This is a genomic window from Frankia sp. CcI49 (assembly GCF_001983215.1).
Taxonomy (GTDB): domain Bacteria; phylum Actinomycetota; class Actinomycetes; order Frankiales; family Frankiaceae; genus Parafrankia; species Parafrankia irregularis.
Map to the genome: position 1 here is coordinate 230687 of NZ_MOWP01000028.1, position 57671 is coordinate 288357.

A 57671-nucleotide genomic window follows, 5' to 3' on the forward strand; every position below is an offset into this window, starting at 1 on the left:
CTGAGGAGGAGTTCCACGTCGACGGGCACTACAAGCGCTCGGTCGGGATGGACGGCAACTTCATGCGCGAGGGCTTCGGACTCGGCCTCGGAGTGCTGCGCGTGAAGGGCTATACGACCTTCATCTCCTCGACCACCCCGATCGATGAGGAAAACGTGCACGTCCGATGGATCTTCACCTCACCGCGATCGCTCGGCGAGGACGCCGCCGAAGCGGCGGCGGACAGCTTCACCGCCGGCGTGAGTCAGGACCTGCCGATCTGGGAGAACAAGATCTTCAAGGATCCGCCGGTGCTCCGCCCCTCCGAGCGGGCCGTCACCGAGCAGCGTCGCTGGTGCCAGCAGTTCTATTCCTGGCCCGAGGGCGACCCCCGGCGCCGTTGACGGTGCCCAGCCCCGCCGCCCGCAGTGGTTTTGCTGTCCCTTTTCTCAAGAACTCGAAAGGTGGAATCGTGAGCACCTGGATTGGTCAGTACTGCCTGAACGTCGAGGACCTGGAACGGTCCGTCGCCTGGTGGAGTGCGATCGGGCTGCGTAACACCAGTCGCACCGAGATTCCCGACGCCTTCGAGGCGATCATGCAGAACCCGGCCACCGGCGGGCTTTTCCAGATCGCCCAGCAGAAGGCACAGCAGGGGCCGGTCGCGCTCGGCACGGCGCTGTGGAAGCTGTACGTCAACACTCCGGACATCGCTGGGACGTTCAAGCGGGCGGTGGCGGCGGGAGCCGAAGTGGTGGCCGAGCCGGAGCGGACGGAGCGTTGGCCGGTGACGATCGCCTTCGTCCGCGACCCGGACGGCCGTCTGGTCGAGTTCGTCGAGCGTCATCCCTGGCCCGAGGGCTCGCCGGCCGATGAGCCCTGGCTGGGCCAGTACTGCATCAACGTCCCCGATCTGGACGCCGCGGTCGCCTTCCATGAGAGGCTCGGACTGACCTGCACCAGCCGGACGGACGTCCCCGAGGCGTCGGAGGCGATCATCGAGGCCCCGGGGCGCGGCGGGCTGATCCAGCTGGCCCAGCAGAAGGACGGCGTCCCGATCGAGCACGGCAACGGGTTCTGGAAGCGCTATCTCAACACCGACGACTGCGATGGGCTCTACCGAACCGCACTGGCGGCTGGAGGTGAGGCAGTCATGGAGCCGACCCGGCTGGACCGCTGGCCGACGATCATCGCGTTCTTCACCGATCCGGCCGGCTACCTCGTCGAACTCGTCCAGAAACTGAACTGACCGCCCGCCGACGCACACTTCGCATTCCCGACAACTCCAGGAGGTGGCCCCATGCCACAAGCCCGCCTGAGCGTCTTCTACCCGGCCGGTGCCGACGAGACGTTCGACCACGACTACTACCGCGACGTCCACATCCCGCTGTGCGAGAAGCTGTGGAAGCCGGCGGATGTCCGCGTCGACCGGGGAGCCTCCGGCCCGCATGTCGCCGCCGTCCACATCACGTTCTCCTCCCGTGAGGCGCTCGACACGGCGCTGGCCTCGGAGGCGACGGCCCAGATCACCGGCGACGTCAAGAACTACACGACGATCGTCCCGGTCCTGCAGATCAGTGACGTGGTCGTCTGATGGTCGCCTGAAGCGACAGGCCCAGCTCGTCCGCGTCGCTTGCGACGCCGGTCATGCCGCGCCGCGCGGCCTGTTCGGCGAGGTCCCGAAGGCCGGCCTCGTCGACGGGTTCGCCGCACCGGCGGGCGAGCTGGGCGGCTTCAAGCCGAGTGCGTAACACCGCACCCACCCCTCGCGATCGAGTGGCAACCTCCAGCGCGGTCCGCAGGTGTGCACGGGCGGCCGGGATGTCGCCGGTGAGCTCGGCGAGGCGGGCCAGACCCAGTGCGACCGGGCCGGCCATCCCGCACTGGCCCAGGTTGGCGATGTTGCCGGCGATCGGTGCCAACCGCCTGGTCAGCGTCTCGGCGTGCTCGCGCAGCCCGCGGTCGGCGACGGCGTGGGCCAGCAGTGTCAGGCGTCCATGGGTCGTCCAGGTCACCGGCCCGGTCTCGGTGACCGCCGCGGCGAGCAGCTCGTCGGCAGCCGGGTCGTCCCGCGCGGCCGCGATGACCGCGACGGCCCACGGCGGAAGCGGAGCGCCGGAGGCGCGGTCATCCGGCTCGTGCAGGCGGCCCTGCTCCCAGCGCAGCGCCAGCCGGGCGAAGTCGTAGGCGCCGCTCTGATACAGCTCCGTCTCCCGGTGCAACGCGAACGCCTGGTCGTAGGTCCGCTCCGCGGCGGCCAGATCGTCGTCATGCCAGAGCGCGAGGGAGCCCTGCGCCCACCGGAACTGCACCCGGCTGGCCGGGAGCCGGAGCAGGTCGCTGCCGACCGCGCCGAGCCGCGCCTGCTCGGCGGCCGACGGGTCACCCAGCGTGATCTTCGCGAGGTAGCCCAGCCCGTGCGCGATGACCTGGTCGATCTGGGCGGATGAGTGGGGTACCTCCGCCAGCCGGGTGAGCAGCTCGACGGACTCGGTGGCCCGTTCGGCGATGCCGGAGAAGGCGAGTGCACGGCCGAGCAGGGCGTCCGCGAGGCACTCGTCGTCGCCGAGGCGCTCGGCGAGCTCGATCGCCCGGCGGCTGAGCCGGTCGGGAACCGAGCTGTCCGGGTCGTAGGTGCTACCGACCGCGAGGGCCGCCAGAACGCGGATGTGCGCCGCCGGATCAGCGGTGACCAGCGTCTCCAGGCCGGCCAGGCGGGCCAGCAGCGGCGCCGGGTCGTCGCCGTAGGCGGGCCAGGGCCAGCACCCGGTGGTCCGCAGCAGCGCGCTGGCCAGGCGGCCGGCGGAGTCGAGCCGCCCGCGGCGCACCGCGTCGAGCAGTCCGGCGTCGATCAGGTCGAGCAGCGTCTGGCCGCGACCGTGCCGCGCGAGCGCATGCACCTGGGCGACCAGCAGTTCGTCCCGGTCGACGTCGAGATCGCGCGGGCTCTGGTCGACGATGGCGAGCGCCTGGCCCCACCAGCGCGCGGCCGCCTCCGACTGCCAGCGCCGTTCCGCGTCGAGCGCGGCGGCCCGGCAGGCGGCGAGGACGTCCTGGGCCTGGGCCAGTGGCCAGGCGGCCACGAGATGCGCGGCCCGGCGGCTGAGCGTCTCACCGCCCTCGGCCGGGTCGAGCGCCTCGGCGATCCGCAGGTGCAGCCGCTGGCGGCGCAGGCTGGAGAGCCCGGCGACGACCTCGTCGCGCAGCAGCGCATGCGCGAACATGTACCGGCCGGTTCCGGCGGCCGGCACGATCACATGCTCGTCCGAGGCCTCGTCCAGCATGTCGGCGAGCGCGTCGGGGTCCAGCCGAGTCACCTCGCGCAGCAGGCCGATGTCCAGCGTGTCGCCGATGAGCGCGGCGGCGCGCAGCACCTGCAGCACCGCCGGGTCGAGGCCGGCGAGGCGCTGCCCGAGCACCGACCGCACCGCGAGCGGAATGGTGCCCTCGGCCCGCTCCCGCGCGGGCAGGCGGGCGTACTCGCAGACGAAGAACGGGTTCCCGCCGGTCCGCTCGGCAAGCTCGGTGGCCTCGGCGGCGCCGATCTCCTGGCCGCTGACCCGGCACGCGAGCTCCACCACCTCGGCCCTGGTCAGCGGCGGGACGGCGAGCCGGCGCGAGCCGTGCCGGCGGGCCGCCGCGGCGAGCAGCCGGTCGAGTGCGGGCCGGCCGGCGACGTCCCGCGCCGTGACGACCACGCTGATCCCCGGGCGCGGGCCGGCGTCGGCGAGATGGGCCAACAGCCGCAGGGACGCCGGGTCCGCCCAGTGGACGTCCTCGACGACAAGCAGCAGTGGGCTGGTCCGAGCCGCGGCGGTCAGGGCTTCGATGACTCGGTCGTAGACGACGAAGCGGGCGGCGTCCGCGTCGACACCGCTCGGCGGGGTCAGCACGTCGTCCGGCTCCGCGCCGAGCTCGCGCAGCAGCTGGCGGACCGGCCACCACGGAGGAAGCGCCTCGTCGTCGGGGCATCCGGTCCGCACGGGCCGTCCGCCGGCGCGCCGCCAGATCACGGCGGCCTCCTGCGCCAGCCGGCTCTTGCCGATGCCGGCTGGCCCGGTGAGGACGATCCAGCGACCGTCCCCGGCCGCCGCCTCGCCGAGGGCGGAGTCCAGGGCGGAGATCTCATGCTCCCGGCCGACCAGGTCCGCCCGCGCGCCGGAAGCCGTGGTGGTGGTTGTGGCCGTTGCGGTTGCCGCTGCGGTTGGTGTTGGCGCGGTCGGCGTGATCACGGTCCGCGCCGTCGTGGTCGCGGGCGCGGTGGCCGCGGGCGCGGTGGGCGCGGTGGGCGCGGGCGCGATCGTGGTCACGAGTGCGGCCGGTGCGGTCGGTGCCTGGTTGGGCCAGAAATCGAGGGCGGGGTCCTGGCGCAGAATGGCGCCCTGCAGGTCGCGCAGGGCCGGGCTGACATCCAGGCCGAGATCCTCGTCCAGCCGGCGAGCGTGCTCGCCGAACGCCTCCAGCGCCTCCGCCGGCCGCCCGGCCCGGTAGAGAGCGATCATGTGTAGCCGGCAGGCACCCTCCGAACCGGGGGTGTCGAGCAGTAGCTGGCGCGATCGTGGCGCGGCCGCGGCCACCCGGCCGAGGCCGAGCAGCGCCACCACCGCGTTCTGCTCGCACTGCGACCAGCGCTCCGCGACCGTGTCCGCCGAGCGCCGGACCCACGGCTCGTCGGTGAACTCGGCGAGAAGCGGACCCCGGCGCAGTGCGGTGGCACGGTCGGCGGCCTCCAGCGCGCGTTGCCAGTCGCCGGCGTCGACGGCGGCCTGCGCCTGGCCGCAGGCCCGCTCGAACAGCCACAGGTCCACCTCGTCCACGGGGACGTCCATCAGGTAGCCGGGCGTGCGGCGCACGATGGGTGAGGTGGCGTGCTCGTCGTCCCGCAACAGCCGCCGCAGGTTCGAGACGTGGGCCTGCAGGCTCGCGAGCATGCTCGGCGGGTGATCGTCGCCCCAGGCCGCGTCGGCCAAGCGGTCCACGGAGACCACCCGGCCGGCGTTCAGCAACAGCGCGGCGAGGACCGCCCGCTGCTTGGGCCCGCCGAACGAGACCGGGCCACCCTCGCGGATGACCTCGATCGGCCCGAACAGGCGGTAGGACGGCACAGCTCTCATGATGCCGTCGGCCCAGGTCACGCACGGTGGAACGACCAGTCGGCTTCAGGACGGCCGGTCGTCCGGTCGGCTTCGGGACTGCCCGCCGGTCGGTCGGCTTGAGGACCGTGCGCCGTCCCGTCGGTTGAGGGCTGCCCGCCGGCCTGTCGGGCTCAGGACTGGACCAGCCCCGCGGCGGCGCGGACCGCGTGGGAGGCGACCATGCGCGCATGCGGGTCGTAGCTCGCGGTGAGGGTGGCGAGCCGGGCCAGTGTCGCCGGGTCGTACTGACGGGCGACGATCGCGGGGTCCGAGCTGGCACCGAAGTTCGGCGTCGAGCCACCGTGAGACCACGGGGCGACAGCGGCGATGACCGCGGCGGCGTGTCCCGCGGTGGCCTCGATGATCGGCGGCGCGGCGATGCCGATGGTCAGCAGCGAGTAGGCGGCATCCCGGTGGCAGACGGCACTCGGCTCCCGCGGCGGGCGCGCGAACGCGCCGCCGAGCAGCCGCAGCTCCACGATCACCTGGGGGCACTCGGCCTGCGGGCCGGCCACCGCCAGCAGGGTCTGCACCGCCTGCTCCGGCAGCTCCCGCAACAGCACACCACGCTCGTGGGTCGGCATCGGGTCGACCGGGTCAGAATGGATCATTCCCAGGGCGTTGAACGGGAGCACGTCAAGCCCACCGAAGATCACGGGTGCGACCCCACTGATGGCCTCGGCGACCCGGGCGCCCTCGGCCGGGTCGCCGACCCAGGCGAAGCGGACCGCGACGGTGCATCGGCCGGCCAGCGGCGGGGGCACCGCCGGCATCGCCGGAAGGCGCAGGAGCGCGAGTGACGTGGACGCCTGCTCCGGCAGCGACGCCGTCCAGGCCCGCCACGCCTCGACGACCCGCTCCGCGTCGGCACCGTCGAAGTAGAGGCAGCCGCCGTAGATCCGCGGGACGTCCAGCAGCTCGAACTCGACGGCGGTGACCACGCCGAGCGCGCCCTTGCCGCCGCGCAGCGCCCAGAACAGGGCGGAGTTCTCCGTCGCGGTGGCCCGGCGCAGCTCACCGTCACCGGCGACGACGTCGAAGGCGGTCACCAGATCATTGGCGAAGCCGAAGCTGCGGCCGACCGGGGAGAGCCCGCCGCCGGTGAGGTAGCCGACGACGCCGACGTTCGGTGAGGAGCCGGCCAGCGCGCCGAACCCGTGCCCGGCGGCCGCGTCGAGGACCTGCTGCCAGCGCACACCGGCGCCGACCCGGATCCGCCGGGTGACCGGGTTGATGACGATCTCCAGCAGGCGGCCGGTGTGCACGAGCAGCGTGGGGCGGCTGCGGTCGAGCAGCTCGAGTGCGCCGTGCCCGGTGGATCGCACCTCGATGTTCAGGTCGTGCGTGTTGGCGAAGTCCACGGCGGCGACCACATCGGCCGCGTCGGAGGCGATGACGACCGCCGCCGGCGTGGACACGACCGCGACGTTCCACGGTGTGGCGGCCTGGGTGTAGGCGTTGCTGCCGGGCAGGGCGACCTCCCCGCGGACCACGGCCGCGAGGTCGGCCAGGGGCAGTCCCAGGGCCAGGCCCTCGGTCACGTCGTGAACGTGGGGCAGGTCGTGGGACGAGTAGTCGGGCGTGAGCGTGGACATGACGCCTCCGTCTGGCGGGGTGGGTGCCGGGCTGGACGGGAATCAGCGTGTGGTCCGGCGCTTGGGCCTTTCCTGCGGCTGCCTGAGAGGCGCTTGCGGCCAGCCGAGACGGCGCTTGCGGACTTGCGGCCGGCCGCCACGCCACTTGCGACCGGCCAGGGAGGTGTTCGCGGCCGGCCGGGTGTCCGCGATCCGTGCGCTGCCGCTCGGCCCCGGCGTCGTCTCCGCGGCGCCGTCCGCGCAGGTCAAGCGATTTTGACGTCGAAGTCAATAAGTGTTAGCGTGAGACAACATCGAGAAATGATGTTCTGGGGTGGGCGCATCCATCCCACGGAGGCCTCGCCGGGGGAGTCCTGTGACTGCCTCACGGCGTCGAGCCGGTGCCGGTCAGCCGGCGTACGGAGGTAGTCATGCCCAGGTCGGACGTCGACTTCCCTGTCTTCGACGCGGACAACCACATGTACGAGACAGTGGACGCCTTCACGAAGTACCTGCCGAAGGAACATGAAGGCCTGATCAAGTACGTGCAGGTGAACGGGCGGGACAAGATCGCGGTTCGGGGTGTGATCTCCGAGTACATCCCCAACCCGACGTTCAATGTCGTGGCGCGGCCGGGTGCCTGGGAGGACTACTTCAAGAACGGCAACCCGGAGGGAAAGTCGACCCGGGAGCTCATGGGCAAGCCGATTCGCTCGCCCGAGGCCTTCTTCGCGCCGGAGCCCCGGCTCAAGCTGATGAACGAGCTCGGCCTGGACCGCGCCATCATGTGGCCGACGCTGGCGAGCCTGCTGGAGGACCGGCTGCGGGACGACCCGCGGGCCACCCACATCGTCGTCCACGCGCTGAACCAGTGGATGCACGAGCAGTGGACCTTCAACTACGAGAACCGCATCTTCGCGACTCCCGTGATCACGCTGCCGATCGTCAGTGAGGCGATCAAGGAGCTTGAGTGGATCGTCGAGCGGGGCGCCAAGATCATCCTGATCCGTCCGGCGCCGGTGCCCGGCTTCGAGGGCTTCCGCTCGTTCGCGCTGCCCGAGTTCGACCCGTTCTGGAAGAAGGTCGTCGAGGCCGACATCACCGTCGGCCTGCACTCGTCCGATGACGGCCTGACCCGGTACTACAACATGTGGGAGGGCCGGCAGGACGGCGAGCACCTGCCGTTCGCCACGCCGAGCGCCTTCACCGACATCATGCACAAGCAGCACCGGGGCATCTTCGACACGGTGACCTCGCTGATCGGGCACGGGCTGCTCACCCGCTTCCCCCAGCTGCGGATCCTGCCGGTCGAGAACGGGTCGGGCTGGGTCCGGCCGTTCATCGAGGCCGCCGGCGAGTCCTACGCCAAGAGCCCCAAGCTCTACGACGAGGACCCGATCGAGGTGCTCAAGCGCAACATCTGGATCCACCCGTTCTTCGAGGAGAACACGAAGTACCTCATCGACCTCGTCGGCGTCGACCGGGTCGTGTTCGGATCCGACTACCCGCACGCCGAGGGCCTGTCCGACCCGCTCTCCTACATGGACGACCTTGAGGGCCTGTCCAGGGAGGACAAGGCCAAGATCATGGGCGGCAACCTCGCCACGGCGCTGAAGCTTCCCGCCACCGTCTGAGCAGCCGTTCTCTGAAAGTCTGTTCTCCGCACGAAGCCTGTCGCCCCGGCCGGACAACGAGGTCCGCCGGGGCGGCAGGCTTTCGTCCGCCGCCCACCAGCAGGGCTCAGGCCAGCCCATGACGTCCTAAGCCAGCTACAGAACGTTCCTCAGCCAGCTTCAGGACGGCTCAGGACGGCTCAGGACGGCAGCGTCAGCACGACCTTGCCCCGGCCGTGCCCGGTCCCGACCTCGCGGTGGGCGTCCGCGGCCTGCTCCAGGGGATAGGCACGGCGCAGCTCGACCCGCAGCCGCCCGTCGGCGTACAGCTCGACCAGGTCGGTGAGCCGGGCCGCTGACCGCCGGCTGCCCAGCCACCGCACGCCCAGCTCCTGGACGAGGTCGAAGGCCACGATCGTCCCGATCCGGTCCCGGTCCTCGACGAGCGCCACCGCGGCGCGCAGACCGTCGGCGCCGGCCGCGTCCAGGCTCGCGTCGACGCCGCCGGGCGCGACCGCCCGGACCCGTTCGACCAGACCGTTGCCGTAGGCGACCGGGATCGCCCCCAGGGCGCGCAGGTAGTCGTGGTTGGCCGGGCTGGCCGTCCCGATCACCGTCGCACCGGCGAGCCTGGCGAGCTGCACCGCCACGGTGCCGACCGCGCCGGCGGCCGCGTGGATGAGCACCGTGTCACCGGCGGTGACACGCAGGTCCTCGATCGCGGTGTGGGCGGTCTGCCCGGCGCCGGACAGCCCGCCCGCGATCTCCCAGGGCAGCTCCGCCGGCCTGCGGACGACCTGGCTGGCCGGGGCGACCACCTGCTCCGCGTAGCAGTTCAGGACGCGGAATCCGAGCACCTCGTCCCCGGCGGCGATGTCCGTGACGTCGGACCCGACCTCGTCGACGACTCCGGCGAACTCGTTGCCGGGCACCATCGGGCCCGCCGTCGCCTCGACACCCATCGGCATCCGCCCCTGGCGGACCGACAGGTCGACGGGCTGGACCCCGGCCGCCCGCACCCGGACCCGGACCTCGCCGGCGCCGGGCTCCGGCGAGGGCAGATCCATCACCTGCAGCACCTCGGGTGGACCGGGAGTAACGAACGCGGCAGCCTTCACTGGGCCTTCTCCATCTCACGGTGCATGGTCAGGGGTGCGGCAGGTTCGAGCCGACGACGGAAAAAGCTCATCGCCCGCCAACACCTTCCGATTCGGTCGGGCCGTTCGGTCGGGCCGGCATCGCGGGCACAAGGAGGCGCCATGCCGGTGCGGGACAGCCTGCCGGTTGAAGTGAGGTTGAGGTCAAGAGCTGGTCAAGAGCCGTTGCGGGGCGACGTCCAGGCGACGGTGAGCAGGCGACGGAGGGCGCAACGGCGTAACGGCTCAACAGCGCAAGATCGCTAGTTGGTGCGGGGAGGTTCGCACTCCACGAACGCGGCCGGACTCCCGGACCGCCGGACTCCCGGACTGCCGGACCCCCAGTAGCCCGGTGGCGCCGGTGGTCCGGTTTGGTGAGTCGCAAGAGTGAAGGATTTTGGTCGTTCCAACGACCGAAATCCGCACTTCTTGCGGGATGTCAGGCGAGCATGCACCCCATTTGTCTCTCTTGAGGTGAATCGCTGGTGCTCTGTGGCCCGTGCGGGATCATCGATTGGTGGCCGTGCGGGCGGAATCCACGTTCCGTCAGGCGCGACTCCGCCAAGCCCAGGCTGGTGGCCCGGATCCGCCGCTCCTCAGGACCCTTTCACCGGCTCCCTGACGACCACGATCCTCAGCTCCTGCCCGGCAGAGCCGCGGCTTCGGGTCGCCGCACGATGCCGGTGCTCGTGTGTGCTTGTCGTGCTCCTGCCGTTGCTCATGGATCGGTACTGGCTGTCCCGCTGTGGCAGGGCGACCGGCTCGACGTCACGGTGAAGGCGCGGAAGCGGCACAGGGTACATCAGAATCCCGCCCTCTGGCAGCCTCACCCGTGCTGGACGGAACTGGACAGCACTTTCTGCGGTTTCCGGGTGTTGGAGCTTGACCTCAACTCGACTTGAGGTTCTAGGTTTTTGGACCAGACCCCGACGAATGCGGGGCCAGCGAGATGCGGGGATTGTTCTCATGACCAGTGCGCCAGCACAGCCGGTAAACCTGACCGTCATCATCGGAAGCAACCGGGTGGGGCGTTTCGCCCCGGTCGTGGCGCAGTGGTTCCTGCGTCAGGCCGCCGGCGACGAATCGATGACGACAACCGTCCTAGACCTGGGTGAGACCAGCCTGCCGGAGCGGCTGGGATCCCCGCGCGGAGCGGAAACCGACGAGCTGACGGCGGTGACCCGGCAGCTCGACGCCGCGGATGCCTACGTCGTCATCACCCCTGAGTACAACCACAGCTTCCCGGCCCCACTGAAGAATCTCGTCGACCTGCACTACACCGAATGGCAGGCGAAGCCGGTGGGGTTCGTCTCCTACGGCGGGCTGTCCGGCGGCCTGCGCGCCGTGGAGCACCTGCGTCAGATTTTCGCGGAGCTGCACGCGGTCACCATTCGCGATGTGGTCAGCTTCCACGGGGCCTGGGAGCGCTTCGACTCGGATGGATCTCCGCGAGACGCCGAAGGCGCCAGCACGGCGGCCCGGACGATGCTCGACGAGCTGCGGTGGTGGGCGACCGCGCTGAAGGAGGCCCGAAGCCGGACCCCGTACAAGTTCTGACCGCGCCTTCGACCGCCCGGTGATCCGGTACCCGAACCGGTTCCCGATCCGGCGCCCGTAAGAGGCGACACGCGGCGCAGTACCGCAACCCGGCCGTGTCCGCGAAAGCCCAGATCGGCTGGCTACTCTCCGTGGCCGCATATTGATTCCAGAAGCCACGGGAGAAGCAGGTGTTCTTTCGCAGAACGCTCATGTCGTTGGTCGCCGGCGGGCTGTTGTTCGCGGCTTCGGCGCAGGGCGCGGCGGATGCCGCCACCAAGCCCCTGATCAAGCCCCTCAACCAGTGTTCGAAGGCCGATCTGCGGAACGATCTCCGTCTCGGCCCGACCAAACTACCGTTCTTCGGGTCGGTGGCGAAGGAGCTCGACGGCTACGAACGTACCGGAGGGCATTCGATCCAGCAGTTCCTCGGTACCTGGTGGGATCCGTCGCTACCCTCCAAGCCCTATTTCCCTGGAATTGATGGATTCTGGGTCTACCCGCCGCAGGATGGTTACTATCTCAGGCCCGACGGAACGCAGGTCCGGACTACGACGACCTTGGTTCCAGGTCAGTTGATCGACCGTTTCGGCCTGCCAAGCGGCAGTTTTCTCTCCCCACGTGGAACCGACTACGACGCACGATCGCTCCCGCCGTCGAATCTCGATGACACCACCAACCCGGGTGGGTGCAACTATCACGTCTACCAGGTGCTGAAGCCGTTCGACGTCTATTCCGGCCCGATCCGTCCATGGTTCGACCAGCCCGGGAACGGCCTGCAGTACCAGACGGTCTGCGCTCTCATCCCAGAATTCTCGGGAGGGGAAAAATGTGTGGAGACGGGGGGGATCAACCTGCGCGTTCAGTATCTCGTCGACGCGCACTACCTCGTCGAGGTGCCGGTCGTGGACCGGCGCATCCTCTAGCCGGCTCCTGAGCCGACATCCCTGACGGAGCGCCGGTGGGCCGGCGCCGGCGAACCGACAGCGCGGCTTCGGTTCGCCGGCGCCGGCCTGTCGCCGTCCAGCGTCCCGCAACCGGGTCTGCCGGGCGCTCCTGGTCCGCCGGGCCGCTCCGGATGGCTCCGGATGGTCCGAACGAAGGTGGAAAAGCGGCGTTCTCTGCGCTAAAGTGCCGTTCTGATCATCCAGAACGTCATTTTGATCAAGCTGAGGACGGTGCATGGCCGACGCGCGGGTGCGGCTCGACATCGACGGTCCGGTCGCAGTGATCACCAACGACAACCCGTCGAAGCACAATGCCTTCGACGACGAGATGGATCTCGCCCTGTTCGAGATCCTCGGCGAGCTGAAAGCCCGGCGGGACGTGCGCGCCGTGGTGTGGCGGGCCGAGGGGAAGTCCTTCTCCTCCGGCCGCGACGTCGGTGCCCTCGGCGGCGGAGCCGTCGAGATCAGCCATCACGACCTGATGAAACGCGGCCACCGCGGCATCCTGCAGATCCTCGACCTCGAGGCGCCGGTCATCGTCGCCATGAAGGGCTGGTCGATCGGCGCGTCGTTCCAGCGGGCGCTGATCTGTGACATCCGGGTAGCAGCGGAAGGCGCCCGGTTCATGCTGCCCGAGGTCGGCCACGGCGTCATTCCCGACACCGGCGGAATGGCGCGGCTGTTCCAGATGTGCGGCCACGGCGTGGTCAGCGACCTGGTGCTCACCGGGCGGCCGATGGACGCCGCCGAGGCCCTGGCGCACGGCGTCGTGTCCCGGGTGGTTCCGGCGGACCAGCTCGACAGCACCGTGATGGAGATGGCGGCGAAGATCGCCGCAGCGCCGACCGTGACCGTGAACATGGCACGGCGGGTGATCCGTCACCTGTCGGAACCCGCGCTGCGCTCGTCGATGGCGGACGAGTTGATCTACCAGACGTTCGTCAGCAGGTCGGACGACCTGGCCGAGATGAGACAGGCGCGCGCCGAGGACCGGGCACCGCGCTACACCGGGAGCTGACAGCCTTGACCATGACCATCGGCCTGCCCGAACCACCGGCCCCCGGAGCGACCGCGCTGCCGCCGGGTACCTTCGCCGGAGTAGCGGTGGTGATCACCGGCGGCGGCACCGGGCTCGGGCGCGCCATCGCCACCGAGTTCGCCCGGCTCGGCGCCGACATCGTCCTCGGCAGCCGCAAGGACGCGCACCTCGAGGCCGGCCGGGCGGCGATGGAGGAGCTCGGAGCCCGCGTGCTGGCCGTCAACTGCGACATCCGGGACCCGGAGCAGATCGCGGGGCTGTTCACCGCCGCACAGGAGGAGTTCGGCCTGCCGGGCGTGCTGGTGAACAACGCCGCCGCGAACTTCCCCGTCCCGGCCGAGGAGATGTCGCCCAACGCCTGGCGCACCGTCGTCGACATCACCCTCAACGGCACGTTCTTCTGCGCCCGTGAGTTCGCGCGGCGCCATCTGGCGGCCGGCACGCCGGGATCAGTCATCAACATCGGCGCGTCCTACGCCTGGACCGGGGGGCCGGGGTTCGCGCATTCGGCCGCGGCGAAGGCCGGGGTGAAGAACATGGTCGAGACCCTCGCCGTCGAATGGTCGCCGTACGGGATACAGGTCAACGGGCTGGTGCCCGGCATGTTCCCGCATGAGGATCAGACGGCGGACATCAAGGGCAACCTCGCCCGCAGCTCCGACAAGGACGCGGCCCAGCCCGCGTTGCGGGTCGGGCGCCTGCGGGAGCTCGGCTGGGCCGCCACCTTCCTGGCCTCGCCCTACGCGCGTTTCATCTCCGGCCACACGCTTGTCGTCGACGGGGCCAACTGGCAGCGGCGATCGCTCACCAACCCGGCCGTGGTCACCGTCCGGGATCAGATGGGCCGCGGCCCCTTCGCACCGTGACAGCGCCGCATAACGTCCCGCCGCCGAACGTCTCGCCCCCGGAGCTCCCGCCACGGGGGGTCGAGCGGGCGCTCGCCCGTCAGCGGCACCGCTACGAGGACGAGGTCGAGCGCCTCATCGACGCGACCTTCCGGGTCATGCGCGAACGCGACACCGCCAATCCGTCCGTCAGCGACATCCTGGCGGCCTCGGGTCTGTCGACGACCGCGTTCTACCGCCATTTCCCGACCAAGGACGACCTGCTGCTCACGCTCCTCGAACGCGCGCACGACATCACCAGGCGGCACATCGAGGAGCGGCTGGCCGCCGAGAGCGACCCGGTCCAGCGGATCGCCGAGTGGGTGCGGGCGATGTTCGACCTGCTGCGCACGGACGACCTGGTGGTGGCGAACCGGCCGTTTCTGCTGGCTCATCCCAGGCTGCTCGAGCGGTTCCCGGCGGAGCTCGGCGCCTGGTTCGACGCCCTGATGGCACCGCTGGCGACGGCGATCGCCGACGCGAGGCGAGCGGCACCCGGGGCGCCCACCCTGCCGGCAGCACCCACCCTGCCGCCAGCGCCCACGCCGTCGGCGGCACCCACACTGCCGGACGTGCCCGGGCCTGACGCCGCGGTGGACGCGCGCCTGGCGATGCAGCACGTCTTCGGCATCCTCGTCGATCACGCGGCGCTGCGGCGCCGGCTGGAGGCGCGGACGGTGGATTCGGTGATCTCCTACACCTGGCGTGCCGTTCTCGCCGCCGGCCCGGCGACTCCATCCTCGTGACGAGCTAGGGGCGCGCGGATGGACATTCGGTTGAGCGGCGAACAGCGGATGCTGGCGGACCTGGCCGCGCGGATCGCGGCCGATCTCGCACCGGGCGGCGTCGCCGCCCTGGCGCCCACCGCACGCGGGGACGGGGACGAGGCCCGCTGGTCGACCCTGGTCGAGGCGGGTCTGGTGGCCTTGCACATTCCGGCGGAGCGCGGCGGTGCTGACGAGGGCGGTGCTGACGGGGGCTGCGCCGATGGGGGCGGTGCTGACGAGGGCGGCGGCGATGGGGGCGGTGCCGGCGGAGGCGGGGTCGTGGCGGCCGCGCTTGTCGCCGAGCGGCTGGCGGGAGATCTCGTTCCCGTGCCTTTCGTGGGCGCCGCCGTGTGGGCGCCGACCCTGCTCGCCGCGGCCGGCGACCGGGCGGCGGTACAGGCCGTGGCCGCGGGCACGCTGCGGCTCGCCCCGGTTCTGCGCACCGATCTGACCGGGCTCGCCGGTCCGGGTGAGCCCGGTGTCGCCTTTGACGCCCAGGGCGCCGACGCGGGTCTCCGGCTCGGCGCCGGCGGCTGCCTACGGGCGGTGCGGCTCGGCGAGTCGGCCGGCGGCGCCGACCTGACGAGATCGATGTGCCCGGTCCCCGCCGACGCGCCGGCAGCCAGCGGGATTCCCCCGGTCGGCGGGGCGCTCACCCGCGACGATCTGGCCCGAGCCGAGGCGGTCGTCCTCGCGGTGCTCGCCGCGGACCTGCTCGGGGTGATGGGCCGCGCGCTCGACGACGCCGTCGCCCACGTCCGCGGGCGTGCGCAGTTCGGCGTTCCGGTCGGCTCGTTCCAGGCCGTCCAGCACCTGGCCGCGCATGGCGCCGTCCTCGTCGAAGGCGCGCGCAGCTCGATGTGGCACGCCGCCTGGGCGGCCGGTGAGCTGCCCACCGCCGACGCGCTGCTCGCGGCCCGGCAGGCGAAGGCGTTCTGCGCGAGCGCCGCCCGCGAGGTCGGTGAGATCGCCATCCAGATGCTGGGTGGGATCGGCCTCACCTGGGAGCACCTGGCGCAGGTGCGGCAACGCCGCATTCTGCTTTCCCGGCGTGTTCTCGGGGATGAGAACGCCCAGTACGCAGCGATTGCCGCCACCCGGCTGGCCGGTGTCGGCGCGGGCACGGGCTCGGAATCGGCGGCGGAACCGGGAACAGAACCGGGAACAGAACCGGGAAATGAATCGCGCGCGGGAGCAGGAGCGGGAGCGGGTTGATGGACTTCTTCGACAGCCCCGCGGAGGAGACGTTCCGTACGGAGCTACGTGCCTGGCTCGCCGCCCAGCAGGTCACGCCGCTGCCATCCGATCCGGACGCGCGCATCGAGGCACTCGGGCAATGGCACCGGAAGCTGGCCGCCGCCGGATATGTCGGCCTGACCTTCCCGGTGCAGTACGGCGGACGCGGGCTCGCCCCAACCTTCGACGCGATCCTCAATGACGAGCTGGGGTTCGGCGGCTATCCACCGCCGCCCGCCATCCACCACATCACCAATGCGATCCGCCTGTTCGGGTCGGATGCGCAGAAGGCGCGGCACCTGCCGGGCATGCTTGCCTGCACGGAACGCTGGTGCCAGGGCTTCAGCGAGCCGGATGCGGGCAGCGACCTCGCGTCCGTCCGTACCCGTGCGATCCGCGGCACCGACGGCGAGGGCCGCGACGTCTACCGCGTGCACGGCCAGAAGATCTGGACCAGCGAGGCGCTGTGGTCGCAGTGGTGCCTTCTGCTGTGCCGGACCGAGCCCGACAGGCCGGCGCACCGCGGACTGTCCATGCTGCTCGTCCCGCTGGACCTGCCCGGCATCGACGTGCGTCCCATCGTCACCGCCGGCGGGGCCCGCGAGTTCGCCGAGGTCTTCTTCGACGACGTCCAGGTGCCCGCGGCCGGTCTGCTGGGCGCGCCGGGGCAGGGCTGGGCGATTGCCATGCAGCTGCTCGGCTATGAACGCGGGCCCGGGGACATCGGCTGGGTCGCCCGCCTGATGCGGATGCTCACCGTTCTCGAGGACGACATCCGTTCCGGTCGGGTGGTCACGGATGAGACCGGCCGCCGGGATGTCGCCCGCGCCTGGGTGACGCTCGAAGCGCTCCGGCTGCACGTCGCGCGGACACTTTCCGCCCGCCTCGACGGATCGCTGCCGGGCCCCGAGGGCTCAATCGACAAACTGCTCGTGACGGAGGCCGACCAGGTTCTCAACCACGTCATCATTGATCTGCGCGGAGCGGTCCCGCTGCTGGCCGAGGAATCCTGGCTCGATGCCTATTTCTGGTCGCGGGCCCAGTCGATTTTCGGCGGGACCCAGCAGATCCAGCGCTCGATCGTCGCCCAGCGTGTGCTCGGCCTGCCGAGATGAAACCGCGCGCCGGGCCGGGCGGCGGCCCGGTGGCCCGGTGCCCGGCGGCGGACGGACCAGAACTTTCGGGGTGTGTTGATCCACAGGACGGTGGTCGGAACGGCCTCCCGGTTTGCTGAACTGGTGGGCTCGCTCGCTCTTTGAGGGACGCACCGTGCCCGCACCGGCCTCCCTGCCGACCGCCGGCTGCTCCAACTGATCGGTGGTGCCGTGCCCGGAAATCCCTGACGGGCACGGCACCACCGTCGGCCGATCGTCAAAGCAACGGGAGGATCGCGATGCCGACGGTTCCGCGGGCCGTGTGCTTCGCCCGGTACATCGCGCTGTCGGCCGTTCTCAGGAGGTCACTGGGATCAGTGCCGCCGGCGTGGGTGAGGGCGACTCCGACAGTTGCGCTCAGGCCGATGAGATCGTCACCGTGGTGCACCGGGTCGGCCAGGACCTGCCGGAGGCGACGTGCCACGGCGGTGGCCTGCTCCTGGTCGGCCGCACCGAGAACCACGACGAACTCGTCACCGCCGAGCCGGTAGGCCKTGTCGCCGGGCCGGCAGGCGTGGACGAGCCGGCGGGCCACGGTGCTCAGGACGACATCCCCGGCCTCGTGGCCGAAAGCGTCATTGATCTGTTTGAAGCGGTCCAGATCGACGAACACGATCGCGGTGGTGCCCGCACCGGGCCGGAGTGCGTCCAGGAGCGCGGTCCGGTTGGGCAGGCTCGTCAGCGGGTCGTAGCGCGCCTGGCGCAGCAGCTGATCCTGCATGCTTCTGCGTGCGGTCACGTCGTGAATGGTTGTCAGCCGTCCGCCGATATCGGGGTGGGCGAACTGGTCGGAAGCACGGAGGTCGAACCAGCGGTACACCCCGTCAGCCCCCCGAAGCCGGAGATCGCGCACTGTCGTGACGTCAGTGGGCGGGCTGCGGCCGGTGTCGTCCGCCGGGGCGAGCGCGCGTCGAAGCTGGCCGATGTCGTCGGGATGCACCATGCCCCACTGCTGCCCCCGGACGGCATCGGCGTCGTAGCCGAGCAGACGGGTCACCGCGGAGCTGACGAAGGTGACGTTGGCCTGGCGGTCGGTGACGAGCACGATGTCGTGGACGTTGTGCAGCAGAGCGGACAGCCTGTCGTTCCCCCGGCGTTCCGCCTGGGCGAACAGCCGGGTCGCGAGCGCCAGCCCGAACACGGTCGCCGCCACCGAGCAGATGAGCAGCGCGTTCTGCCACGACTGGTCGGGGCGCAGCCCGGACCGCACGGCCGAGGTCGGAAGTTCCAGCATGACGTACCCCCCGTCGGCCAGGGCGGGATCACGGACGGCGAACGCGGTGGAATCCTGTTCGGTCGTCGCCGCCCTCGGCAGACGTACCGCGCCGGAAGCGGGCAGTGTGGCCAGGACCGCGGGGTCGGCGAGGCGGTGGCCGATGAGCCCGCGGTCCCAGGAGTACCTGGCCACGCCGTTGACGTCCAGTTCGGACAGCCCGCCCGTCGAGCCGAGGCCTACCGACCCCACCGCCTCGTACCCCAGTTGCTGCGGTGAGATGTCGGCCCGCATACCCATGGAGACCACCGCGATCGACACGCCGTTCCTGAGCACCGGGAACAGCGAGTAGTTCCAGTAGGCCCCGTCGACCGACTGCACCGGCAGGTTGCCGACGCGGCCACTCAGCGCGGTGGCGAACGCCGGGTCGGCGGCCCGTACCGGGTTGGGCGCGCCGGTGGGCGCTGCGTCGATGACCTGGCCGTCTCCGCTCATCAGCGCCACCGCCATGCCGTCGGACGGCGCGACGAACTGGTTCAGCACGACCTCGTTGGTGGCGGACGGGGTGAGCGTCCACGGCACGGCGGAGATGGCGGCGATCAGGTTCTTCGTGGCGCCCGACGCGTCGTTGTAGCGTGCGGAGCCCTCCGCCACCTCGGCGAGCTCGCCGAGCCGCGCCTGCATGGCTCGGCGTTCGGCCGCCCGGTCCAGACTGAGGGCGGTTCCCACCATCACGGTCAGCAGGACCGCGGCGAGGGCCAACGGCCCCCAGGTCTGCAGTCGCCAGGCGAGGCCGCCGCGCCCGCGACCGGCCTTCGCAGTCGGCTGGTGCTCTCTCTGCCGCGGCCGCGCGGCGCTGGCCGGGCGAACCTCTCCGGCGGCGGCCCCGCCGCTGGGGAGGTTCGCGGCGGTGCCCTCCTCGCCGGGCGGGACCGCTCGGGGAGCTGGCTCTACCTCACTGAGCGAGATCGGAGCCGACTGCGGTCGGCCCGGACGGGCGGGGGCGGCGCACTCCTCGATCACCCAGCGACTGCCGCCGCCGCGTTTGGCCCGGTACATGGCGTGGTCAGCCTGCCGCACCAGCTGGTCGGGGCTGACGCCGACGCGGGTCGAACCGTCCGGAACGACCGCGCCGACGCCGACGCTTGCGCTGACGCCGACGCCCAGCCGCCGATCATCGACTGTGATCGGGCGCGCGAGAAGGTCGACGACGCGAGCGGCCACGCGGATGGCCTCGGCCCGGCCGACGCCCTGGAGGAGGACGACGAACTCGTCCCCGCCAAGACGTCCGACGACGTCTTCACGTGGCGAGTTGCCGGCACGGTCACTCCTGGTGCGCACGGCGTCGACGAGCCGGTGGGCGACGACCCGCAGAACGTCGTCACCCACCTGGTGACCGTGGGTGTCATTGACCGCTTTGAACCCGTCGAGGTCGACGAACAGCAGGAAGACGGAGGCGTTGGTGGCGACTGTCGCGGCCAGAGCGCTGTCGACCGCGGCCATCACCGCGGTCCGGTTGGCCACACCGGTCAGGCCGTCGGTATGCGCCTGGTCGGTGAGACGGTCCTGGAGATCCTTGCGAGTCCCGATCTCATGGCAGGTGACCAGGACTCCGCCCACGGCGGGATCGTCGCGCAGATCGGCGGCCTCGACGTCGAAGCAGAGCCATCCGGTGGGGCCGATCGCGGGGGAACCCCGCGCGTCGCGCAGGAGCCTGACATCAAGCTCCGGCGGCAACCGCGGGTTGTCGATCAGAGCCCGGACGCGTGGCACGTCCTCGGGGTGGACGAGGTCCGTCAACGGCTGGCCGAGATCGGCCTGCGGAGTGCGGCCGAGCAGGTGGCGGCCGGCCGCGCCGACGAAGGTCAGCCGGTGGCTGTCGGGCTCGGCGACCAGGACGAGATCGAGCGTGCCGGACAGCAGCGCGTCGGTGCGCGCCCGGCGGCGTCGCGCCGCATGGGTCCAGAGCACCCCGAAGAGCGCCAGAGATATCAGGCAGGCGGCGTACACCGTGGCGAGGGTGATGTGACGTTCTCGCTGATGTTCACGCAGGTCGGCGTAGAGGTCGGCCTCGCGGCGCTCCAACAGGAGGTGGTAGCCCGTGCTGGGGACCAGGTGCGCGAAATGGACGACCCGGTCGTCGCCGTGACCTGTCGTCCACTCGCTGGTGGTGTCCGCCGCGATCCTGGCCAGGTCGGCCGGGGCTGTTACCCGCGTCCCGATCAGATCCGGATCCCAGGCGTTCACCACGACTCCGACGCGGTCGATCTTGTAGGTGCCCTCGTCGGCGACGGTCTGGGCGAAGGCCTGGAACTGGGAGTTGTCGTTCGCCGTCACCAGGACCGCCCATGGCCGCGCCCCACCGACCGGCGCCGCCGTGGCGACCAGCTTCCTGCCGGCCAGGTCGAACAGGTTCGACGCGGCTGCTCTGCCTGCCAGCGCCGAGTCCCAGGCATCCCCCAGGTCGGTGACGGTCGGTGACGGCTGCGCCGGGTCGAGGCTGGTGATGACCGATCCGTCCGGTGTGTACAGCGCGACGGCCTGGTTCGGGACCAACGCCGGCGAGTTCGTGAACAGTCGCAGGAGCTGCCTGTTGAGCGCCGGGTCGTCATGCGCGAACGGAGTGACGGCCACCTGGTCCGCGAGCAGCTGCGGATTCTCGAGCAGGTTGGACATGTTCGCGAACTGGCCGACCAGGCGCTCCCGGTCGGCCAGCCGCTCGGCCTCCTCGGCCGCCAGCCGGACCCGACCCAGCACGACCATGGCGATGCCCTGCCCGGCGAGAAGGCACAGCACGCCCAGCAGCAGCAGCCGGACGTGTCGGCCCTGAGCGCGCGGGCCCAGTGGGCGGACCCTGCCAGCCGACGGTCCGCGGCCGGTCATGTGGGTCCGCGTCGCCGGCGCGGGAACCCCCGCCCGCGGTGTCCCGGAGCGCGCGCCACCCTGGGAGCCTTCCCGGATTCGGCCGACAGGATGCACCAGCGTCGAACCCGCTGCTCCAGGAGGTGCCTCTGGTGTGAAGGTGCCTCTGGTGTGAAATGCCGCCTGTCCGGGCTTACACCGGGTGCTGACGACGAATGTCGGGCCGAAGTCGCCCACGGTCGCCTTCACACAGCGGGATGGGTCGGACGGCGCCGCCGGTCGGGCGGCGCCGTCCATTCAGGGATGTCGCCCGATCAGCGACGTCCTGCGTTCACTCGCGTTACCTGCACTGGCCGGAGCGCGGGCCGCCGGCGGTGTTCCCGACCTGCTGCAACGTCGGTTCGTTGCCGCTGCAGCTGAGCGGGCCGGAGATCTGGTTGTAGCTGAATCCGGGCACGATGTCGCCCGGCAGCGGGCCGCTGCCGCTGTTGTCGGTGATCTTCGCCGGGCCGCCGACGGTGTTGCCCGAGGCCTCCAGGCCGCCGGAGTTCCCGGTCAGGGTCAGCGGCCCGCTGACGGTGTTACCGGCGCAGGCGACGGCGCCGACGAGCACGAAGCCACTGCTGTTCCTGATCGTCACCGGGCCGCTGATCGTCGTCTGGCAGATGGAGACGGCGACCGCGCCGTCCGCGGTCACCGGCCCGGCGAGAGTGGCGCCGGAGAGGGCCAGCGCGCCGCCGGCCTTCACGGTCACCGGCCCGTTCTGCCGGCCGCCGGGGCCGAAGCACAGGGCCTGGCCGGCCGCGACCGTCAGCGGGCCGTTGCGCGTCGTGGTGACGCACGGCTGGCTGAATCCGACGGTGACAGCCGTCGGAGCCGAGGTGACACTCCCCGAGTGGGCCTCGTCGCCGCTGTAGTTGACGATGATCGGGTGCGTGCCGGGCTGCAGCCCGCGCAGGCTGACGCCGGCGGTCCCGTCGACCAGCGTCGCCGTCGCGAGAGCGACGTCCCCGTCCAGGAAGGTGACGGTTCCGGTGGGAGTGCCGGCGTCCGCCGGTGTCGGCGCCACGGTGGCGGTCAGGTCCACGGCCTGCCCGAACAGCGGCGTGGACGTGCTGGCGCCGAGTGAGACCGACGACCCGTAGCGGAACGAGACGGTGGCGTGCCCGCCTCCGTGGTTGACACCGGACACGAGGGAGACGTCCGTCAGCGTCGGCGCGGCATAGCCGCTGCCACCGCCGCCGCCCGCGCCGTAGTAGTTGCCCGGGTTGCCGCCGCCGGAGCCGCCACCGCCGCCGCGGTAGCCGCCACCGCCGCCGCCACCGCCGTTGCCTCCCCCGCCGCCGTTTCCGCCGGGGCCGCCGCTGCCCGGGTTGACCTGACTGGTGACCGGGTCGAGGTCGCCGCCCGCGATGCCCGGGCCGCCGATGACGGTGTTCGGGCTACCGGCGCCGTGCGCGGTCTGGGTGGCGCCTTTGCCGGCCAGCCCGGAGCCTGCGGGGCCGCCGCCCTCGCCGCCGTCAGCGCCGGCCAGGCCGCCGCCGTCACCGCCGTGCAGCAGGGGGCCGCCGTTGCCGGCGCCACCCCCGCCGCCGGCCACCATGATGCGGTCGTTCGGGCCGAAGGCACCGACACGCACATCCGAGCCGCCGCCGCCGGCCCCGCCACCGCCGTGGGCGCCGCCACCGCCCCTTCCGTGCCCGATCCCGCCGTCGCGGGCGAACTCGCCGCGCCGGGACGATCCGGGCACACCAGCCGCGCCGACCGTGATCTGCAGAACCTGCCCCGGGCTCACGGCCACGGTCGCCCGGGTCTGCCCACCGAGGCCGCCCGGAGCCCCGGCGTTCACCGGGTTCGGGGTGACATACCCGGCCGCGCTTCCGCCCTCGGCGCCGTACAGGTCGATGGTCACGCTGGTGACGCCGTCGGGAACGGTGAACGTGTCGGTGCCGGCGGTGGTGTAGACGCAGGACGGCGCCGGCGCCGCCGTGAGAGCACCCGCCGTGCCGCAGGCGGCAAGGCCGCCGCCGGTCTCGGCCGCCGAGGCGGCGGTAAGGGGAAATACGAGTGGAACCGCTGCGGCCGCCGCGACGACACCGACCAGAGCACCGGCCGTCCCGGTGATTCGGCGTCTGCGAACGAGTGAGCCTTTTCCATCGTCGGTTCGGGCCTGTGACCTCGGCCCGACCACCGCGAGATGGAAAAGGCTCAATGGACCACGCTTCAAGGAAGTGCACCGCCTTTTCGGGCCCGGGCGCTGTCGCCCGGGCCCGTGATAACCGCAGATAACAAAGGGACTAACAGTGGGCCTTTTCCATCGCATGACCCACGGCCGGGAACGGCCGAAGGCCCGAGTCGACGATGGAAAAGGCCCACACCGGGTCAGGGGGTCGTAGCAGAGGTCAGACGCCGTCGTCGGCGCACAGCGCCCAGGCCTCGGTATAGGTGTTCGGCGAGCTCGTGCCGCCGGTGTGGCTGTAGGCCGTCCAGTAGGACGCGGTGGTGGTGCCGTCGGCGACGGCCGTCCCGCCGGAGTTGCTCGGGTAGCTGCCGTTGAGGTGCGTCCCCTGCGAGCCGGGCCCGGTGAAGGCTGTGGTCGTGACGCTGCCGCCGCTGACGGCGGCGCCACCGCTGATCAGCTTGCCGTCCTGGCCGCCGCAGCCGACGGTGGCGGTCTGCCCGGAGGTCGCGGACGTCGGACCGCTCACCTCGGTGTACCGGACGGTCACGGTGACGCCGCTGACGTTGATCGAGTTACCGCTGCAGATCGCGTAGGCGTAGGTCGTGTTGCCGCTGTTGCCGCCGCCGCCGTTCCACCCGACCGCCGACCAGGCGTTCGGGTTGGTCTCTCCGTTGCCTGCCGCGATCTGGCCATAGCTGTGGGTGGAGTCGTTGAAGGTCGGGAAGCTGGCGATCGGCTTGAGGCTGCCGATGCTCGCCGGTGTGGTACGCGCGCCTCCCCCGAGCAGGACCGTGTTCGTCGGGCAGACCGCTGTCACCAGGCCCACCGTCGACGCGCTCGCCGGGCCGGCGACCTTGTTCATGACCACCTGGGTGTGATTGATCAGGTTGCTGGTCACGCACATCGCGTAGGGCGTGCTGGAGAACGCGGCGTCGGCCGCGCCACCCGCCCCGCCGATACCGAGCCAGTAAGCGATGTCGGTCCCGACGACGCCGGTCGTGCCGGTGTACTCGGTGCTGCCGTCGGGGCTCGGCGAGGTGCCGTTGACGTGGTTGCCGTTCGACACCGTGCCGGTGCCGATGGCCTGGTTGATACCGCCGCCGAAGGCCAGGCCGCTTGCACAGTCCGCATGGGTGGAGATCTCGGTGAAGGGGGTCCCGGGGCCGCTGGTCGCCCCTGGTGTCTTCACGGTGACGCCGACGGTGTTGGCATGTGCCGCACCGGGAAACGCCACGGCCAGTGCCACACCGAGGGCCAGCGTGCAGCTGACCCTGCGTGCGGGCATGCCAAAGAGCCTTGTCATCGGTTTCCCCCTCGTGACCTTCGCTTCGGTGCACGAGCGAGCGACCGTGCCCGTCCCCACCGGCGAATGACGTCTGTGTGAAACGCAGGATGTGCGACGCTGCACTACATCCGCTGATGCGGAGCAATTGATGACTATAGACCGCACCTACGGAACTTGTGGCAGATTGCTACGACTCACCTGTAGGAGCTGACACGACGAACCGCTGCTCCGGGCAGGTGGCCTCGGTCGCACGATGCCGATGGCGGACGTCAGCAGCCTCGCGAGATCACTCTCGGTGATGTTGCGGGGTCGGTCAGGCGGTGGCGCCGCGGCGCAGGGAGCGGTACAGCAGCTGGGCGTCGCCGAGGCGGCGGCGTAGCGTTCGTTCCAGGCCGGCGATGGGGTAGAGGTTCTGCGGGGCGCGGGCGTCCTTGAACTCCTGGGACGCGAACCGGGGCAGCGTGGCCTGGCTCAGGTCCGCGAGCTCGACGGCATGTTCGACGGACGTGCCGGAACCGCACTCGACCCGCACGATGCCCGCCCAGGGCGCGCCGGGGCGGCAGGGCAGGCGCAGGTACCAGCTCGGGCGATCCCAGCTGCGCCCCACCGTGAACACCGGGGTGCGTTYCCCCGGTCCCAGCCGCCCGACGACGGCCAGCGGCGGGCCTTCCAGGTAGGACGAGTGATGGGTCTTGACGAAGCCCAGCGTGCGGGGGAGTGCGCCGGCATGCAGGGGGCCGTCGACGACCAGCAGCGCGTCCGTGAAAGCTCCGTCGGCCCCGTGGGCTTCGGTGGCCTGGAACGGGTGGTGGGCCCGCAGGTCGCGGTGGGCGCCCAGGGCGGTGGTCATCTCCAGTCCGCGCAGCTCCCGCTGGAGGGCGAGGTTCAGGTCGTCCGGGCCGGCGCCGTCCGTCTGATGCAGGTGGTAGGTGCCCTCGGCGGTCCTGACGTCGCCGGCCTGGCGGGCCGACGTGAATAGGCCGCGGCGCACATGCGCGGCCAGCAGGTGGGCACCGGCGCCGCAGCAGCAGACGACACCGCCCGCGTAGGAGGCGCAGATGGCCGGTGCGGCGATGTTGGCCGCGGCGATGTTGGCCGCGGGGGCGCCGGCCGCGGGGGCGCCGGCCGGCTCGGTCTCGTGGATCCAGGCCCGGGCCTCGACACGGCGCACACCGTCGACGAACAGCACCGCGGACGGCGGCGTCACAGCGAGACCGCGGGCCGCCGGGGTGGGGACCGGTCGCCAGGCGGGCACCGGCACCTCCACGCCGGCGTTGGCCGGCGTCTTCGACTCCTTCAGGCCGTCGTCGGCGACGGAGGTGCCGTAGCTCGGGTCCCAGGCGTCGACACTGAACCGCATCCCGCCCACGCCGGCTCGCGGGGCCGGCACCGCGGACACGGTCGTTGCGGCGGTGGTCCGCCGGTGGCTGTCATCGCTCACGTGGACTCCCTCCGGATGGTGGAGGTGCGCTGGTCACGGGTGACGGCGAAGCGTACCGGCACCCGTTCGGCGAGAGCGCCGACGTGGGTGACGATGCCGACCATCCGGCCGCGGCCGGCGCTGGTCCCGCCGCTGGCGAGGTTCTCCAGCGCGGTCGCGACGACGTCCAGGGTGGAGTCGTCGAGGGTGCCGAAGCCCTCGTCGAGGAAGATCGAGTCGAGCCGGGCGGCGCCGGCCGCCGCCATCGTCGTCAGCTGCGCCGACAGGGCCAGGGCCAGGGCGAGGCTCGCCTGGAACGTCTCCCCACCCGACAGGGTCCGTACCAGGCGGCGCGAGTCGGCGTCGGCGTGGTCGACGACGAGGAACTCGCCCTGTTCGTGGGTCAGCTCGAACTGGCCGCCGGACAGCTCGGCGAGGGTGACCGACGCGTCGGAGACCAATGTGTCCAGCGCCGCGGCGACCAGCCATCGCTGGAACCGGTTCGAGCGCAGCAGAAGATCGAGCTGGTGTGCGACCTGCTCCTCCTCCCGCGCGCGGGCCAGGTCGGCACGCAGCGCGGCGGCCTTGGCACGTCGCTCGGTGACCCGACGAAGCTCGGCTTTCGCCTGTTCCAACGCGGACGACGTCGCCTGGGCCGCGGCATCTCCGACGGACCGCCCGCCTGGCCTGGGCCGTGGCACGGCGTCGGAGACGATCCCGCCGCGTGGCTGCCGCTGCGGCGGCGGGCTGTCCTGCCTCGGCAGCGGGATGCCGTGCGCGACGAGGACCTCGGTCAGCGCTCGCGTCACCGCCTGCCCGGCCTGCTCGGCCTGGCTGACCTGTGCGCGCAGGCCGGGCAGCTCGCGCTCGCGCGCCGACGACTCGGCTGCCGTCCAGCTGGTGAGCGTCGTCCAGCCGGCGAGCAGATCCTGGCCGTCGACCGTGGGCGCGCCGAGCGCGACGACGGTGTCCCTGGCGCGGGCGAGCACGGTCTGGGCGTCGCCGCGGGCCCGCTGCGCGGCGCGCAGGCCGGCCTCGGCGGCATCGGCGTCCGCCCGGGCGGCGCGCAGGCCCTGGTCCGCTTCCGTGACCGCCCGGTCGAGCTGGTCGAGCTCGGCGAGCGCCGCCGTCACCTCATCGGCGGGAGGGGCACCGGCGAGCGTCGCACGCAGCTCGGCGACCTGGCGTTCGGTGGATGCCAGGCCGACCGCCGCGTCACGCTCGGCACCGACCGCCGCGAGCTGGTCGGCTTCCGCCTGCCCGGCGGCCGCGTCGGCGTGGTCGTATGCGCGCCGGGCGTCGTCGCGGGCGGCGCGGGCCGCGGTCTCCTCGACGGCGGCGGCGGTCAGCCGCGCTTCCCGCCCGGTTGCCTGGTCCTCGGCCCAGGCGACCAGCCGCGCCCAGCTTCCGGCCAGGTCCGATCCGCTCCCGCCCCCGCCATCGCCCCCGCCATCGCCATCGCCATCGCCATCGCCATCGCCGTTGCCACCGGCACCGATACCGGGCCCGGGTCCGGTATCCGCGGGCTCGTCGGTGAGGACCGGAGCGCCGAGCACGACCAGCGGGTCGCGGGCGGATGTCAGTGCGGCGCGAGCCTGTGTCTCCGCCGCGGCGAGCTGGGTCACCACCTGACCGGCCTGGTCCGCCGCGCGGCGCGCCGCGGCAAGCTCCTGCCCGGTCCGGGCTACCTCCTGCTCGCGGTGGGCGATCTCGGTGAGTCCCGCGTCGACGCCGGCGGAGTCCGGGGCGTCGGCGAGGGCAGCCCGCAGGTCGTTGACGCGTGCGCCCAGCTGGTGTGCCTGCAGGCCGGCGGCGAGCTCGGTGCGGTCGGCCTCGGTCGCGCGCTCGTTCGCGAGGTCGAGGGCCGCGGTGGCGTCATCCAGCGCCGCCTGCGCCATCGCGAGGGCCGCGGGCGCCCCCGGCTGGCCGTCGCCTGCGGGCTGGCCGTCGCCCGTGGCCTGGGGGCCGGCCGGCTGCCGGCTGCCGGCCGTGGGCAGGGTGACGACGGTCTGCTCGCACACCGGGCACGGTTCGCCCGCGACGAGGTGCGAGCGCAGCGCACCCGCCAGATCAGCGGTTCGCGCGTGTTCCAGCGCCCGCGCGGCCTCGTCGCGGAGCTGTCGAGCGATCTCGACGGCGGCGACCGCGGTGTCCCGGTCGGCACGGGCCGCGGTGTGGACGGATTCGGCTTCGGCGCGGGCGACGAGCTGGCGGGCGAGATCGTCGTGGTCGGCGCGGGCGCGTTGCAGCATGGTGCGGTCGGGGGTGGCGGCGAGCGCGGTGCGGGCGTCGTCGTCGGCCCGTTCGGCGTCGTGGCGGCGCTCGGCGGCGCGGTCGGCGTCGTGCCGGGCGGCACGCAGCTTCCCGGCCAGCTCGACCACGCCCGCCGGGGTGCGCACGGCGGCGAGCAGCTCACGTTCGGCTCGCAGCCGGGCGACCTCGTCAGCCAGTGCCTGGGAGGTCCGTTCCGCGGCGTCCCGCGCCGCGGCGGCGGCCTCACGGGCGCTTCGGGCGCCGGCAACGGCCTGCGCCACCCGGGTCAGCTCGTCCCGCGCGGCGACGTGCGCGGCCCGGGCCCGAGGGAGATCGGTGAGGGCGGTCGCCAGGCCGTCGTGGTGGCGGCGGGCCTGCTCCAGGGGAACGCGGTCGGGCGCGGCGGCGACCGCGGCGCGGGCGGCGGTGTCGGTCCGCTCGGCCTCCTGCCGGGCTTGGGTCGCGTCGCCGGCCGCTGCGACGGCCCGCGCCAGCCGGGCCGTCAGCTCGACGACGTCCCCCGGCGCCCGGATCGCGGCGAGCAGGTCGCGCTCACGTTCGACCCGGCCCAGCTCGGCGGTGGCGTCCGCGGCGACGTTCGCGTGGGTGGCGAGCTCGGCTCGGGCCCGGTCCACCTCGCCGGTCAGGGCGGTCAGCGCGTCCACCCGGCTGCCGGCGGCGAGCTCGGCGTCCTCGGTGGCGTCCTGGTAGCCGGCGAGCTGCTCGTCGAGCACCGCGGCCCGCTGCCGGCGGTCACCGGCGCGGCCGGCGGCCGCCGTCCGGACCTCGTCGTAGACGCCGAGACCGAGCAGCCTGGTCAGGATCCGCTGCCGGTCAGCGGGCTTGGCGTGCAGGAACTCGGCGAAGTCGCCCTGCGGGAGCACCACGCAGGAGCAGAAGTGCTCGAAGCCGAGCCCGAGCAGGGCCTCGACGGCCCCGGTCACCTCGGAGTCGGCCGCGACGACCTCGGTCGCCTCGCCGGCCGCGCCGAGCCCGCCCGGGTCGAGCAGCTTCTCCAGCCGCGCGCCGCGGACGGAGACGGAGCCGCTGGCGGACCTGCGCAGCTCCCGGGCCACCACATACCGGGCACCGGCGGCGTCGAAGACCAGCCGGACGGTGCCGCGTACCGCCGTCGGGGCGAGGGCCAGTGACACCAGCCGGCGGTCGTTCCACCGTGGCACCGAGCCGTACAGCGCGAACGTCATCGCGTCGATGACCGTGGACTTCCCCGACCCGGTCGGCCCGACCAGCGCGAAGTAGTCGACCTCGGTGAAATCCACCGTCGCCGGGTCGCGGAACGAACCGAACCCGGCGATCTCCAGCAGTACGGGACGCATCAGCCCTGCCCTCCGACGATCTCGTCGTGCAGGGCGGCGAACAGCGCCTCGACCCGCTCGTCCGCGACGCCCTGGGCGCTGAGGTACTCACCGAACAGCTCGGCCGGCCCGCGCTGCCCGCCGTTGGACGGGCGGCTGGGCCGGTCCCCGTCCACCGGCCGCGCGAACTCCGGGTCGATGCGGACCTCGAGCGCGTTCGGCAGCAGCTCCTGCACCTCGTCCCGCAGCCCGGCCCGGGCCGGCTCGCGCACCAGCACCCGCAGCAGCGCGTCGCCGTACTCGACGGCCTGGTCGCCGAGCTCCGCGACCGTGCCGCGCACCGTTCGCAGCCGGCGCCCGGCCGCGATCGGGACGTCGATCCCGCGGGCGGGGATCCCCGGTGCCGCCTCGACGACCCGCACCACGGGGGTGTTCTCCTCCTCGCCGAAGTCGAGGGCGAGCGGTGAGCCGCAGTACTCGACGGGGCAGGGCGCCGGCAGCGTCTGCCGGCGGTGCAGGTGCCCGAGGGCCACATAGTGCGCGTCGGCGGGGAACGCGGTCGCCGGCACGAAGTAGTCGAAGATCGACTGCGCGAGCCGTTCGCCGCCCCCGAACCTCCCGCCGACGACGGTGAGGTGCGCGAGCACCACGTTGACGGCGTCGTCGGCGAAGCCCGCGGCGAGGCTGGCGAGCAGGTCCCGCACCGCCTGGTCGTAGCGGCCCGTCTGCTCGGCCGGGGTCTGCGTCACCAGCTCGACGGCCCGGACGGCGTACCGCTGGGACAGGAACGGCAGCACCGCCACCCGTACCGGCTCGCCGCTGCCGCGGGCCACAAAGGAGATCACCCCGCCCTTGTCCGCCCGGCGCGGGGTGCCGACGAAGGTGATCCCCGCCGCCGCCATCAGCGGGCGGTACGCCTCGAAGGACCTGGCATGGTCGTGGTTCCCAGCGATGACGATCACCTCGGCTCCGGTGCCACGCAGCCCGAGCAGCGCCTGGATCGCGAGTTTCTGTGCCTCGGCCGACGGCGCGGCCGACTCGTAGACGTCGCCGGCGACCAGCACGGCGTCGACCTCGTGGGCGCGGGCGATCCCGACGATCTCGCGCAGGACCGCCTCATGGTCGTCGAGCCGGCTGCGGCCCTTGAGCGACTTCCCGATATGCCAGTCGGATGTGTGCAGGAACCTCATGGCAGCGGTCCTTCTCGGCGGGACGGGCGTGGCCGGGCGGGTCAGATCGGCAGCGGGTCAGAAAGGCAGGTCAGAACGGCAGGGGGTCGTCGGGGTCGGGCAGCAGGTTCCACGGGTCCGGCCGGGCCGGCGTGCCCGGCCCGGCGGAGCCGCCCGGTTCCGCGGAACCGTTCGCTCCCGCCCCGCCGTGCGTCCCTCCCGGGCCGCTCGTCGTGGCCGGCGCTGCCGGCCCGGTGCCGTCGGTCTCCGACGGTCGGGTCGCCCAGGCGGGGAACGGGAACGAGACCGCGAGCGGGACGGGGATCTCGGGCTGCGAGACGAACATCGTGCCCGGCTTGGCCAGGGTCGCCCGGGAGCGCTGCGCCGGTGGCAGGAAGCCGTACTCGGGCCGGCCGGCCTCGGCCGTGTCCAGCCGGCCGACGATCTTGATGGAGCTGTTGGCGATGATGCGCCGCTCCACCTCGCTCGCGGTCTGCTGTGCGCCGATCAGGATGATGCCCAGCGACCGGCCGCGCTCGGCGATGTCGAGCAGGACGTCCTTGATCGGGCTGGCGCCCTCGCGCGGGGCGTACTTGTTCAGCTCGTCGAGCATGGTGAACAGCAGCCCGCCCGGCCCGGCCTCCTCCTTGCGCCGGGTCTCGTCGGCGAGAACCACTCCGACCACGAACCGTTGCGCCCGCTCCGGCAGGTTGTGCAGGTCCACGACCGTGACCTGCTGGCCGGTGGTGCTCACCCGGCGGCCGGGGCTGTCGGGCAGATCGGCCCTGATCAGCCCGCGCAGCGCCCGCAGCGACGAGCGCAGCCGGCGGACGAACGCGTTGACCGTGCCGGTGCCCGTCGCCGGCCCCGCCCACACCGCGCGGGTGGCGTCGTCGTTGACCCGGTCGATGACGAAGTCGACGAGGTCGTCGTACGTCCGCAGGGTCCGGCCCTCGACCGTGATCGCACCGTCCGCGCCGAAGGGCCGCGCGTCGAGCCGCAGCCGGTTCGTCACCTGGTGCACGACGATCGTGTACTGGTTGCGGTCGTCCTCCGCGTCGGCGAACACGTACGGCAGCAGCTCGTCGGCGCAGAACTCGCGCAGCGTCCACCAGAACGCCTGCACACCGGACGTCCGGGCGGTGACATGCGGCCGGCCACCGGTGTCACCGGGCAGCGGTGGGGCGAAGAAACCGGCGGAGGCGAACGGCTCGGCCGGCAGCCCCAGCTGCGCGTAGACGGCCCGGACGTTCTCGTCGATGCGGCTGTTGGGGTGGTCCAGGAACAGCAGGTCCTCACCCTTTACCGAGAAGATCAGCGCCTTGGCGTTCACCGCCTCCCGGCCGAGCACGCCGCTGCGGAACACGGAGTAGAGCAGGAACAGCGCGAAGCTGGTCTTCGTCGCGACCCCGGAAATGCCGCTGATCGACACGTGCGCGCCGCGGGTGCCGTTGAGGAACTCCAGGTTGACGTAGATCGGAGTGCCGTCCCGGCCGAGCCCGACCGGGATCGGGCGGTCCATCTGGTCGAAGTACAGCGCCGTCGCCCGCTCGTCACCGGTCGCCCGCCGGACCAGCTCACCGGGCCGCGGCGGCACGAAGATCTCCGGCTCGACCCGGGTGGTGGTGACCTCGGCGATCTCCTGCACCTGCGCGGGCAGTACCCCGTCGGCGATGAGGAAGACGTCCGAGTCGAACGACGCGCCCTCGTGCCGCGCCTCCACCTGGGTGACCACCCCGGCCGTCATCACCGGCCCGACCCCCGGCACCTGGCGCACCGTGACGACCACATCGTCGAGCTGCAGGTAGTTCCCCTCGGCCAGCGCGACGTGGAACAGCAGCGGTGTGGCCTGCTCGGTTCCCATCACCCGCCCGACAACCCCGCTGACCTGCTGCCCGGGGCCGGAGACCGCCCCGTTCGGAACGCCGGGCGCGTCCGGTACGGCCCCGCCCGGCCAGGCGCCGTTCGGTGCCGCGCCGCCAGGCCCACCGGCCTCCGTCACCGTCACCGAAACGCCACCTCCCCGCACACCCGATCACCGTGGGCTGCCGGCAGCCGCCCCACCGGACCGATGGTGCTGCTGGCGGCGCACAGCGCCTACATTCGGTGGATCGTATGCCGCACCCGGCGAAGCAGCCGGACCGCGCGGGCCCGCGCCTGTCGGATCTTGCCGCTGCTACCGCGCAGGACCTGATGAGGATGTTGGTTGTTCCGGCGATCGCAATCCTCAGATCCTGTCCGGCAGCAGCGGCGGCAACAGCGGTAGATCGCTGCGGCAGGTCGAGGAGTGAAGGATCGCGGTCGTCCGGACGACCGCGATCCTCCGCTCTTGCCTGCGGGCAACGCCAGTCGCGGCGGCGCCCGGCCGGAGCCGCGACTCGAGGAGTCGTCGCCGCGCGGCCACCGCGGCCCTCGTCAACGCCGGCCGGCGTTACTAACATCAGTGTCGGTAACATCAGTGTCGGTAACATCGATGTTAGTCTTGTCGTGTGCGTGAGGACTTCGTGGGGCGGGGCGAGGAACTGTCGCGGCTGGGTGCCCACCTCGAGGCGGTGCGTGGCGGCCGGGGCCGGCTGGTCAGCGTGCGAGGGCGCCGGCAGGCCGGCAAGTCCAGGCTGATCGGTGAGTTCGTCCGCCGGTCCGGTCTTCCGCAGCTGTTCGCGACCGGTTCGCGCCAGGCCACCCTCCAACGCGATCTCGACGGGTTCGTCGAGGACGCACGCCTGGACTGCACGCTGCCCGGTGCCGACGGGCTGACGGCGGGCGGGTTCACCAGCTGGGAGCAGGCGCTGCGCGCCGTTCACGCGGCCCTCCCCGCGGCCGGGCCGTCCATCATCGTGATCGACGAGTTTCCATGGCTGCTGGAACGTGACCCGGGAATCGACGGCACACTGCAGAAGCTGTGGGACAGGCTTTTCGAGGCCCGCCCCGTCCTGTTCGTCATCATCGGCAGCGACCTGGCCGTGATGGAGATGCTCACCGGCCATGACCGGCCGCTGTTCGGGCGGGCGCGGGAAATGGTCGTGGAACCGTTCTCCGTCGGCGACACCGCCCGGATGCTCGAGCTCGACGGTGACGGCACCCGTGCCGCGGAGGCGTTCGACGCCCAGCTCATCACCGGCGGCTATCCCCGGCTGCTGCTGGAATGGCGACGACTCGGTGGCCTCTCCGCCTTTCTCACCGAACAGCTTTCGGATGACAACTCCGAGCTCCTCGTCACCGGGCAGCGGATCCTCGACGCGGAGTTCCCCCGTGATCTGCAGGCGAGTGGCGTGCTGCGGGCCATCGGTGCCGGGGAGCGAGCCTTCTCCGCGATCGCGTCCCGGGCCGGCGTGGCGTCGACACCACTCACCCGCTCGCTGGACCTGTTGGCCGTCAAGAAGGTGATCGCGGTCGACCGCCCGTTGGCGGCTCGGGCCGGGACAGCATCCCGCTACCGCGTTGCCGATCCCTACCTCCGGTTCTGGCTGCGCTTCCTGGAAAGCGCGGTGGTCGACATCCAGCGCGGCCGGCCGGACCTGGCGCAGGCCAGGGTGGCCGGCGGCTGGGCGGCCTACTGCGGCCGGGCCGTCGAGCCGCTGGTCCGCCAGGCACTCACCCGACTCGCCATCGATGATCCTGTGCTTGGCGGCGCCGACTCCGTGGGCGGCTGGTGGCCGCGCAGCCAGATTCCCGAGGTGGATCTGGTCGGTGTTCGGCCGCATGGAGCGGCGAACGAGGTGACCTTCGTCGGCTCGATCAAATGGCGGGACAGTGAGCCGTTCGGCCAGGCCGACCTCGACCACCTGTTGCGGGACCGGGTCAGCGTTCCCGGTGGCGACACCGCGCCCCCGATCGCCGTCACCCGGACGACCACCCAGGTACCGGGCCTGCCGAGCTATGACCCGGCCCGCCTCCTGCAGGCCTGGTAGGCCCGCCTCCCGCAGGCCTGGTGGCCCGGCGTCCTGCGGATGCCCGGCGCGACAGCGCCCAGCCGCCCATCCTGCCGGCCTTCTGACCTGCAGCTCGGGGCTGCCATTGCTCAGTTCCGCAGCAGGCTGTTCAACCGGGCGTAGGTGGGGGCGCCGGTGAGAAAGCCCAACGTGCCGTGCTCGATGACCTCGGTGGCGGCCGTGAGCAGCCCGCCGAGAGCGGCCCGGGCGAACGCCGAGCCGAGGCTGACCCGCCGCACCCCGAGCGAGGCCAGCTCGGCGACCGGCCCGAGGGCCGGGCTCGCCAGGACGTTCACCGGCCTGCCGACCGACGAGCAGACGGCGCGGACGGCAGCCGCGTCCGGCAGGCCCGGGGCGTAGAGCACGTCGGCCCCGGCCTGCTCGAAGGCCTGCAGCCGGGCAATGGTGTCGGCGAGGTCGGGCCGTCCGTAGAGGAAGTTCTCCGACCTGGCGGTGAGCACGAAGTCGAACGGCAGCCCGCGTGCGGCCGCGGCCGCGGCGGCGACCCGGTCGACCGCCTCGGCGAGGTCCAGAACCGGCGCGTCGGGCACCCCGGTGGCGTCCTCGATGGAACAGCCGACGAGCCCGGCCGCCGCGGCGAGCCGAACGGTCTCGGCGACGTCCTGCGGGGTCTGGCCGTAGCCGCTCTCCAGGTCGGCCGAGACCGGCAGGTCGGTGGCCGCGGCGATCGCCGCGGCGTTGCCCAGCACTTCGTCCCGGCGCAGCAGGTTGCTGGCGTCCGGCCGGCCGAGTGCGAAGGCCAGCCCGGCGCTGGTGGTGGCCAGGGCCGGGAAGCCGAGGCCGCCCAGCAGCCGGGCCGAGCCCGGATCCGAGGCGTTGGCCACGACGAAGACACCGGTGTCGTGCAGCCGGGCGAACACCGCCGCCCGGCTGGCCTGCGCGGTCATGTGGCCTCGCCGCGGCGGTTCAGTGGACACACTCCGGAGGGCCTCTTTTCGGCTGTCAGCGGCGCGCTGTCCTGGCCAGGGCCAGGACGGCGACGAAGCCCAGGGTCATCAGGCCCGTCACGAAGGCGGTGCCGTAGATGTCGCCGATCACGAAGGTCCGGTCGCCCACGGTGATCTCGCCCGGCGGCGGTGAGAGGTAGAACCCGAGCAGCGGCAGGACAGGCAGTGCCCACACCACGCTCGGGAGGATTCGGGCTGCCTGGGTGCTCGCCGGCCGGTCGCGGGAAACTCTGGATTCGACGAGGGCGAAGAGCTGGAAGATGACCCAGCCGGTGAGAAGCCAGCCGAGGAAGTTCGAGATCGGCACCCCGTAGAACCCGCCGGGGTGGCGGTAGTCGTACCGGGCGTTGACCGTGGCGAACACCGCGTCGAAGGTGAAGTCCCAGCCGGCGAGAACCACGGCCGCGACGAGCGGCGTCGTGAAACGTTCGGCACCGGTCGGCCGGGCCGGGGTGGAACGGACGATTCCGGCGGCCAGCACCCAGGCGATCCAGCCGTAGCCGAAATAGGCGATCGGGACGACCAGCGGAATGTCCAGCAGGCGCGGCCCGCCGGTGTTGTGCTCGTAGAAGCCGAACGGGAACCCGCTGGCCACGCTGCTCGCTTCCAGCGCGAACGCGACGACGTAGCTGATTCCGAAGAAGGCGCCGATGCCCCGCCAGCCGGCCGAATACGAACCGTGCGCCAGGCTGAACAACAGCGCCACGCCGGGCAGCAGATCCATGGCGGAGTCGCCGAGTGACTCGCCGGCCCCCACGGCTCCCGCGATCGCGGCCAGCGAGGCGATCAACGTCAGGATCCAGAGGAGCACGCCGTGGATCCGTCCCGTGGGTCGTCCGCCGGTCCGGTCGCCGGCCGGGCCCGAGCCCACGTCGGACCCGTCGCCGGCACTGGTTCCGAGGGTTTCACCCGGACCGGTACCTGCGGTTGTTGGCCCTGGTAGAGCCGCGCTAGCCATCCGACGCCCACCCATCCACACCCGCGACCTATAGGTATAGAGATTTTAGGTGGATGTTGCTCCAGGTGCAGCGGTCCGCGGCGTCGCCGCCTGCGTGCGCCGCAGCCCGGGCAGACGATCGAACCCAGCGGCGGGCAGGAGATGACTCCCGCGGTGCGCCAGGCCCAGCGAGTGGGCTTGCACGAGGGCCTCGTCCTGAGAACGGTGAAGACATGAACGCCAGGCCACCGCTGAAACCCAGCCCGCCGCCGAACGCCAGGCCCCTGCTGAACCGCCGGCTGGACGGACTCGGGACGACGATCTTCGCGGAGATGTCGGCACTGGCGACGGCGACCGGGGCGATCAACCTGGGCCAGGGCTTCCCCGACACCGACGGGCCCGAGGAGATCCGCGAGGCCGCCGTCCGTGCGCTGCGGGAGGGAAAGGGCAACCAGTACCCGCCGGGCCCGGGCATCCCGGAGCTGCGCGCGGCGATCTCCGACCACCAGCGGCGCTTCTACGGCCTCGGCTTCGACCCCGACACCGAGGTCCTGGTCACCGCCGGCGCCACCGAGGCCATCGCCGCCGCCATGCTGGCGCTGCTGGAGCCGGACGACGAGGTCATCGCCTTCGAGCCCTTCTACGACTCCTACGCCGCCTGCATCGCGATGGCCGGCGCGAAGCGGGTACCGCTCACCCTGCGAGCACCGTCCTTCCGCCCGGATCTGGACGAGCTGCGCGCCAGGATCACCCCGCGGACCCGTCTCCTTCTCCTCAACACCCCGCACAATCCGACCGGGATGGTGCTCACCGCCGGCGAACAGAGCGCCATCGCCGCCCTCGCCGTCGACCATGACCTGCTCGTCGTCACCGACGAGGTGTACGAGCACCTCGTCTATGAGGGCACGCACCATCCCATCGCGGCCCTGCCCGGAATGCGGGACCGCACGGTCACCATCGGCTCGGCCGGGAAGACCTTCTCCTTCACCGGATGGAAGGTCGGCTGGGTCACGGCGGACGGCCCGCTCGTCTCCGCCGTCCGGACAGCGAAGCAGTACCTGACGTATGTCAGCGCGGGACCCTTCCAGTACGCGATCGCCGAAGCGCTACGGCTGCCCGACTCGTATTTCGACCGTTTCCGCGCCGATCTCGGCCGTAGGCGTGACCTGCTCGGTGACGGCCTGCGCGCGGCCGGGTTCGAGGTCTACCAGCCGCAGGGCACGTACTTCATCACCACCGACATCACGCCTTTCGGCGAGAAGGACGCCTACGCATTCTGCCGCGCGCTCCCCGAACGCTGCGGCGTCGTGGCCATCCCCAACTCGGTCTTCTACGACGACCCCGACGCGGGTCGCAGCCAGGTCCGTTTCACCTTCTGCAAGCGGGAGGACGTCCTGCATGACGCGACCGCCCGCCTGCGCCGGCTGGGAGACTGAGCCGGCCGGGCTGTGATCAAGGTGTTGGTGACGGGGCGGGGCTTCCTGCTCTGCTTCGGCGGCTCCTGGGCGCCGGCCCGGGCTGTCCGGCGAATGCCTGGTCGACAGTGGTGACGGTCGCGGTACGCGCGATCAGGGTGAGCGCGGCCTCGTGAAGCTCCTGGCTCAGGCTGGCGGTCGCGTCCGCGAGTACCTCGACATCGAAGTCGCGGTCGTGAGCCTCGCGGGCGGTCGACAGCACCACCAGGTCGGTCGACACGCCACTGAGCATGAGCTTGTCCACTCCCCAGGTACGAAGCCGCAACGCCAGCTCGGTACCGTAGAACGGGCTGATTCGGTGCTTGACGATGACCGGTTCGCCAGCGGCTCGCGGCAGCCGGTCATGGATCTCGGTCGCCCACGTCCCTAGCCGCAGTTTTTCCGCCGGCCGTGCCTCGGCGAACACCGGTGACCTTTCCGGCCATTCTGAGTAGTCGGCCGAGAAACCCACCACGACGTAGATCACGGGCAGCTCGGCCGCACGGAACCGCTCTATCGCCTCGACGGTCCGGTCGAGGACCCCGCGCTGCTCCACCTGCGCGGCGTACCCGTGGTGGGCGTACTGCCCGGCCGGATGAATGACATCGTTGATCATATCCATGACCAGGAGTGCGGCGGTACCCGTCATGAGGATCTCCTGTTTCGTGCCGTGGGCGTCGTCGGCGTTGCCGACTATCCGGCCGGCGAGGCCGGGCGAGACGGTCGGTGAACCCCGGTATTCACATTCATTCGACATCGGACGATAGCAGTCGGGCGACGAAAAATCGCGCCTTGCAACCATGAGGGATCTCGATGGAAAGATGAGTGAAATGCTGTTGTGTGGCCGGCCCCGGCCGAACTAGCCTCGTCGTGCCGGAACGACATGAAAGTCGAGGCGAAGATATGGGACGAGACGCGTGGCGCCACAGCGGACGGCAGGCCACCGACCTGGATTCCGATTCCACCACGGTCTTCGAGGGGTCCGCCGGTGCCGTATCCGGCGCCGTATCCGACGGCGGGGCCCGGCCAGCCGGGGCGCAGGGTGGGCGCCTGCCCGGCCTCGCTGGTCCGACGGCACCCGGCAGCACCGACCGGGCGCCGGACTATCGGATAGCGGTTGTCGGCAGTGGTCCCCGCGGGATGAGCGTGCTGGAGCGGTTGGCGAGCCGGCTGCTCGCCTCGCCGGTCGATCGAGGCGTCCATCTTTATCTGATCGACGGCGTCGAGGTCGGCTGCGGCCGAGTCTGGCGCACCGACCAGCCGCAGTGGTTTCTGATGAACACCGTGTGCCGGGAGGTGACGATGTTCTCCGGCCCGCCGGACGAAGGCCCGCCGCGGCCTGGGGCAGGGCCGTCGCTCGCGCAGTGGTGGCGCGACAACGCCGAGGACTACGTCGGGCCGGACGGCTACGCGCCACGGCGGCTACACGCCCGCTACCTGCGGTTCGTGCTGGACACCGTCGAGCGGGCGCTACCCGGGAACGTGGTGACGCACCGCGTCCCCGCCATGGTGGAGGACATCGAGCCGACCACGGACGGGTATCGGCTTGATCTTTCCGGCGGAAATGCGTTGCTGGTCGACCGGGTCGTCCTTACCACCGGTCATTCGCAACTCGAACAGACCGGCCGCCACCGGGTCTATGAAAGGTTCGCCGCGACGCGGCCGAACCTACGGTATTTTCCCGGCGAATCGCCGGCCGATCTCCCGCTGGATACCGTGCCGGCCGGTTCGGCGGTCGGGGTGATGGGGCTCGGCCTCACCTTCTACGACCTCATGCTGGCGTTCACCCTCGGTCGGGGTGGCCGCTTCCGCGAGGACGGTGACGGGCACCTGGTCTACCTGCCCAGCGGACGCGAGCCACGGTTGTACGGCGGTTCACGCAGCGGCATGCCGCTGCCGGCTCGAGGGCGTAACCAGAAATCATCCGAACTCGCCTTCACACCGACCGTTTTCACCACGGCCAACGTCACGAGAGGCCACGACTTCGGCACCCTGGACTTCACCCGTCACATGCTTCCCTGGATCATCGCCGAGATCGAGCTCGTCTACTACCAGACCGCTCTGCGTGAGCAGGGGGACGCCGAGGCGGCGGCGTTCCTGACCGCTGCGGCCGGCCGGATCGCGGCGACCGCCGTGCCGCCGGTGAGCGAGCTCGCGCGGCCGCTGCTGCGGGAGCCGATGCCGCCACTCGACTTCGAACGGCTGTGCCGGCCGTTCGTCGGCGCGACCTTCGACCACCCCGACGAATTCGATCGGGCGCTGACCGAGTACCTGCGCCGCGACCTGGAGCGCGCCGAGCGGGGCAACTACGCCGACCCGATCAAGGCCGCGCTGGACGTACTGCGCGACACCCGCTGGGTCGTCCGGGAGATCGTGGACTTCGGTGGCCTCACCCCGGACTCGCACCGCGACGGATTCCTGTCCTGGTTCGCGCCGCGCAGCGCGCTGCTCGCAGCCGGCCCACCGAGGTCGCGGTTGCGGCAGGCGCAGGCGCTACGAGACGCCGGCCTGCTGCGGGTGGTCGGTCCGGACCTCCAGGTCGGCACGGACGAGTGGCGCGGCTGCTTCACCCTGTCCTCACCGGCGGTGGCCGATTCGATCGTGGCCGTCGAGACCCTCATCGACGCGCGGACTCCGACCACCGACATCAACCGTGACCGGTCGATCCTCACCCGCAACCTGGTACGTCGGGGAGTCTGGACCGAGTTCACCAACGGAGCTGGTCCCGACGCCTTCCGGACCGGCGGCGTCGCCGTCACCCAGTCGCCCTACCACCCGATCGACCGCCGTGGCCGGCCGGATCGCGGCCTGTATGTGCTCGGCATCCCCGCCGAGCACACGCGTTGGTTCACTCTGGTCGGCAGCGGCCGCCCCGGCAGCTGGAACGAGTTCACCCGGGACGCCGACGCGATCGCCCGCGACGCCCTGGCGGGTATGACGGTGCAGGCCCCGACGCAGAGACGTTCGGCGCGGGACGTGCCCGCCGTCGCGCTCCGTTGACCGCCAGCTGGCCTGCCTGAGCGCCGCACCGCACCGCACCGCGCTGCACCGCACTGCCCGGCCCGGCCATCGGCGTTGGGCCGGGTCACGACCCATCGAGCACGACAGGAGCGATCACACCGTGACCACATCAGAGCTCGTGAACGACCAGATCTCATGACCACATCGGAGCTCAGCCGCGTTTCGGAGTCCGTGCCCGGCACCGTGGTCTTCCGGGACCTGCTGTCCGAGGCGAATCTGGCGGGACTCGACTGGCAGACCTGGCTCCAGCCGGACCGGAAAGGTGCTGAGGTCTTCGCGTTGTTCCCCGAGCCCCCGTCGACCGGCCTGCCCCCGTCGACCCCGTCGAACCCGTCGAACCCGCCGACCCCGTCAGCGGCGTCCCCGCCGTCCTCCGGCGTAGCCGCCTTCCTCACCCGCCTCGCCCCCGGCGCGCACGGCGACCTGCACGAGCACCTCGGGCACGAGCTGATGTTCGTCCTCGCCGGCGAGCTCATCGAGGACGACGGCAGCCGGTACGGCGTGGGCGACATCGTCGTCAAAGCGCCTGGCAGCGTGCATCGGGTGATGACGGACGCTGGCTGCACCGTCCTGGGGGTGCGGGCCGCTCCGACCCGCCCGGCTGGCGCGGGCGAGACGGCGACGACGGAGGGCGCTCCAGCTGCCTGACGACCCGATGGGCGACGTCGACGAAGGTGAGGGTCGACCGCGACTGACGCCCGCCGGTGGGAACGCCCAGCGCGACCTCCCGGTAGACCGCCGGGGTGAGCGACACCCCGCTCACCCCGGCGGGCAGCGACGACACGGCCCGTGCCGGCAGGATCGCGATGCCGAGACCGGCGGCGACCATCGCCAGCAGCCCGTTCAGATCGTTCATCCGGTAGCTGACCGTCGGTTCCAGCCCGACCAGCCGCAACGCCGCACGCACGGAGGGCTCGACCGCACCCACCGGGAGCAACAGCGGGTGCTCGGCCACCGCGCGGGTATCGACCGCGTCGAGTGCGGCCAGCTGGTGGGACGTCGGCACGAGCAGCTGGAACTCGTCGCGCCACAGTGGAACGGTGCTCAGGTCGGTTTTCGGCATCGTCACCACACCGACGTCCACCGTGCGCTGACGAAGCCAGCGGGCGATCTGTTGGTCGGTGCCCTCACTCAGCTCCACCCGCAGCCGGGGGGCCTCGACGCGGAGGACGTCGATCACCCGGGGCAGGAAGCCGCTGGTGAAGCTCTGGCTGGTGGCGAAGCGAATGGTTCCGTCCGTTCCGTCCCTGGCCAGCCGTGCCGCCCGGCGGATCTGCTCGGCCTGGGTGACGACGGCCCGGGCATGGTCGATCACAGCTCGTCCGGCATCGGTCAGGCGTGCCCCGCCTCGCCCCCGTTCGAGCAGTGCGCAGCCGAGATCGGCCTCCATGGCCGCGATCGCGTGGCTGACGGCCGACTGGCTGATGCCGAGACGGCGTGCGGCCATGGTGAAGCTGCCGCTGTCCGATGCCGCTACCAGAGCCGAGCACTGCGAGATCTTCATGGCCGGTGCCCGCCGACTCAGCGGGTTGTCGGCAGCAGGCGGCGGCGACCCGCTTCGTAGCTGGTGATCAGATCGGCGTGGAGCATCGTGTCGTCGATCGCGTCGGTTCCGGCGAGGATCCTGGCCCGCATCCGCGGGTCGATCTCGAAACGGCACCGATGCCCGGCCCATCCCACCTGCTGCCGCAGCAGGTCGACGGTCAGCGCGGTCGCCGGCTCGGCGGTCACGACGGTCCACAGCTGTTCGATCACGACGGCGGGCAGCACAATCGCGACCAGCCCGTTCAGCAGGGCGTTCTCGCGGAAGATATCGCCGAAACGCGGCGCGAGCACGACTCGGAACCCGTAGTTCTGCAGCGCCCAGACGGCGTATTCCCGCGAGGATCCGGTGCCGAAGTCCCGGCCGGCGACCAGAACGGTGGCGCCGTGGTGTTCCGGTCGGTTGAACACGAACTTCGGGTCCTGGCGCCAGTCGGCGAACAGCGAGTCCGCATGACCTGTGCGCGACGAACGATTGAGGAAACGCACCGGGATGATCTGGTCGGTGTCGACGTCACTCCGGCGCAGTGGCATCGCGGTGCCGGTGTGGACGGTGAGCGCCTGCACGTGAACCTCCGTCACAGGTCGGTGGGCGCGGCGAGGGTACCGGCGACCGCGGTCGCCGCCGCCACCGCGGGCGAGACCAGATGGGTACGCGAGCCGCGTCCCTGCCGGCCCTCGAAGTTGCGATTGCTGGTGGAGGCGGCGCGCTGGCCTGGCCGCAGACGGTCCTCGTTCAGCGCCGCGCACATCGAGCAGCCGGCGGCCGGCCGGAAGTCCGCGCCAGCCGCCGTGAACACCGCGTCGAGCCCTTCGGCGCAGGCCTGCCGACGGACCGCCGCCGAGCCCGGAACGATGATCATCTGGATGCTGTCGGCGACCTTGCGGCCCTGCAGTACGGCCGCGGCCGCACGGAGGTCCTCGATCCGGCTGTTGGTGCAGGAACCGACGAAAACCGTGTCGACCGCGAGGTCGCGCATCAGCTGACCTGGCCGCAGGTCCATGTACGCCAGCGCACGTTCGGCGGCCGTCCGTTCGGCCGGGTCGGCGAACGCGGTCGGCGCCGGGACCCGGCCGTCGAGCGAGACGCTCTGCGCCGGATTGGTGCCCCAGGACACGTAGGGAGTCAACGCCGAGGCATCGATGTCGACCTCGCGGTCGAACGTGGCGTCGTCATCGGAGACCAGCGTCCGCCAGTAGGCGAGCTCAGCGGCCCAGTCCGCGCCGGTCGGCATTCCCGGCCGGTGCCGAAGATAGTCAAAGGTGGTCTCGTCCGGCGCGACCACGCCGGCCCGGGAGCCGGCCTCGACCGACATGTTGCACAGCGTCATCCGGCCTTCCATCGACATCCGGCTGATCGCTTCGCCGCGGTACTCGATCAGGTGTCCCTGGCCGCCGGCCGTCCCGATCTGTGCGATCAGCGCCAGCACCAGGTCCTTGGCCGTGGTCCCGTCGGGTAGCCGGCCGGAAACCGTCACGGCCATGTCGCCCGGACGGCGGATCGACAGGGTCTGCGTCGCGAGGACGTGCTCGACCTGCTTGGTGCCGATTCCGAGCGCGAGCGCGCCGAACGCGCCCTGGGTGGTGGTGTGCGAGTCGCAGCACACGATCGTCATCCCGGGCCTGGTCAGGCCGAGTTCCGGGCCGATGACGTGCACGATTCCCTGAGTCGGCTCGCCAAGCCGGTGCAGGCGGACACCGAACTCCGCGCAATTGCTCCGCAGCAATGAAGACTGCTCCAGGGCGTCGGGACGCTGGATGGCCCGACTGGTCGACACCGTTGGTGTGTTGTGGTCTTCCGTGGCTACGGTGAGTTCCGGACGTCGCACCGTGCGACCGGCGGCCCGGAGGCTGTCGAACGCCTGCGGTGTGTTCACCTCATGGAGCATGTGAAGATCGACATAAAGAAGGTCTTCACCGGTGGAATCGCGGCGGACCAGGTGTTCTTCCCAGATCTTCTGGGTCAGCGTCTTCCCCACCAGGGTCTCCTGTCGGCAGGCCGGAGTCGGCTCGCTGATTGAACCCGGATCGAGATGTGTTCGCAACCTCCCGCCACCGGTGCCCGGGCGGCTTGAAAGGGCCGGTGAACCGGCCCTCCATATTTGGTTGATGTCATCCTCCCGGGTGGAAGGGTGACCGGATCAATTTCCTCCATCGGTCGATGACGAAGCTCTTTGGCGGCGGCGACACTCGCGTCGGGATTCGACTAACCCGGAGGTAATGCTCATGGAGCCGCTGGTTGTCTTCACCGACGACGAGGCCCGAATGCTGCACGATCGGCTCGACGGCGTCGACCGGAATCCCTACCGGGACTACCCGGCCTTCCGCCTGGCAGTCGCCGGCCTGGTCGAGCGCGGTGACGTGCCCGGATTCTTCGTCGAAGCCTGCCGGCGAGTCCACCGGGAGCGGACCGCGGGGGTCGCGGACATCCACGTGCTCCGCAACTGTCCGGTGGACGCGGAGATCCCGGAGCTCGGCAACGAGGACCCGTCCGCCCGGAAGCACGAATTGAAGAAGACGTTCATCGGCGAAGCGCTGTTGGAGCTCTTCGCGCAGCTGACCGGTACACCGCTGCTGGCGTACGCCCGCAACCAGGGCGACTTCTTCTCGGACGTCGTCGCGATCGACCGGTTCGCCGGAATGCTCACTGGGTACAGCGACAGCGAGCTGTTCTTCCACAATGACCGCACGGCCCACGAGGTCCGTGCTGACTATGTTTCGCTGCTCGGGATGAGGTGCCCGGCCGAGGACCTCGTGTACACCGGCTTCATCGACGGCCGCAACCTGCTGGAACACCTGGACGACCAGACGCGGCAGCGCCTTCGGGAGCCGAACTTCTTCACCCCGTTCGACGTCTACTCGCGCAGTAAGAACGCGGACCTCACCGGGTCGGAACGGCATCCGATCCTGGAGAACCACCACGCTTTCCGGTACCTCGACACGCGCACCACGGTCGCACCCGGAGCGCCGCTGTATGCCAAGGACGCCCTGCTCGAGATGAAGGACGCGGTGTCGCGCGCGACGCGGGTGCGTCACCGGATCATCGAACGGGACCTGCTCGTGTTCTCCAACCAGGACGGTCTGCACAGCCGGGAGAAGATCGACGTGGTCGACCCGGATCAGGTGCGCAGCCGCTGGCTGCTCAAGACCTACGCGTTTCGCGACGTCGCCGCGAGGGACCGGCACCGGGACAAGTGGCTGGACGGCGTGCCGGGGCGGGTGGCCGACTGAGCGCCGCGCCACGGCGGTCACCGCCGCCACCACCGGTCCTGCGCATCAGCCCTGCCCGTCCTCGTCCGCTCGCCCTCAGCACCGGAGGCCACCAGTGCCGACGCCATCCGATCGCCTGCGTTCGGTTCCCAGATCAGCGACCTACGCCGTCCTCGACCTGGTTCGGACCCTGCGCTCGCAGGGCCACGATGTCGTGGACCTGGGTGGTGGTGAGCCTGACTTCGACACCCCACGCCACATCAGCGACGAGGCGGTGGCCGCGATCCGCGGCGGGCTCACCCACTACACACCGAGCCGAGGACTGCCTGAGCTGCTTGAGGCCGTCAGCGAGAAACTGGCCAAGGACAACGACGTGCTCGTCGATCCGGCCACCGACATCGTCGTCACGCCGTCGGCGAAGCACGCGCTGTTCGTCTCGTTGCTGGCTGTGCTCGACCCAGGCGACGAGGTCGTCGTCCCGACTCCCAGCTGGGTCAGTTACGCGGCGATGGCCGGCATGCTCGGGGCGCGCCCGTCATTCGTCGAACTGGGCTCGCRCAGCGGCTTCCGACTGACCAGAGCGGCACTCGACCGTGCGCTGACTCCGCGGACGAAGGCTGTGCTGGTCAACACGCCCAACAACCCGACCGGTCGAGTGCTCGACCACGACGAGCTGTCGGCACTGATGTCCTTCGCCGTCGACAACGACCTGTTCGTGGTCTCGGACGAGATCTACGAGAAGATCAGGTACGTCGACCGCAGACACGTCAGCCCGGCGGCGCTGCCCGGCGGCGCCGTCCGCACCCTGACGGTGAACGGCTTCTCGAAGGCACACGCGATGACTGGTTGGCGGCTCGGCTACGTCGCCGGGCCGACCGAGGTCATCGGGGAACTCCTCAAGGCGCAGCAGCATACCGTCGGGTGCGCCGGTTCCTTCGTCCAGCGGGGTGGGGTCGCCGCCCTGACCGGCTCGCCGGGGCCGGTCGAGACCATGGTGGCGGAGTACACCGCCCGGCGAGACCTCCTGGTCTCGAGGCTCAGCCGGCTGCCCGGGGTCGACTGCGCCGCACCGGAAGGCGCGTTGTACGTCTTCCCCGACATCACCGGCGTCGGTCTCGGCGACTCGGCGGCCTTCACCACCTGGCTGCTGGAGCGGGCGCAGGTCGCGGTGACGCCGGGGTCGGCGTTCGGCCCCGGCGGCGAAGGACATGTACGGCTGTCGTTCGCGAACTCGCTGCCGGTGCTGGATGAGGCGCTCGACCGCATCGAGCGGGCGCTGCACGCGAGCCGATGACGGACTGCGCCGGGTCCGTCCGGTCCCCGCCGCCGTAGCCCACGGAGCCGCCAGACCCGTTCGGTGAGCACGAGCGGCCGGATGCGTACCCGGAGTACCCGTGGTCAGCGCATCGGCGCGGTTCACCGGTCCGGGCCTGCCGGCGATGCCCATGGCAGGCCTCGCCTCGACACAGCGGATTCGACGTAGCGAAGTCGTGAGAACTGATCGGAGCTCCGATGTCTGACCTGCAGCCGAACGACGACTCCCCGACGCGGCGCACAGCGCCCCGACCGACCGACCCTGACACCGGCCAGCCGGGCGGGCCAGCCAACGCCGGATCGGCCTCGACAGAGGCCGTACGGGGCGTGCTCAGAGAGCCGGGCCGAGCGTTGACGGTCGCCGCCGCCGACCAGGTCTACCTTGAGGCGAAGCTCTGGATCTGAGGGCCGGCTTTCACCGGGCCGCCGCCAGCAGCGGCGGCCCGGTGACCTGCTCCCGCCACGAGGAGACGTCCATGGCGAAGGTCCGCTCGAGGCCGTCGACGCCGGACGGCGTCACCTGGATCACCCGTGGACTGCGGCCGGGGCGTACCCAGCCCAGGTCGAACAGCCGATGGGTCATCGCGGCACCGAGTGCGCCGGCCAGATGGTGCTGGCGCCGTTCGCTCCAGTCGACGCAGTAGCGGGTGACCGGGCGGCGGGGAGGAAGACCGTCGAGGTCCACCCCGAACTGCCGCAGCTCGGACCGGCCCCGCGCGGTCACCTCGTAACGGACGTCTCGACCGTACGACGCCGGCCGGTCGCGGCCGGCCCTCGTCGAGGGGTGGACTCCGTTGTGCCCGGTGAGCAGCTGGGCGTCCAGCAAGGCACGCATCAGACCGACGCCGAGCATGCCGGCGACATGGTCATAACAGGTGCGAGACCGGCGCAGGCCGTCGACATGTCTGCTCTGGCGCAATGACGTGACCGGCAGTGGTGGCGAGATGACCGCGAGCGCCTCGAGGGCGGCGGCGACGTCGGTGCTGGCCAGCTCGTAGTACCTGTTGCGCCCTTCACGGCGCACCGTCACCAGGCCGGCGTCCACCAGCTTCGCCAGGTGCGCGCTGGCCGTCGCGGGACTCACCCTGGCCTCCGCCGCCAGGACGGTGGCCGGAATCGCCCGGCCGTCGCACAGCGCCTTGAGGATGCGGGCCCGGGACGGGTCGGCGATCAGCGCCGCCGCGCGGGCGATGTCCGGGTCGGCGCATGCTTGGTCAACCTGCTGATCGAGGTTCACGACCCGCACCCTACCGCGAACATGCTTCGTCGGGGGACGAAGCTTTTCTCGCTGACACTGAGGCCATGAACGCCGTAGACACCGCGCTGCCGCGAGTGCCGGCCTCCGCCCCGGCAGCCACGCCACTGGCGCTGGGTCCGCTCGTGGTCCTGAGCCTCGGCTACTTCCTGGTGATGCTTGACGTCACCGTCGTGACCGTGGCGGTGCCCGAGGTACGGCAGTCGCTCGGAGCCGGGCCAACCGGCCTGCAATGGGTCGTGGACGGATACAGCACCGTCTTCGCCGCCCTGCTGTTGCTCGGCGGCGGTCTCGGGGAGCGGCTCGGTCACCGCCGCGTCTTCATGGCTGGCCTCACACTGTTCGCCGCCGCCTCGGCGCTGTGCGCGCTTGYGGGGACCACCGGCGTGCTGATCGCCGGCCGGATGTCGCAGGGCGCCGGCGCGGCCCTGCTGGTACCGACCTCGCTCGCCCTGCTCGCCGGCGCCTACCCGCAGCGGTCCGCCAAGGCCCGCGCGCTGGGACTCTGGGCCGCCGTCGCGGGCGTGGCGTTCGCCGCCGGGCCGGTCGTGGGTGGGTTCCTCGTGGCCGGGCTCAGCTGGCGCGCCGTCTTCTGGATCAACGTTCCCGTCGTGGCGCTCGCGCTCCCGCTGACGACGCGGTATGTGCCGCGACCAGCCGCCAGCGACCGGACCCGCCGGATGGACCCGATCGGGCAGGTGTGCGCCGTCGTCGGGCTCACGGGCATCGCGGGCGCGCTCAACCAGGCGGCCTCGTCCGGTTGGACGTCTCCGACCGTGTTGCTCGGATTCCTGGTCGGTGCCGCCGGCCTCGCGGCCCTCGTCGCGGCCGAGTACCGACTGGACATGAGGTTCCGCGGCGGCCTGACCGCCCGGCCGCCCATGCTGCCGCTGTTGTTGTTCCGCAACCTCGGATTCAGTGCGACCGCGGTGATCGGAATCCTTCTCAACCTCGGCTACTACGGGATTCTGTATCTGAGCACTTTGTACTTTCAGGAACAACGGGGGTACGACGCGCTGACCACCGGCCTGCTGCTGTTGCCATCGGTGTGCATGGCGCTGGTGGCGGCACCGTTGTCGGGTCGGCTCACCGCCCGGTACGGCCCGTACTGGCCCATGGCGGCCGCCCTGGCTCTCGGCTCGGCGGGGTTCCTGGGCTGGCTGGCGGCCGGACCGGACAGCCCCTACCCAGCGCTGCTGTTCGCCTTGGTCGCGACCGGCCTGGCGACTCCGATGACGGTGCCAGCCGCAACCGCCGCGGTCATCGAGAGCGTGCCCGCCGATCGGGCCGGTACCGCCTCCGCCGTGTTCAACGTGGCACGGCAGATCGGAAACGCTGTGGGCGTGGCGCTGTTCGGGACGTTGATGGCGACGTCGTCCTCACCGACGGCCGGCCTGCACCTGTCGGCAGTGATCGCTTCCATCGCCTTCCTCCTCGGTTCCGTGCTGGCCCTGACCGCCCGGCGTCAGCACGTCGCCGTGGCTCCCTGACCGTCGTGCCGAGAGCAACGAGAACAGGAGTATGAGATGAGTGTTCGGGTAGCGGTGAACGGGTTCGGTCGGATCGGTCGAACCGTCACCCGGATCGCGCTGGACCGCCCTGGYGTGGACATAGTGGCCGTCAACGACCTCGAGCGGCCAGAGCTGCTCGCTCACCTGTTCACCTACGATTCGACCCATGGCCGGCTCGCCGAGAAGGTCGTCGTGGACGACGGCGATCTGGTGGTCGCCGGGCGTCGAATCTCGGTGGTCCAGGAACGCGACCCGGCGGCGCTGCCCTGGCGCGAGCTCGGGGTGGACCTGGTCGTCGAGTCGACCGGAGTGTTCACGGACGCGACGGCCGCCGCGGCGCACCTCAAAGCCGGCGCGTCGCGCGTAGTGATCGCGGCACCCGCGACCAACGAGGACGCCACGGTCGTGTTGGGGGTGAACGAACACGTACTGCACGAACGCCACCAGGTCGTTTCCAACGCATCGTGTACCACGAACTGCGCGGCGCTGTTGGCGAAGACGTTGCACGATGCCTTCGGCGTCCGGCGCGGCCTGATGAACACCGCCCACGCCTACACCTCCGACCAGCGCCTGCAGGACCTGCCGCACCGTGACTACCGCCGGGCCCGGGCCGCCGCCGTGAACATCATCCCCACCACCACCGGCGCCGCCAAGGCGATCGGCAAGGTGCTGCCCGCCCTCGCCGGCAGGATCGACGGCCTGTCCATGCGGGTACCGGTTGTCGACGGTTCCGTCGTCGACCTGACCGTCGAGGTGGCGACCCAGGTGACGGTCAGCGACGTGAACCTGGCGTTCCAGAAGGCGGCGAGCGGTGACCTGGCGGACCTGCTGGTCTACACCGAAGATCCACTCGTGTCGGCCGACATCGTCGGAACAGCGGCTTCCTGTACTTTCGACGCCGCCCTGACGATGGTCAGCGACGTCGACGACGCGGGGTCGCTCGTCAAGGTCGTCGGTTGGTACGACAACGAGACGGGCTTCTCGCATCGGACCCTCGACCTGGTGGAGCTCCTGGGCCGCCACGTCACCGCCGCCCGTTGACCTGTCCCGGTGCCGTGATTGACGTGGGCGGCGACCTGCCGCCCACGGAGATCACACGATCAGCGCGATCTGATCTTGAGTACCGCCTCGAGTCGGTTGCGCGCTCCGAGCTTCGGCAACGCGTGGGAGACATGGCTCTTCACCGTGGCGGGAGACACCTGCAGCACGCTCGCGGTCTCGGTGGTCGACATCCCCTGGGCGAGCAGGCTCAGGACCTCGAGTTCTCGCTCGGTGAGCGCTGATCGGCGGCTGCCGCTGCCACTGCCGCCGGCTCGGGCGGGCGTAGCCGAGAGCCCGGCCGGTCGCACCATTGTTTCGAGGCTCGGCGACAGCAACGTGTACCCGGCGCCGACCGCACGTACCGCGACGGGAAGACCTTTCATCTCGGCGTCCTTGACCAGAAAACCAGTCGCGCCTGCGGCAGCTGCTGCTGCCAGCCTCGCGTCGTCCCATTCGGTGGACACGGTCAGTACGGAGATATCCCTCGCCGTGATCTCGGAAATCAATTCGGCGGAGTCGTCTCGTGGTTCTGTGGACAACACGACGACGTCGGCGTCGCTTAGATTCTCCCACCTCTTGACCGGTATCGAGCTGTCGACGCAGCCCAGCAGGTGGAGAGTATTGTCCTGATCTCTCGCGTTGCGCACCACCCTGCTGAGTACATGCCGCGATATCGGATCGTGGTCCGCCACCAGGACATCAATTCGCAGGATGTCGGCGAGGCTCTCGGATGAGTCGATGGCAGCTGGCTCGGGCGAAGCACGCGACGATCGGTCGGCTGTGGCCTCGTCCGCTCTGGAGCGCTGGTCGGCGTCGACACGGCCGTTCACGGTCGGGGTGGCGGCGTAATGCGTGATCACCAATGCCGTCTCCTAGGCATACCTGCCTGGTAGCTTGTCCACGCGACAGGATTCTCGGCGGCGGATGACGACGGGCCGGAAGATCCCACCAGGCATCGGGAGGGAAGCTGGGTGTGAAACCTCGAGCGGTGCCGACTTCTACGGCGCGGGGCCGCCGCAGCGTGAGCCGGATTCCGTTAGGCGTTCAGGATGCGATGGCCTGTGAAGACTCGGTGTTCGCGGCCGGCTACGGCGGACGGCCCGGCGAGGTGGGAAATCCGAGGGCGACCATACTTCTACTATAGCGAGCCCATCGCGGAACGATCGAAGCGATTCCTGATATTCGGAGACGCACCCGCGCCCGCTTCTGGGGTGACACGTCTGGCGAACTGTACCGGCGACGTCGTCACCTGCGAGAATCTATGAAACCCACATGTCCGGGATGTCGCCGGCCGCGCGGTCTCGAAAAATTCCGGTAGCCCTGTGAGGATGGCCACAGATTCGGGGTGTGTGAAGATCGTTTTCGGTCAGGGTTTCGGTGGGTTTGGCCTGGCGCCAGTCCCGAATCCTGATCGGATGGTCCGTGCGTGGTCCTTTTCTGGTCTCCACGGTGTGGTGGGTTGCATCCTCCGGATCGGTTGGCCGTGTTCCGGACATGGCGTGATCGCACCGGGTTCCGGTGAAACCCGCATCGTCAGGAAGCTCCTGGCTGGCCTGGCTGGACGGACGGTCGACAGCCGAGGGGAGGGGCCCACACCACGTAGGGCATCCGGCGGATCTCGGCGCCAGCTCTGGCGCGGCCTGTCAGAGTCCGCCGGTGTCATCCGGGCACGGCCGGGGCCGGAGAGCCCAAGGAGGCCCAGCGAGGCCAGACCCCCTGGTAATCCGAGGGTTTGGCTGGTGATCGAACAGTACCCCCAACGGGATTCGAACCCGTGCTACCGCCTTGAAAGGGCGGCGTCCTGGGCCGCTAGACGATGGGGGCAGCGGGCCGAAGCCAGGCGAGGATCCGCCGCAGCGTCGGCATCAGAACAGGGCAAGCATAGGGGATCCTCCGTCCCTCCGACAAACGCCCACCACGCCGCCCCGGCGCCGGGGGCCGCCGGGGCCGTGAGCCGGTTCGACAGTGCCTGGTCGGGGCTTCCGGCCGGTCAGCGGAACCGGGGCGCGCGCCCGACATCCCGCGGCCAGGTGAGGGCGGGCCGCGGGTCCGTCCGGCGGTAGCGGGAGCGGAAGAAGGCGCGTACCGGCCGCCCGCCGATCGCGATCGTGTGCTCGATCCCGGCCGACGGAACCGGCGGAACCGACCGAACCGACGTAAGGGGCGTGCGCGGCGACAGGTGGGCGCGCGGCGCGGTGTCGGGCACGGGGCTCAGGACGTCGAAGGAGAGCGTCACGTCGTCGGACTGCCACCGTGGTGTGTTGGGGTCGTACACCCGCAGGGTGACGCGCCGCCCGCGCTGCTCGTAGGCGTAGGCGAGGACCTGGTGGTTGAGCCCGAGCCGCATCGGGTCGGCCGAGCGGGTGGTGATGATGCCGAGCGGGCTCAGCAGCCCGCGGTCCAGGTCGTGCCGGATGTGCGGCCATTCCCTGGCCACGCTGGCCGAGGTGGCACCGGGCAGCCGCAGCCAGCCGCGGACGAGGTCGGTGTCGGCGTCGGCTGAGCTCATGAGGCGGTAGTAGCGCAGCACCCCGCGCGGGCCGTCGAAGCTGTCGAAGAGCCGGCGCACGATGTAGCGGTACAGCGGACTGTCCGGGTCGGGTGGCGTCGCCGCCGCCGGGGGCGCGACGCCGAACTCGAACATGTCCCGGACGGCGTAGATCATCCCACCGCACAGGCCCCGGCTGGCGTCGCCGATCGGGATCGAGCCCAGGCCCGGTACGGGGACCCGCAGCACCGGCTGGCGGGGAAACGCGTTCGTGAAGGTAGCGCAGCACCCCGCGCGGGCCGTCGAAGCTGTCGAAGAGCCGGCGCACGATGTAGCGGTACAGCGGACTGTCCGGGTCGGGTGGCGTCGCCGCCGCCGGGGGCGCGACGCCGAACTCGAACATGTCCCGGACGGCGTAGATCATCCCACCGCACAGGCCCCGGCTGGCGTCGCCGATCGGGATCGAGCCCAGGCCCGGTACGGGGACCCGCAGCACCGGCTGGCGGGGAAACGCGTTCGTGAAGGCGAAGGCATGGCTGCTCGGCTGGAAGTTCGACACGGCTGCGCGCGTCAGTGCGCTCCCGTTGGTCACCCTTCCATTTTCACGTCTCCGGTGCGGTCTGCGGGCGGAAACGACCGCCCTGTGGACGAGTGCGGGAATGCTCCGTCGGCCCGGCTTCGGCACGGGAGGGCTTTTCGGTCATGGGCCGCGCCGGAGGCGTCTTTCCCGATGGCGGCCGGCCGAGGTCCCGGACAGGCGGGCGGACGGGGTCCGTGCGGCGGGGAGGCCGGTGGCGCCGGCGCGGCCGTGACCACCCGGACTACCTGGGGCACCCGGGCCGCCTAAGCTACCCGGACCGCCCGGGATGCCTGGGATGCCGGGAAACTCCGGGCCATCCGGGAGACCTGGCCACCGGGCGCCGAGCGCGTCCCGGATCGCCTCCGTCAGCGCCGTCGGCGTGAACGGTTTGGGGAGGTAGGCGTAGTCGAGGGTGGTACCGCCCTCGGCGAGCATCCCGCGGCTGTAGGCGGAGGTGAAAACCACCGGCAGGCCCGGGAACATCCTGATCAGCTCCTCGGCGAGCTGTCGGCCGTTGCGGCCGGGGAGGATGACGTCGGTGAGCAGGAGGTCGATGGACGTCAGCCCGCGAGCGAGATCGATCGCGGTGCGGCCGTCGGCGGCGGAGACCACGAGGTAGCCGGCGGCGCGCAGCACCCGTTCGGCGAGGTTGCGCACGGCGTCGTCGTCCTCGGCGAGCAGGATGGTCGCGGATCCCCGCGCCGGCCAGCCGCCTTCGCGCCGGGGCCAGCAATCCTGCCCGGCGAATCCCGCTACGGGCACCGCCGGAGGGGACGAACCGCCCGCCCCGTGGTGGTCGTCCGCGTAACGGCGGTTTCCGGCCGCGGTGGGGCGGTCGTCGGCGAGGGGCGCGGGTGCGTCGGCGCACCCGGCGGTCCCTGGGCTCCCGGCGGCCCCTGCGCTCCCGGCGCTCCCTGCGAGCCTGGCGCTCTCGGTAGCCCCGGCGGCCACGGTGGGCCGGCCGGGGCCGGAGCCGGTGGGGCCGGAGTCCGCGAGCGCGGGCAGGTCGACCCGGAAGGTCGCGCCCAGACCGGGGACGGAGTCGACCTCGACGTTGCCCTCCGCCTGGCGCACGATGCCGTAGACGGTGGCGAGCCCCAGCCCGGTGCCCCGCCCCAGCGCCTTCGTCGTGTAGAAGGGCTCGAAGATCCGGGCGCGGACGTCATCCGTCATGCCGTGCCCGGTGTCGGCGACGGTGAGGCGGACGAACGGGCGGGCCAGTGCTCCGCGCAGGACGGAGAAGCCCAGCTCCGGCGCCGTGTCGTCGGCGATGTCGACCCGGATGAACAGCCGGCCGCCCTCCGGCATCGCGTCGCGGCTGTTGACGACCAGGTTGACCAGCACCTGTTCGAGCTTTCCGCGATCTATGCGGACCACCGCCGCCCGATGGGCGGGCATCACCATGAGCTCGATGTCCTCGCGGATGAGCCGGCGCAGCATGCCCTCCAGCCCGCGGACCAGGTCGTTGAGATCGACCGGCCCCGGCCGGACGTCACTCGTCCGGGAGAAGGCGAGCAGCTGGCTGGTCAGCCCGGCCGCGCGCCCCGACGCCTCGCGGACGGCGGCGAGATCCCGCAGGACGCCCTCGTCGAGATCGGTGCGGGCCAGGATGAGCGTCGCGTACCCGTCGATGACGGTGAGCAGGTTGTTGAAGTCGTGCGCGATGCCGCCGGCGAGCTGGCCGAGGGCGTCCAGCCGCTGCGCCTGGCGCAGCTGGGCCTCGATGTTCTTCTGCTCGGTGATGTCGGTGACGATCGCGAGCGTTCCGTCGAGGGCACCGGTCGGGCCGATCCGCGCGGTGAGCGCCACCTGGGCGCAGACCTTGCGCGCGTCGGGGTGGCGCAGCCCGACCTCGAGCCGGCGGGGGGTGCCGGAGCGCACGACCTCCAACGCGCACTGGATCTCGTCCCGGTCGAGATCGGAAACCAGGGTGACGAAGGGGGTTCCCGGTCGGATCTGGCCGACCAGCGCGGCGAACTGTGGGTTGCAGTAGGTGATGGCACCGTGTGAGTCGAGGAGGACGACGCCGTCGGTCGTGGTTTCGACGATCTCGCGGTAGCGCTCCTCGCTCTCGCGCAGTGTCCGCTGTGTGGCCTCACGAATCCGTAGATCCTCGAACAGTGCGGTGCCGCGGACCAGCGCGGGAAAGCGTCCGCGCAACGTCCAGTACCAGATGCCCACCGTGGCGGTGAGGACGTCCCACCCGGTGGTGAGGAACTGGACGTCGATCAGGCTCGGGTCGAAGGCGGCGCCCGAGCCGTCCGAGGCGCTGTGCGTGGGATGACCGTCCGCGTGCGGATTGTGGAAGATGTGCGACCCGTGCCCGATCGCGCAGGTGAAGAAGATGGCGGCCGTCGCCAGGCCCAACGGGTTGTTGCGCCACTGGCCGGAGCGCCACAGGCCGCGGGCGATCGACAGGCAGATCGCCAGGTACGCGGCAGTCGTGGCGGCGTTGGCCAGGATCGACGTCGCCGAGCCGCTCATGGGCCGCTGTCTTCGCCCAGGGGTGCCCGCGCGGTGCCGGGAACCCGGATCGCCTGTGTGCGTACGGAGACGGCCTGGAAACCAGGCCCACGAACGGCTTCGTGATGAGCGCAGCGATCTGCCGTCATTGCAATTAAGTCGTCACTTCTGGTTACGGAATCCCCCACGCGCCCATCTTGCTCCGGTCCTTGGCCGGGCGGAATACGGACCACTGTGGTCCCGGGTGTGGCTGTGCGGTCCCGAGCGTGCCGGCTCCGCCGCAGCTGCCGAGCGAAACCTGAGGATCGTGGTCATTGCGGCGACCGGAATCCTCAGATCTTGCGGGCTTCGGCTTCGGCTTCGGGCAGGGCCGCACAGGTGGTCGGTGTCGCCGCACAGGTGGTCGGAGTCAGAGCTGAGGCAACTGCGCCGGGGCGACGACCGTGACGCGGTTGCGGCCAGGCTGGGCGATGTACAGCGTGCCGTCCGCACCGACGGCGAGCTGCCTCGGATCCCGGACGGGCACCACCCCGGGCCGCGACGCGATCACGGCGACGACTCCGTCCGGTCGGACCGCCAGGACCCGCTCCCCGGACGGGTCGGCCACGTAGCAGGTGCCGTCGGGGGAGAGCGCGAGACCCGTCGGCGTCCCCATGTCGGTGCTGGTCGCGATGCCGCCGTCGGCCGCGGGACGTCCCCCGTAGCCGGTGCCGGCGATCGTCTCGACCCGCCCGTCCAGCCCGACCCGGCGGACCCGCCGGTGCTCCGGGACGGCGACGAGCAGACGTCCGTGGGCATCCGTCGCCAGTGCGACGGGCCGGCCGATCGCCGCCCGCTCCGCCGGCCCGCCGTCACCGGAGAAACCGGCAGAGCCGGTACCCGCGACCACGTGGGCGGACCCGTCCAGGTCGATTCGCCAGACGCGGTGCCCGTCGGTGTCCGCGACCAGCAGCGTGCCGTCCGCGGCGACGGTGACGGCCCGCGGACGTCGCAGCGGCACGGAGGTCGCCACCGTGATGATCGTCCCGTCGGGTCGCACCCGGCGGATACGGTCGTTGAAGGAGTCCGCGATCAGCAGCGATCCGTCGGGGGCGAGCGCGAGGCCGGCCGGGCTGTCCAGGTCGGCCGCGGTGGCAGGCCCGCCGTCGCCGCCCAGCCCCGCCTTTCCCGAACCGGCGACGATGGCGACGACGGCAGGAGCGCCATCGGGGCCGGTCACAGGGCCGGTCACGGGCCTGGCTGCGGGGCTGGCCGC

The 57671-nt window shown here is 71.3% G+C and carries 39 protein-coding genes, 1 tRNA gene and 2 pseudogenes (2 of these 42 running past the window's edge); 20 read left to right on the forward strand and 22 right to left on the reverse strand.

Annotated elements, in window-relative coordinates:
• From CcI49_RS25835 to CcI49_RS25845, 3 genes are all read left to right on the forward strand, one after another.
• A protein-coding gene (locus CcI49_RS25835) for a Rieske 2Fe-2S domain-containing protein (protein WP_083749705.1) crosses the window boundary here: on the forward strand, positions 1 to 383 show its final stretch. It extends 703 nt beyond the left edge of the window; the window shows 383 of its 1086 coding nt (coding positions 704-1086); its start codon lies beyond the left edge, outside the window; its stop codon occupies positions 381 to 383.
• Between the two features lie 68 nt (positions 384 to 451).
• Positions 452 to 1228: a VOC family protein gene (locus CcI49_RS41645; RefSeq protein WP_076830077.1), complete on the forward strand. Its 777-nt coding sequence runs from the start codon at positions 452 to 454 to the stop codon at positions 1226 to 1228.
• A gap of 51 nt (positions 1229 to 1279) precedes the next feature.
• Entirely contained in the window at positions 1280 to 1573 is a 294-nt protein-coding gene (locus CcI49_RS25845; protein ID WP_054568732.1) for an EthD family reductase, read from the forward strand.
• Here the strand turns inward: CcI49_RS25845 and CcI49_RS25850 are convergent.
• Positions 1554 to 5093, reverse strand: a complete 3540-nt coding sequence (locus CcI49_RS25850) for a BTAD domain-containing putative transcriptional regulator (RefSeq protein WP_083749717.1) — start codon at positions 5091 to 5093, stop codon at positions 1554 to 1556. The two genes, CcI49_RS25845 and CcI49_RS25850, sit on opposite strands and share 20 nt — an antisense overlap.
• Positions 5094 to 5245: 152 nt before the next feature.
• Positions 5246 to 6709 carry an FAD-binding protein gene (locus CcI49_RS25855; RefSeq protein WP_076830080.1) on the reverse strand — a complete coding sequence of 488 codons (1464 nt, stop codon included), beginning with the start codon at positions 6707 to 6709 and terminating at the stop codon, positions 5246 to 5248.
• Between the two features lie 410 nt (positions 6710 to 7119).
• Between CcI49_RS25855 and CcI49_RS25860 the strand changes: the two genes are divergently transcribed.
• Positions 7120 to 8322 carry an amidohydrolase family protein gene (locus CcI49_RS25860; RefSeq protein WP_076830083.1) on the forward strand — a complete coding sequence of 401 codons (1203 nt, stop codon included), beginning with the start codon at positions 7120 to 7122 and terminating at the stop codon, positions 8320 to 8322.
• Between the two features lie 179 nt (positions 8323 to 8501).
• On the opposite strand, the gene CcI49_RS25865 is transcribed toward CcI49_RS25860, so the two are convergent.
• Positions 8502 to 9419 carry an NADP-dependent oxidoreductase gene (locus tag CcI49_RS25865; RefSeq protein WP_076830086.1) on the reverse strand — a complete coding sequence of 306 codons (918 nt, stop codon included), beginning with the start codon at positions 9417 to 9419 and terminating at the stop codon, positions 8502 to 8504.
• Positions 9420 to 10403: 984 nt separating this feature from the next.
• Between CcI49_RS25865 and CcI49_RS25870 the strand changes: the two genes are divergently transcribed.
• The 7 genes from CcI49_RS25870 to CcI49_RS25900 all read left to right on the forward strand — a co-directional run bounded on the left by CcI49_RS25870 (position 10404) and on the right by CcI49_RS25900 (position 16961).
• On the forward strand, positions 10404 to 10994 hold the full coding sequence (locus CcI49_RS25870; RefSeq protein WP_054568727.1) for an NAD(P)H-dependent oxidoreductase: 591 nt from the start codon (positions 10404 to 10406) through the stop codon (positions 10992 to 10994).
• Positions 10995 to 11164: 170 nt separating this feature from the next.
• A complete protein-coding gene (locus CcI49_RS25875) occupies positions 11165 to 11899 on the forward strand; it encodes a TNT domain-containing protein (protein ID WP_076830089.1) in 735 nt (244 codons plus the stop codon).
• A gap of 256 nt (positions 11900 to 12155) precedes the next feature.
• Positions 12156 to 12938 carry an enoyl-CoA hydratase/isomerase family protein gene (locus CcI49_RS25880; RefSeq protein ID WP_054568725.1) on the forward strand — a complete coding sequence of 261 codons (783 nt, stop codon included), beginning with the start codon at positions 12156 to 12158 and terminating at the stop codon, positions 12936 to 12938.
• A gap of 11 nt (positions 12939 to 12949) precedes the next feature.
• Positions 12950 to 13825, forward strand: coding sequence for an SDR family oxidoreductase (locus CcI49_RS25885; RefSeq protein WP_116437499.1), 876 nt, complete (start codon positions 12950 to 12952; stop codon positions 13823 to 13825).
• A complete protein-coding gene (locus tag CcI49_RS44230; RefSeq protein ID WP_054568724.1) occupies positions 13822 to 14589 on the forward strand; it encodes a TetR/AcrR family transcriptional regulator in 768 nt (255 codons plus the stop codon). Before CcI49_RS25885 ends, CcI49_RS44230 begins: the two co-directional genes overlap by 4 nt.
• A gap of 30 nt (positions 14590 to 14619) precedes the next feature.
• The gene (locus CcI49_RS41650) at positions 14620 to 15825 is read left to right on the forward strand and encodes an acyl-CoA dehydrogenase family protein (protein ID WP_158230812.1); all 1206 of its coding nucleotides are present in this window, start codon (positions 14620 to 14622) and stop codon (positions 15823 to 15825) included.
• Positions 15825 to 16961 carry an acyl-CoA dehydrogenase family protein gene (locus CcI49_RS25900; RefSeq protein WP_054568722.1) on the forward strand — a complete coding sequence of 379 codons (1137 nt, stop codon included), beginning with the start codon at positions 15825 to 15827 and terminating at the stop codon, positions 16959 to 16961. Before CcI49_RS41650 ends, CcI49_RS25900 begins: the two co-directional genes overlap by 1 nt.
• Before the next feature lie 256 nt (positions 16962 to 17217).
• On the opposite strand, the gene CcI49_RS25905 is transcribed toward CcI49_RS25900, so the two are convergent.
• From CcI49_RS25905 to CcI49_RS25935, 7 genes are all read right to left on the reverse strand, one after another.
• On the reverse strand, positions 17218 to 21096 hold the full coding sequence (locus tag CcI49_RS25905; RefSeq protein ID WP_076830095.1) for a diguanylate cyclase: 3879 nt from the start codon (positions 21094 to 21096) through the stop codon (positions 17218 to 17220).
• A gap of 319 nt (positions 21097 to 21415) precedes the next feature.
• Positions 21416 to 23287: an Ig-like domain-containing protein gene (locus CcI49_RS40820; RefSeq protein ID WP_131831182.1), complete on the reverse strand. Its 1872-nt coding sequence runs from the start codon at positions 23285 to 23287 to the stop codon at positions 21416 to 21418.
• A 190-nt stretch (positions 23288 to 23477) separates the two neighbouring features.
• Positions 23478 to 24560, reverse strand: a complete 1083-nt coding sequence (locus CcI49_RS25915; RefSeq protein WP_054568719.1) for a hypothetical protein — start codon at positions 24558 to 24560, stop codon at positions 23478 to 23480.
• A 295-nt stretch (positions 24561 to 24855) separates the two neighbouring features.
• Positions 24856 to 25983, reverse strand: a complete 1128-nt coding sequence (locus tag CcI49_RS25920) for a hypothetical protein (RefSeq protein WP_083749707.1) — start codon at positions 25981 to 25983, stop codon at positions 24856 to 24858.
• A complete protein-coding gene (locus CcI49_RS44235) occupies positions 25980 to 29552 on the reverse strand; it encodes an AAA family ATPase (protein ID WP_076830102.1) in 3573 nt (1190 codons plus the stop codon). Before CcI49_RS44235 ends, CcI49_RS25920 begins: the two co-directional genes overlap by 4 nt.
• Positions 29552 to 30721: an exonuclease SbcCD subunit D gene (locus tag CcI49_RS25930; RefSeq protein WP_054568717.1), complete on the reverse strand. Its 1170-nt coding sequence runs from the start codon at positions 30719 to 30721 to the stop codon at positions 29552 to 29554. The genes CcI49_RS44235 and CcI49_RS25930 overlap by 1 nt, the downstream gene beginning before the upstream one ends.
• A 70-nt stretch (positions 30722 to 30791) precedes the next feature.
• Positions 30792 to 32708 carry an ATP-binding protein gene (locus CcI49_RS25935; protein ID WP_116437502.1) on the reverse strand — a complete coding sequence of 639 codons (1917 nt, stop codon included), beginning with the start codon at positions 32706 to 32708 and terminating at the stop codon, positions 30792 to 30794.
• 481 nt (positions 32709 to 33189) lie between these two features.
• Here CcI49_RS25935 and CcI49_RS25940 point away from each other — a divergent pair, with 481 nt between their 5' ends.
• Positions 33190 to 34611: a DUF234 domain-containing protein gene (locus CcI49_RS25940; RefSeq protein WP_241840241.1), complete on the forward strand. Its 1422-nt coding sequence runs from the start codon at positions 33190 to 33192 to the stop codon at positions 34609 to 34611.
• Between the two features lie 110 nt (positions 34612 to 34721).
• Here CcI49_RS25940 and CcI49_RS25945 read toward each other — a convergent pair whose 3' ends face one another.
• Complete coding sequence (locus CcI49_RS25945; protein ID WP_076830105.1) at positions 34722 to 35540, reverse strand: isocitrate lyase/phosphoenolpyruvate mutase family protein; 819 nt, start codon at positions 35538 to 35540, stop codon at positions 34722 to 34724.
• 55 nt (positions 35541 to 35595) lie between these two features.
• Entirely contained in the window at positions 35596 to 36411 is an 816-nt protein-coding gene (locus CcI49_RS25950) for a carotenoid biosynthesis protein (protein WP_241840242.1), read from the reverse strand.
• A gap of 359 nt (positions 36412 to 36770) precedes the next feature.
• On the opposite strand from CcI49_RS25950, the gene CcI49_RS25955 reads away from it, so the two are divergent.
• Complete coding sequence (locus CcI49_RS25955; RefSeq protein WP_054568713.1) at positions 36771 to 37973, forward strand: pyridoxal phosphate-dependent aminotransferase; 1203 nt, start codon at positions 36771 to 36773, stop codon at positions 37971 to 37973.
• Positions 37974 to 37989: 16 nt separating this feature from the next.
• Here the strand turns inward: CcI49_RS25955 and CcI49_RS25960 are convergent, their stop codons facing one another.
• Positions 37990 to 38640 (reverse strand): isochorismatase family cysteine hydrolase, encoded by a 651-nt coding sequence (locus tag CcI49_RS25960; protein ID WP_158230813.1) that lies wholly within the window; start codon positions 38638 to 38640, stop codon positions 37990 to 37992.
• Between the two features lie 254 nt (positions 38641 to 38894).
• Between CcI49_RS25960 and CcI49_RS25965 the strand changes: the two genes are divergently transcribed.
• Together CcI49_RS25965 and CcI49_RS43585 are read left to right on the forward strand one after the other, a co-directional pair.
• Positions 38895 to 40991, forward strand: a complete 2097-nt coding sequence (locus CcI49_RS25965) for an FAD/NAD(P)-binding protein (protein WP_083749708.1) — start codon at positions 38895 to 38897, stop codon at positions 40989 to 40991.
• A 156-nt stretch (positions 40992 to 41147) separates the two neighbouring features.
• Positions 41148 to 41660, forward strand: a complete 513-nt coding sequence (locus CcI49_RS43585) for a cupin domain-containing protein (protein ID WP_076830113.1) — start codon at positions 41148 to 41150, stop codon at positions 41658 to 41660.
• 13 nt (positions 41661 to 41673) lie between these two features.
• Here CcI49_RS43585 and CcI49_RS25975 read toward each other — a convergent pair.
• The 3 genes and pseudogenes from CcI49_RS25975 to leuC form a co-directional block, all read right to left on the reverse strand.
• Positions 41674 to 42516, reverse strand: a pseudogene (locus tag CcI49_RS25975) (LysR family transcriptional regulator); the annotation flags it as partial.
• Between the two features lie 17 nt (positions 42517 to 42533).
• Complete coding sequence (leuD, locus tag CcI49_RS25980; protein WP_054569126.1) at positions 42534 to 43121, reverse strand: 3-isopropylmalate dehydratase small subunit; 588 nt, start codon at positions 43119 to 43121, stop codon at positions 42534 to 42536.
• An 11-nt stretch (positions 43122 to 43132) separates the two neighbouring features.
• Complete coding sequence (leuC, locus tag CcI49_RS25985) at positions 43133 to 44533, reverse strand: 3-isopropylmalate dehydratase large subunit (protein WP_076830116.1); 1401 nt, start codon at positions 44531 to 44533, stop codon at positions 43133 to 43135.
• A gap of 247 nt (positions 44534 to 44780) precedes the next feature.
• Here leuC and CcI49_RS25990 point away from each other — a divergent pair, with 247 nt between their 5' ends.
• The 3 genes from CcI49_RS25990 (at position 44781) to CcI49_RS26000 (ending at position 47483) form a co-directional block, all read left to right on the forward strand.
• Positions 44781 to 45785, forward strand: coding sequence for a TauD/TfdA family dioxygenase (locus CcI49_RS25990; protein ID WP_054568707.1), 1005 nt, complete (start codon positions 44781 to 44783; stop codon positions 45783 to 45785).
• Between the two features lie 94 nt (positions 45786 to 45879).
• Positions 45880 to 47058: a pyridoxal phosphate-dependent aminotransferase gene (locus CcI49_RS25995; protein WP_076830119.1), complete on the forward strand. Its 1179-nt coding sequence runs from the start codon at positions 45880 to 45882 to the stop codon at positions 47056 to 47058.
• 218 nt (positions 47059 to 47276) lie between these two features.
• Entirely contained in the window at positions 47277 to 47483 is a 207-nt protein-coding gene (locus tag CcI49_RS26000; RefSeq protein WP_054568705.1) for a hypothetical protein, read from the forward strand.
• Between the two features lie 10 nt (positions 47484 to 47493).
• On the opposite strand, the gene CcI49_RS26005 is transcribed toward CcI49_RS26000, so the two are convergent.
• The gene (locus tag CcI49_RS26005; RefSeq protein ID WP_198955628.1) at positions 47494 to 48315 is read right to left on the reverse strand and encodes a winged helix-turn-helix domain-containing protein; all 822 of its coding nucleotides are present in this window, start codon (positions 48313 to 48315) and stop codon (positions 47494 to 47496) included.
• A gap of 65 nt (positions 48316 to 48380) precedes the next feature.
• Here CcI49_RS26005 and CcI49_RS26010 point away from each other — a divergent pair, with 65 nt between their 5' ends.
• Together CcI49_RS26010 and gap are read left to right on the forward strand one after the other, a co-directional pair.
• The gene (locus tag CcI49_RS26010; protein WP_083749709.1) at positions 48381 to 49823 is read left to right on the forward strand and encodes an MFS transporter; all 1443 of its coding nucleotides are present in this window, start codon (positions 48381 to 48383) and stop codon (positions 49821 to 49823) included.
• A 36-nt stretch (positions 49824 to 49859) separates the two neighbouring features.
• Positions 49860 to 50885 carry a type I glyceraldehyde-3-phosphate dehydrogenase gene (gene gap / locus CcI49_RS26015; RefSeq protein WP_054568702.1) on the forward strand — a complete coding sequence of 342 codons (1026 nt, stop codon included), beginning with the start codon at positions 49860 to 49862 and terminating at the stop codon, positions 50883 to 50885.
• A gap of 59 nt (positions 50886 to 50944) precedes the next feature.
• On the opposite strand, the gene CcI49_RS26020 is transcribed toward gap, so the two are convergent.
• The 5 genes and pseudogenes from CcI49_RS26020 to CcI49_RS26045 all read right to left on the reverse strand — a co-directional run.
• Entirely contained in the window at positions 50945 to 51577 is a 633-nt protein-coding gene (locus CcI49_RS26020) for a response regulator transcription factor (protein ID WP_158230814.1), read from the reverse strand.
• Positions 51578 to 52636: 1059 nt separating this feature from the next.
• Positions 52637 to 52709, reverse strand: a tRNA-Glu gene (locus tag CcI49_RS26025).
• 166 nt (positions 52710 to 52875) lie between these two features.
• Positions 52876 to 53649: pseudogene (locus CcI49_RS26030) on the reverse strand (hypothetical protein); the annotation flags it as partial.
• Between the two features lie 424 nt (positions 53650 to 54073).
• On the reverse strand, positions 54074 to 56437 hold the full coding sequence (locus tag CcI49_RS26040) for an ATP-binding protein (RefSeq protein ID WP_076830123.1): 2364 nt from the start codon (positions 56435 to 56437) through the stop codon (positions 54074 to 54076).
• A 388-nt stretch (positions 56438 to 56825) separates the two neighbouring features.
• On the reverse strand, positions 56826 to 57671 hold the final stretch of the coding sequence (locus CcI49_RS26045) for a serine/threonine-protein kinase (RefSeq protein ID WP_076830126.1). Its footprint extends 1188 nt past the window's final position; only the last 846 of its 2034 coding nucleotides appear in the window; its start codon lies beyond the right edge, outside the window; it ends in the stop codon at positions 56826 to 56828.

What these genes read in the sequence shown, in the direction of transcription:
- CcI49_RS25850 (WP_083749717.1), bottom strand. Translation starts at nt 5,093, where the DNA reads ATGAGAGCTGTGCCGTCCTACCGCCTGTTCGGGCCGATCGAGGTCATC.
- CcI49_RS25930 (WP_054568717.1), bottom strand. Translation starts at nt 30,721, where the DNA reads ATGAGGTTCCTGCACACATCCGACTGGCATATCGGGAAGTCGCTCAAG.
- CcI49_RS25855 (WP_076830080.1), bottom strand. Translation starts at nt 6,709, where the DNA reads ATGTCCACGCTCACGCCCGACTACTCGTCCCACGACCTGCCCCACGTT.
- CcI49_RS43585 (WP_076830113.1), top strand. Translation starts at nt 41,148, where the DNA reads ATGACCACATCGGAGCTCAGCCGCGTTTCGGAGTCCGTGCCCGGCACC.
- CcI49_RS26000 (WP_054568705.1), top strand. Translation starts at nt 47,277, where the DNA reads ATGTCTGACCTGCAGCCGAACGACGACTCCCCGACGCGGCGCACAGCG.
- CcI49_RS26040 (WP_076830123.1), bottom strand. Translation starts at nt 56,437, where the DNA reads ATGAGCGGCTCGGCGACGTCGATCCTGGCCAACGCCGCCACGACTGCC.
- CcI49_RS25860 (WP_076830083.1), top strand. Translation starts at nt 7,120, where the DNA reads ATGCCCAGGTCGGACGTCGACTTCCCTGTCTTCGACGCGGACAACCAC.
- CcI49_RS25965 (WP_083749708.1), top strand. Translation starts at nt 38,895, where the DNA reads ATGGGACGAGACGCGTGGCGCCACAGCGGACGGCAGGCCACCGACCTG.
- CcI49_RS25870 (WP_054568727.1), top strand. Translation starts at nt 10,404, where the DNA reads ATGACCAGTGCGCCAGCACAGCCGGTAAACCTGACCGTCATCATCGGA.
- CcI49_RS25900 (WP_054568722.1), top strand. Translation starts at nt 15,825, where the DNA reads ATGGACTTCTTCGACAGCCCCGCGGAGGAGACGTTCCGTACGGAGCTA.
- CcI49_RS25845 (WP_054568732.1), top strand. Translation starts at nt 1,280, where the DNA reads ATGCCACAAGCCCGCCTGAGCGTCTTCTACCCGGCCGGTGCCGACGAG.
- CcI49_RS25880 (WP_054568725.1), top strand. Translation starts at nt 12,156, where the DNA reads ATGGCCGACGCGCGGGTGCGGCTCGACATCGACGGTCCGGTCGCAGTG.
- CcI49_RS44235 (WP_076830102.1), bottom strand. Translation starts at nt 29,552, where the DNA reads ATGCGTCCCGTACTGCTGGAGATCGCCGGGTTCGGTTCGTTCCGCGAC.
- CcI49_RS25945 (WP_076830105.1), bottom strand. Translation starts at nt 35,540, where the DNA reads ATGACCGCGCAGGCCAGCCGGGCGGCGGTGTTCGCCCGGCTGCACGAC.
- CcI49_RS25885 (WP_116437499.1), top strand. Translation starts at nt 12,950, where the DNA reads ATGACCATCGGCCTGCCCGAACCACCGGCCCCCGGAGCGACCGCGCTG.
- CcI49_RS25990 (WP_054568707.1), top strand. Translation starts at nt 44,781, where the DNA reads ATGGAGCCGCTGGTTGTCTTCACCGACGACGAGGCCCGAATGCTGCAC.
- CcI49_RS25915 (WP_054568719.1), bottom strand. Translation starts at nt 24,560, where the DNA reads ATGACAAGGCTCTTTGGCATGCCCGCACGCAGGGTCAGCTGCACGCTG.
- CcI49_RS25960 (WP_158230813.1), bottom strand. Translation starts at nt 38,640, where the DNA reads ATGACGGGTACCGCCGCACTCCTGGTCATGGATATGATCAACGATGTC.
- CcI49_RS25955 (WP_054568713.1), top strand. Translation starts at nt 36,771, where the DNA reads ATGAACGCCAGGCCACCGCTGAAACCCAGCCCGCCGCCGAACGCCAGG.